Genomic DNA, 57671 nt, shown 5'->3' with positions numbered 1-57671 from the left:
CTTAAGGTAATGTCCTTCGTGGCCATGCTGGCCCCCATCGGGGCCGCGGCCAATGCGGCGACCGTGGATGCCAATTATCAAGGCGTCTCGGGCGAGGCGCTGACCATTTACAACGGCGTCAAATCCAACCCCGGCAATCAGCGTGTCATCGCGGGCGAGTTTTCGTTCTCGTCCACCGCGCTGGGCAATTTTGCCGCCTATTGCGTCGATCTGGCGACCAGCCTGATCACCAATTCGACGACGACGGTGAACTATACCGTCAAGGAAAACATGTTCAGCGCCAACACGATCAGCAATGTTCAGCGTCTGTTCGACGCGAACTATGCCGAGGTGGATACCAAGGCCGAGCGCGCCTCGTTCCAGCTTGCGCTGTGGGAAATGCTGTATGACACGGATCTCACCGACAACAATTTCGCCTATGTCAGCGGTGGCTCGACCGGTGTGTGGGATCGTGCCGACAGCTATCTGGCCGCCGCGGGCGATTATACCGGCCGCAAGCTGTGGAACCTGACCTTCCTTGGCGATGCCGATCCGCGTTCGCAGGGCGTCGTGACCATGACCGAAGTGGCCCCGGTGCCGCTGCCGGCGGCTGGCCTGCTGCTGCTGGGTGGTCTGGGTGGCCTTGGCGTGATCGCACGTCGCCGCAAATCGGCGGCCTGATCGCACGCTGATCCAAAAGGTTTTCGCGCGGGTGCCATCGGTGCCCGCGCGTTGATTCCGGGCCATGACCTGTCGCGGCGCATTTGCACTGCCCGCCGCAACGGCTAGAAGCAGGGCATGACCACCGCGCATCTGATCACCGATGAAACCACCACGGCCGCGCTTGCCCGGCTGATGGCCGCCATTCTGCGCCCCGGCCAGACCGTTCTGCTGGACGGTCCCGTCGGCGCGGGCAAGACGCATTTCGCGCGGGCCTTCATCCGCGCAAGGCAGGGCGATCAGGCCGAGGACGTGCCAAGCCCGACCTTCACGCTGGTCCAGACTTACGACGATCCGACCGGGACCGAGATCTGGCACGCCGATCTGTATCGCCTGACCGATCCGTCCGAACTGGACGAACTGGGCCTGGACGAGGCTCAGGAAAGCGCCATCTGCCTGATCGAGTGGCCCGACCGGTTGGAACGGATGCCCGAAGGCGCGATCACCCTGTCGATTGCCCCTTGCGACGATCCGGCGCTGCGCGACATCACCCTGATCGGTCCGGGTGCCGAACGCATTGCCCGGATGGCGCGGTTCCTGTGGGATGCAGGCCGCATCGAGGCCACGGTCGCGCCGCTGGCGGGCGATGCCTCGGCCCGGCGATTCCTGCGGCTGGGCGGGGCGGGCGGTCCCGCCGTGGTGATGGATGATCCGGCTGGTGACTGTCGCCAGTTCCTGCGGGTCACGCAGTGGCTGCGCGATGGCGGTTTCGGCGCGCCGAAGGTGTTGGCGCAGGATCTGCAGGCAGGATTCCTTCTGGTGCAGGATCTGGGCGACGATCTGGTGGCGCGGGTGATTGCCCGCGACCCGTCGCTGACCGCGCCGATCTACCAGCGCATCACCGATTTTCTGGTTGCGCTGCATCAATGCCCGGTTCCGGATTTCGTGCCCGCGCTGGATGGGCCCGAACTGGCCCGGCAGGTCGGGCTGTTTGACGATTTCTACCCGCAGGCCGTCGGCCATGATCGCGCGGCATCGGCGCAGATCGCCCAGACCGTCGCGGCGCTGCATCTGCGCTTGGCCGCCGATGTCGCGCCGGTTCTAGCCCTGCGCGATTTCCATGCCGAGAACCTGATCTGGCAGGGCGCGGCGCCCCTGGGTCTGGTCGATTATCAGGACGCGGTGGCCTGTCATCCGGCCTATGACCTGGTCTCGGCGTTGCAGGATGCGCGGCGCGATGTGGATGCGGATCTGGAACGGGCCTGCATCGACCGCTATCTGGCAGCGACCGGTCTGCCTGCCGATGGGTTCCGCGCGGCCTATGCGCTGCTGGGCGCGCAGCGCAACCTGCGCATTCTGGGGATTTTCGTGCGGCTGTGCATCCGCGACGGCAAGCCGCGCTATCTGGATTTCATGCCGCGCGTCTGGGCGCTGTTGCAGCGCGATCTGGCGCATCCGGCGCTGCGGCCGCTGGCCGATCTGCTGCGCGACATGCCCGCACCCACCCCCGAGACGATCGAAAGGATCCGCCGCCAATGCGCCCATTGATGATCTTTGCCGCCGGTCTGGGCACGCGGATGCGGCCGCTGACGAATGATCGGCCCAAACCCTTGGTGCAGGTGGCGGGACAGACGCTGCTGGACCGGGCGCTGGATCTGGGCCGCGCTGCAGGCTGTGCGCCGATTGCCGTCAACACGCATTATCTGGGCCACCAGATCCGCGACCATCTGGCTGGGCAGGATGTCGCCATCAGCGACGAGCCGCAGGTGATTCTGGACACCGGTGGCGGCCTGCGTCAGGCGATGCCCCTGCTGGGACCGGGACCGGTGATGACGCTGAACCCCGATGTCGTCTGGACCGGTCCGAACCCGTTGGCCGCGCTGCAGGATGCGTGGCGCGACGATATGGATGCCCTGCTGGCGCTGGTGCCGCTGTCGCGCGCCGTGGCGCGGCTGGGTGCGGGCGATTTCGCCATGGACGCGCAGGGCCGGATCAGCCGTCAGGGCGATTATGTCTATGCCGGTGCACAGATCATCCGGCCCGAGCTGCTGGCGGATATCCCCGATCAGGTCTTTTCGCTGAACCGGCTGTGGGATCTGATGATTGCCAGGGGCCGCGCCTTTGGCATGGTCCATCCGGGCGGCTGGTGCGATGTGGGCCGCCCCGAGGCAATCGAACTGGCGCAGGGGATGCTGGCCGATGCCCGTGTTTGACGGCGGGCTTTACGCGCTGCCGCCCGGTGTCGATTTCGCGCAGGAATTCGTGGCGGGCTTCTTGCAGCGGATGCAGGGGCAGGCGCCCGATCTGATTGCGCGGACCACGATCTATGCGAATTCGGGCCGCACGCTGACCGCGATGAAGGAGGCGTTCGACCGTCACGGGCCGCTGCTGCTGCCCCGGATGCGGGTGGTGACCGATCTGGGCGCGGGCAATGCCCTGCGGCGTGGCGCCTTGGTGGCCCCGCTGGCGCGGCGTCTGGAACTGGCGCATCTGATCAACCAGCTGTTGAAGCGCAGGCCCGATCTGGCGGCGGGTCATTCCGTGCCCGCGCTGGCGCATTCGCTGGCCGATCTGATGACCGAAATGCAGACCGAGGGCCGCGGCCCCGAGGCGCTGGAAGCCATCGATACCGGTGACCATGCCCGGCATTGGCAGAACGCGCTGGCGTTTCTGCGCATCGCAGCCGAATTTCACCTGACCGGCGACATCAGCGACCGCGCCGCCCGTCAACGGGCCGAGGCCGAGGATGCCGTGACCGCCTGGGCCGAAGGCCGCGAACTGCCCGATGCGCCGATCATCGTCGCGGGCTCTACCGGGTCGCATGGCGCGACGCGGATGTTCATGCAGGCGGTGGCCGGGTTGCCGCAGGGGGCGGTGGTGCTGCCCGGTTTCGACTGGGATCAGCCGCAGCCGATCTGGGACGGACTGGAGCGGGCCGAGGATCACCCGCAGGCCCGCTATGCCCCCCTGATCGCGGCGGCCGGCGCTCCGCGCCGCTGGTCCGATGTCGCGGCCCCCGCGCCTGAACGCAACGCGCTGGTGTCGCTGGCGCTGCGGCCCGCGCCGGTGACCGATCAGTGGATCGCCGAGGGGCCGGCCCTGGCGCCGCTGATCCCGGCGACCGAAGGCCTGACCCTGATCGAGGCCGATCAGCCCGGCGCCGAGGCCGAGGCCATCGCCCTGATCATGCGCAAGGCGGCCGAGGATCGGCAGCCAATCACCCTGATCGCGGCGGATAGCGGGCTGATCCGGCGGGTGAACGCGGCGTTGGACCGCTGGCATCTGCGGCCCGATGACAGCGCGGGGCGTCCCTTGCCCCTGACCGCGCCGGGCCTGTTCCTGCGTCAGATCGCGGGCCTGTTCGGCCAGCCGCTGACCATTGATCGCCTGCTGATCCTGTTGAAACACCCGCTGACCTGCACCGGATCGGGGCTGATCGCCAGTCGCGATGCCCGGTTGCAGGCGCGCGAACTGGAATTGCGACTGCGGGCGCGTGGCCCCGCATTCCCCGATGGTGACGCCTTGCGCGACTGGGCCAGCAAGGGCAACGAGACGCGCAAGCTTTGGGCTGATTGGGTCGCGGCGGTTCTGGACAGGTTCGCGCATTTTGCCGAGGATCGCGGCGCACGGCCCTTGCCGGACCGGCTGACCGATCTGCTGGCCATGGCCGAGGCGTTGGCCGCAGGCCCTTCGGGGGATGCCGAGGCATCGGAATTGTGGCGGGAAAAGCCCGGTCGCATGACCCGTGCCGTGCTGGACCATCTGCGCGACCATGCCGCCAGCGGTCCGGCAATGACACCGGGCGATTTCGCGGCGCTGCTGCTGGATGAACTGAATGCGCAGGCCATTCGCGGCGATGTCGAGATCCACCCGCTGCTGAAGATCCGCGGCCCGCGCGAGGCGCGGATCGCGGGGGATGAAACGCTGATCCTGTCGGGCCTGAACGAGGGCGGTTGGCCGCGTGCCCTGTCGCCCGACCCTTGGCTGTCGCGGCAGATGCGGGCACAGGCGGGGCTGACCTCGCCCGAGCGTCTGATCGGGCTGGCGGCGCATGATTTCCAGCAGGCGATCGGGGCAAAGCGCGTCTTTCTGACCCGCGCCAAGCGCGATGCCGAAGCCGAAACCATCCCCTCGCGCTGGTTGAACCGTCTGGTCAACCTGATGGCGGGTCTGCCGGATCGCGACGGTCCCGCCGCATTGGCGAATATGCGCGAACGCGGGCGGCACTGGCTGGATCTGGCGGGGCAGTTGTCGCGGCCGCGGGCCCCGGTTCCGGCGGCGACGCGGCCCGCGCCGATCCCGCCCGCGCCGGCCTTCGGTGAATTGCCGGTCACCGATATCTCGTTGCTGATCCGCGACCCCTATGCGGTCTATGCCAAGCGCGTTCTGGGTCTGCGCCCGCTGAACCCGCTGCGCCCGCAGCCCGATGCCGCGCTGCGCGGCCAGACCCTGCACAGCATTGTCGAGCGGCTTTTGAAATCGCGCCCTTCGGCCACCACGCCGCCGCAGGCCTTGCGCGATGAATTCCTGCGCATCACGACCGAGGTGCTGGCCGAACAGGTGCCCTGGCCCTCGGCGCGGGTGTTCTGGCAGGCGCGGATGGCCGGGATCGCGGATCGCATCGTGGCGGATGAACTGGCACGCCTGGCCGAGGGCAGCCCCCAGATCGTCGAAGAGCGCGGCGCGGTCAGTGTCGCCGGGCTGGATTTCCGCCTGACCGCGAAACCCGACCGCATCGACCTGCTGCATGACGGGCGGGCGATGATCTATGACTACAAATCCGGCAAGCCCCCCAGCGACAGCCAGATCGCCAGCTTTGACAAGCAGTTGGTGCTGGAGGCCGCGATGGTCCGGCGAGGCGGGTTCCACAGCCTTGGCCCCATAGATGTCGCGGGCATCCGCTATATCCAGTTGGGCGGCGACGGCGCGACCAGCGACCGGGAATTTTCATCGCTTCTGGAAGGGCAGAACTGGGACGGCTTCGTGCGGCTGATCACCGGCTATCTGCAGGGGCAGATGGGTTTTACGGCCATGCGGGCACCCGAAAAGGTCAGCTACGCGGGCGATTTCGAACATCTGGCGCGGTTTGGCGAATGGTCGCTGGCCGATATGCCGGACCCGCAGAAGGTCGGCGATCATGGATGACGCAACCCGCAATCAGATCGAGGCCGCGCATCCCGCCCGCTCGACCTGGCTGACGGCGAATGCCGGGTCGGGCAAGACACGGGTGCTGACCGACCGGGTGGCGCGGCTGTTGCTGGCTGGCACCTCGCCCGAGCGGATCCTGTGCCTGACCTATACCAAGGCCGCCGCGACCGAGATGCAGAACCGCTTGCTGAAGCGTCTGGGCGAATGGGCCATGCTGCCGCAGGATCAGCTGCGCGCGGAACTGTCGCGTCTGGGCGAGGGCGGCGAGCCTGATCTTCCCGAGGCTCGGCGCCTGTTCGCCCGCGCGATCGAGACACCGGGCGGGCTGAAGGTTCAGACGATCCACAGCTTTTGCGCGGCATTGCTGCGTCGTTTTCCGCTGGAAGCCGGTGTGCCGATGGGCTTCGTGGAGCTGGATGACCGCACCGGTCGCGCCCTGCGGGCCGAGATCGTCGAGGAAATGGCCGAACAGGGCGATCCGGTCATGCGCGATCTGGTGGCACTGCATGGCGGCGACAATCTGGACGGGTTCCTGGCCGGTCTCAGCGAGGCCGATTTTGCCCCCGCCCCCGATGCGGACGCGATCTGGCGCGGGCTGGGCCTGCCGCCGGGTCTGGATCAGGACGGTCTGCTGGCGCAGGTGTTTGACGGCGGCGAGGGTGATCTGTTCGACGCGCTGTTGCCGCTGTTGGGCAAGGGGGGCGCCAATGACGTCAAACTGGCCGACAAGCTGCGCGGCGGTCGCTGGCGCGATCCCGGCATGGCCGAGCTGACGATCCTGATCGGCGCCCTGCTGACCGGTGCCAAGACCAAGGTGCCGTTTTCGGCCAAGATCGGCAGCCTGCCGGGCAAGCCGCTGCGCGAAGGCCCCTGCGCCCCCTTCATGGAGGAACTTGAGGCCCTGATGCAGCGGGTCGAGGATGCGCGGCCCCTGGCGCTTGCGCTGGGGCTGGCGGAAAAGACGCTGGCGCTGCATCGCTTTGGCCATGCCTTCGTTCAGCGCATGGCGATCCGCAAGGCGGCCCATGGCTGGCTGGATTTCGACGACCTGATCCACCGGACCGCGCGGCTTTTGCGCGAATCCAGCATGGCGCAATGGGTGCTGTGGCGGCTGGATGGCGGGATCGACCACATCCTTGTCGATGAGGCGCAGGATACCAGCCCCGACCAATGGCGGGTGATCCGCAGCCTGACCGATGAATTCACCAGCGGCGCCGGTGCGCAGGACCGGACCCGGACCCTGTTCGTCGTCGGGGATCCCAAACAGTCGATCTATTCCTTTCAGGGCGCCGACATCGCCGTGTTCGAGGCGATGCGCGACCGTTTCGACCAGGATTTCGAAGCCGTCGCACAGCCGATGCAGCGGCGCGGGCTTGCGCATTCCTTCCGCTCGTCCCCGGCGGTGCTGTCGCTGGTCGATGCGGTCTTTCAGGGCGATGCGGCCGAGGGGCTGGGCGATCCGCCGAACCATATCGCCTTTCGCGACGGTCTGCCGGGGCGGGTCGATATCTGGCCGCCTCTGCCCGAACCGGAAAAGCCGGAAGAGGGTGACTGGACGCAGCCCGTCGATGCGCCTGCCGAAAATGCGGCGGACACGGTGCTGGCGCGGGCTGTCGCGGGCCAGATCAGGGCGATCATCGGTACGCCGTTCCTGGATCCCAAAAGCAACCAGGTTCGCGCCATCGGCCCCGGCGATATCCAGATCCTGGTTCAGCGCCGCGCCCGCCTGTTCGAAGATCTGCTGCGCGAATGCAAGGCGGCGGGCCTGCCGGTGGCGGGGGCCGACCGGCTGAAACTGGCGGCCGAACTGGCGGTGCGCGATATCGTCGCCACGCTGTCGGTCATTGCCACGCCCGAGGATGATCTGTCGCTGGCTGCCGCGCTGCGCTCGCCCTTGTTCGGGCTGACCGAGGATGATCTGTATCGGCTTTCCGCCGGGCGTGGCCGTCAATACCTGACCCAGCGCCTGCGCGAGTCCGGGCATGATCGCGCGCGCGAAATTCTGGCTGATCTGATGGATCAGGCGGATTTCCTGCGCCCCTATGATCTGATCTCGCGCCTGCTGACCCGGCATGGCGGGCGGGCCGCGCTGCTGGCGCGGCTGGGGGCCGAGGCCGAGGACGGGATCGACGAGTTGATGTCGCAGGCATTGGCCTATGAGGTGGTCGAGACACCTTCGCTGACCGGGTTTCTGGTCTGGCTGTCCGGCGATGATGTGCAGGTCAAGCGCCAACTGCCCGGCGGCGCGGGCGGGCTGATCCGGATCATGACGGTGCATGGCTCGAAAGGGTTGGAAAGCCCGGTCGTGATCATGCCCGAAACCAAGAAGCGCAGGCCCGACAATCGCGCCCGGACCGTGCGCATCGACGACCGCCCGATCTGGCGCGGCAGTGCCGAGCAACGCCCCGAGATCGTCGCCGAAGCGGTCGAGGAACAGGCCCGCAAACAGGCCGAGGAAAGCCGGCGACTGCTGTATGTGGCGATGACCCGTGCCGAAAGCTGGCTGATCGTGGCGGCGGCTGGCGAGACCGGGACCGGGCTGGACAGTTGGCACAGCATTATCGTCGAGGGGGCGGGCCGCGCCGCGTTGCCCCGTAGCGAGGTCGAGATCGAGGGCGTGGGTACCGCGCTGCGCCTGTCCTATGGCGACTGGCCCACCGATGAGGTCGAGGCCCGCGTCGTCACGGCGAATAAGGTCGATCTGCCCGACTGGACCGCGCAGCTGGCCCCGCCCGCGCCCGAACGCAGCCGCCCCGTCGCCGCGACATCCCTGGGCGGTGCAAAGGTCGTCGGCGGTCCTGTCGCGGATGCCGATCCCGAGGCCGCGATGCTGCGCGGCACCAGGCTGCACCTGCTGTTGGAACATCTGCCGGGGGTGTCGCGCGACCAATGGCCCGATCTGGCCCGCGCGGCGCTGTCGGGGGGCGAGGGTGGCTTGCCCGATGCCGTCGAACTGGCCGATCTGCTGGCCGAGGCGTCCGAGGTGATCGATGCGCCCGATCTGTCGCAGGTCATGGACCCGCCAGCGGGCGCAGTTGTCCTGCGCGAGGTGGAACTGACCGCGCCATTGCCGGGTCTGGGGACGCTGCATGGCACCATCGACCGGCTGATCGTCACCGATGCCGAGGTTCTGGCCGTCGATTACAAGTCGAATTCGGTCGTGCCGACCGCGCCAGACGACACGCCCGAGGGGATCCTGCGCCAGATGGCGGCCTATCGCGCGGCCCTGCGCCAGATCTATCCGGACCGGCCGCTGCGCTGTGCGGTTCTGTGGACCGCCACCCGGACGCTGATGGATCTGCCCGATCCGCTGCTGGACCGCGCCTTGCCCGCCCTTGACCCGAACGCGTCGGGTTCATAGCTGTTGGTGAACGAATTTGCGAAGGTGGCACAGGCCACCAGTGCCCCAAGGAGAAAACAGCATGGCAACCGTCCACGTGAATGACGCCGAATTCGACGCCGAAGTCCGTCAGGCCGACACCCCCGTGATCGTCGATTTCTGGGCCGAGTGGTGTGGCCCGTGCAAGCAGATCGGCCCGGCTCTGGAAGAGCTGTCGGACGAATATGCCGGCAAGCTGAAGATCGTGAAGGTCAATGTCGACGAGAACCCCGAACAGGCAGCGGCCCTGGGCGTGCGTGGCATCCCGGCACTGTTCATGTTCAAGGGCGGCGAGGTCGTGTCGAACCGCATGGGTGCGGCACCGAAAGCCGCGCTGAAAAGCTGGATCGACGAGTCGGTCTAAGACTGCGCCATGGTGATTGGGCCGTCCCGTTTCGGGGCGGCTTTTTTCATGTCCGGATCACACCGGCCAGCCGCCATCGCGCATGGCCGCCAGCAGATGCTCGTCGGCGTCCGGGGCCATCATGTCCAGACTTTGGCATGTCAGAAACCAGTGCAGGTAGCCCGCGAAATCCGGCTGGTGTGACATGGCCTGCCCGATGGCCCGTTCGGCGCCCAGATCCGCCGCCTTCAGCGCGATGTGGTGAAAGTCGGATTGCGCGAAAAGCACCGCAGGCTTGCCCAGAATGAACCCGTCAAAGGCCACCGCGCTGTTCTGGGTGACGACAAAGGCGCAATCGGGCAAAAGCTGCGCGCTGTTTCCGCCGATGGTCAGGTTCGGATATCGGGCAGCAAGCGCGGCAAGGGCCTTGTCGTCCTGCTCATCAAGGGTTTCCTTCGGGTGCAGCGTCGCGATGGTGGGGCGCCCGGTTTGCGCGGCCTGTTCCAGCATGTCGATCGGGCTTGCGACCTGAAAGGATCGGGTCTGCCGCAGCCGCCCCTGCAATGGCACCAGAATGTGATCGCCACGAGACGGGGTGATATCGCCAAGCACGCGGCGGCGCAGGCGAAGCGCGAAATCATCGGCCTGTCGGCGCGGCACCAAGGCCGGGTCGAACGCCGCCCGCGCCACCGGCCAGCGCCAGCGTTGGGCCTGCCGTTCCAGACGCCAGAACGGATAGTGATAGGCCAGCCGGAATGTCAGGGCGCGATCATGGGTGGGCTGTTCCATGTGATAAAGCGCATAGCCCGGCTGATCGGCGGCCTGCGCTCGTGGGCGATCACCCGACCACCGGATCCGGACCTGCCAGTCCCGATCCGTCAGCAGCCGCGTCAAGCGATTGAGAAAGCCCGACTTTCCCGCCCGCGCCATGTGCAGCATCGGTGGGTAGAGATAGATGTTCAGGATCCGCGGCTGGCTCATGTCGGGCAGGCTAGGCCGCGCGTCAAAGCGGCGCAACGGGTTGCGCTGCGCGGGTGGCAACCATATCTGACCCGAAACGACGGAGGCCCTTATGGCGGAAGAAAAGTTTCCCGGTTGGCATGGCACGACGATCCTTGCCGTGCGCCGCGGAGGTAAGGTTGTGGTCGCAGGCGACGGGCAGGTCAGCGTCGGCCCGACGGTGATGAAGGGCAGTGCGCGCAAGGTGCGGCGGCTGTCGCCCGGTGGCCGTGACGTGGTCGTCGGGTTCGCCGGTTCGACCGCCGATGCCTTTACCCTGCTGGAGCGGCTGGAGAAAAAGCTGGAGGCTGCACCAGGTCAGTTGCAGCGCGCCTGCGTCGAGCTGGCCAAGGATTGGCGCACCGACAAATATCTGCGCAATCTGGAAGCGATGCTGATCGTCACCGATGGCGATCAGGTCTATGTCGTGACCGGTGCGGGCGATGTTCTGGAACCCGAACATGATGTCGCCGCCATCGGCTCGGGCGGGAATTTCGCGCTGGCGGCGGCCCGCGGCCTGCTGGCGACGGATCTGGATGCCGAGTCCGTGGCGCGCAAGGCCATGGCGATCGCTGCCGATATCTGCGTCTATACCAATGGCAATCTGACCGTCGAGACGCTGGACGGGTAGGGGGGGGGCGCCGCCCCCTGGCCCGTGCCGGGCCTTACCCCCGGGATATTTGAACACAGAAGATAGCCACCGAGGCACATCATGACCGACCTGACACCCCGTGCGATCGTTTCCGAGCTTGATCGCTTTATCATTGGCCAGAAAGAGGCCAAGCGCGCCGTGGCCGTGGCGCTGCGCAATCGTTGGCGGCGCAAGCAGCTGGGCGACGATCTGCGTGACGAGGTCTATCCCAAGAACATCCTGATGATCGGCCCGACCGGCGTCGGCAAGACCGAGATCAGCCGCCGTCTTGCCAAGCTGGCCAATGCGCCCTTCATCAAGGTCGAGGCGACGAAATTCACCGAGGTCGGCTATGTCGGTCGCGATGTCGAGCAGATCATCCGCGATCTGGTGGATGCTGCGGTGATCGACACCCGCGAGCGGATGCGCGACGAGGTGAAAGCGCGGGCGCATAAATCGGCCGAGGAGCGCGTGATCGAGGCGCTGGCGGGCGAGGGTGCGCGGGATGGGACGCGACAGATGTTCCGCGACAAGCTGAAGCGGGGCGAGCTGGACGACACCACGATCGAGCTGGAGCTGGTCGACAACTCGAACCCGCTGGGGGGCATGGATGTGCCCGGACAGCCCGGCGCCAGCCTGGGCGGGATGATGGATCTGTCGGGGCTGATGAAGGCCTTTGGCGGGCGCCGGGTGCGGCGCAAGGTGACGGTCGCCGAAAGCTATGAGCTGCTGATCGCGGAAGAGGCCGACAAGCTGCTGGATGACGACACCGTCAAGGCAGCCGCGCTGGAATCGGTTCAGGAAAACGGCATCGTCTTTGTCGACGAGATCGACAAGGTCTGTGCCCGCAGCGATGCCCGCGGCGGCGATGTCAGCCGCGAGGGGGTGCAGCGCGACCTGTTGCCTTTGATCGAGGGAACGACCGTCAGCACGAAATACGGTGCGGTCAAGACCGATCATATCCTGTTCATCGCGTCGGGGGCGTTTCATGTCGCGAAACCCAGCGACCTGCTGCCTGAATTGCAGGGGCGGCTGCCGATCCGTGTAGAGTTGCGCGCGCTGACCGAAGCCGATTTCATCCGCATCCTGACCGAAACCGACAACGCGTTGACCCGCCAGTACACCGCGCTGATGCAGACCGAGGGCGTGACGGTGAATTTCACCGAGGACGGTATCGTCGCGCTGGCGCGGATCGCGGCCGAGGTCAATGGCTCGGTCGAGAATATCGGGGCGCGGCGTCTGTATACCGTGATCGAGCGCGTCTTCGAGGAACTGTCCTTCGAGGCGCCCGATCAGGCTGGTCAGACGGTCAGTGTCGATGGCGAGTTCGTCGAGCGTCACATCGGCGATCTGTCACGGTCGGCGGACCTGTCGCGCTACGTGTTGTAAGGGAACCGATTGCCGCGCATCTTGTTGGGGGTCTGACCCTGTTCAACGAGGTGCGTGGCGATGGAATTCATTCTTGGTGTGATCATCTTCGTGCTGGATGTCTGGGCGATCGCGTCCGTCATCAATACGAAGGAAACGACCGGAACGAAGGTGCTGTGGATCGCGCTGATTGCGATTCTGCCGGTTCTGGGACTGATCATCTGGTATTTCGCCGGACCCAAGGCGAAATACAGCTGACCCGCTAACGGCGCAGATAGACGTAGTAGGCCCCTTCGCCGCCGTGCCGATAATGCGCGGCGGTGACCTGCTGGACCGCGGCCGACAACGGCGGCTGGTGCAGCCAGAACGGCACCTGGTGGCGCAGCGCGCCGGGTCGGGTGGGCAGCGGGCCGTGATCGCCGCGCCCCTTGCCGGTGATGACCAGAACCAGACGATTTCCATTGGCCCTGCAGGACAGGATGAAGGCGATCAGCTCGGGATGGGCCGCCGCCAATGTCATGCCATGCAGGTCCAGCCGCGCCTCGGGGCGCAACTTTCCCTGGGTCATGCGCTTGTGGGTCTTGTGGTCCATGCGCAGCGGCGATTGCGACAGGCGCTGCGCCGGGCTGGGTGAGGGGTCGTGCAGCGGACGACCGCCTTTGGCCGCCTGTCCGATCCGGAATGCCGGCACGGCGTCAGGCATGGCGGGGGGCTGTTTCAAGGATGCCGGCAGCTTGGTCGCGGGGGCGACCGGTGCGGGCGTCGTTTTTGCATAGGTCGTGTCGGCCGTGCGCGCGATGCGTGACCACAACTCCTGTTCGTCAGGCGTCAGATCACGCCGCCGCCGCGCCATCAGCCGGTCGCGACAAGCTGCCAGTTCGGGTCGTTCTGACCCATGTGGCGGGCGAAGGTCCACAGGTCGCGCTGTTTGCGCGGTGCCTTGGGGTCGCCCTCGATCACGCTGCCGTCGGCGTCGCGGGTGGCCACGATGACTTCGGCCACGAAGCGCACGGTTACCTCGGCCAGTCCGGTCGTGCTGTCGTATTCGGCCTGCGCCAGGGCGGTTTCGCGCGTGCCCAGATATTGCGCTTCGACCGTCTGGCCGGCGGCCTTGCGCTGATCGATGACCGACTGGAACGCCTCGGCGACGGGTTCCGACAGGAACGGGCGCACATCCGCGATATCGCCGCGCTCAAAGCTCATCAGGATCATCTCATGCGCGGATTTCGCGCCGGTCAGAAAGCTGCCGACCCCGAAGGACGGTTCGGCCTGCTTCATCGCCGTCAGGGCGGCCGCGGCAGGGCTGCCCGGCTCGACATGGTCGTTGATGTCGTGATCCGGCTCATCCGCGCTGCCCTCGATCACCTCGAACCGGCGACGGTCGGGCTGGGCGGGATTTTCGACCTTTGGCGGTTCGAACCCGTCACGCGTGCCCAGGACATTGCGCAGGCGCAGGATCAGAAAAATGGCGATCCCGGCCAGGACGAGAAGCTGGATCAGCGCGTTGGACATCAGTTGAACCTCAAATCGGGGCGGGTCTGTTGGTATATGACAACTTGCCCATTATGTAGGGATTGCGCCGGGGCAAGTCCAGTTGCCCGCCGGTAAAGGAAAGGGAATTCGCATGTGGCTTTTCTGGCTTTTCGTGGCCGTACCGATCATCGAGATCGCGCTGTTCATTCAGGTGGGCGGTCTGATCGGTCTGTGGCCGACGCTGGGGATCGTGCTGCTGACGGCCGTGGTCGGCCATCGCCTGATGCGCAGCCAGGGCCTGCATGCATGGAATGAGGTTCAGCGCAGCTTTTCCGAGCTTCGCGACCCCAGCCGCCCCTTGGCGCATGGGGTGATGATCCTGATCGCGGGGATGCTGCTGCTGACGCCCGGTTTCTTCACCGACACGGTCGGCCTGCTGCTGTTGCTGCCCGGTGTGCGGGAACGGGTGATGACCTATCTGGGGCGCCATATTCAGGTCAGCCGCGTCAATATGTCCGGGGGCTATCGCCGTGAAACCCATCGTCCGCCCTATGGCGAGGGCGTGATCGACGGCGACTATGTGGTCGAGGATGAACCCGAAGCCGCGCCCCCGCGGCCCGATCTTCCGCCTTCGGACGATGCGTCGCGGGGCAATTCAGGGTGGACGCGGCATTGAGAGGTTGCCACCGCGCTGCTAGAACATGGCCTGAAACGTCCAATTGAGGGAACACCATGGCCGACGAAAGCCAGCCGAACGGCGCCGCGCCCGAGGCGCAGACCCAGCAGCAGCAGGTCAAGATGCAGATCCTGGCCCAATATATCCGCGACCTGTCCTTTGAAAACGCGGTTGCGCAGAAGGGTGCGCCCTCGGGCGATGTGCAGCCCGAAATCAGCGTGCAGGTCAGCCTTGATGCGCGCAAGCGTCAGGCCGATCATCAGTATGAAGTGATCTCGAAGTTTCGGGTGACCTCGAAGAACAAGGCCGATGACCAGACGCTGTTCCTGGCAGAACTGGATTATGGCGGAGTGTTCCATGTCGAGGGCGTCCCCGAGGATCAGCTGCACCCGTTCCTGATGATCGAATGCCCGCGGATGATGTTCCCCTTTGTGCGGCGCATCATTTCCGACCTGACCCGTGATGGCGGCTTCCCGCCCTTCAACATGGACCCGGTCGATTTCGTCGCCCTGTACCGTCAGGAACTGGCCCGGCGCGCACAGCAGCAGCAGGGCCAGCAGGTCCCGGCCGATCAGAAGCTGTCGTAACGGCATCTGGCGATGGCCCAGAAACCCCGGCGCGCCTGGCAGCGGATGCTGTCCGGGCGTCGCCTTGATCTTCTAGATCCGACCCCCTTCGACATCGAGATCACAGATATCGCGCATGGTCTTGCCTTTGTCGCGCGATGGAACGGTCAGACCCAGGGCGACTGGCCCTATTCCGTGGCCGAGCATTCCCTGTTGGTCGAGCGTATCTTTGCGCGGCTGAATCCCGAAGCCCCGGCACGATGGCGTCTGGCCGCGCTGCTGCATGATGCCCCCGAATATGTCATCGGGGACATGATCTCTCCGGTGAAATCGGCGCTGGGGGCGGAATATGGCGAGATGGATCAGCGCCTGACGACGGCGATTCACCGCAAGTTCGGGTTGCCCGCGGCCCTGCCGATGACCGTGAAGAAAAAGATCAAGATGGCGGATCGCGTGTCGGCCCGGCTGGAAGCGGTGCGCATCGCCGGCTTCGCCGACAGCGAGGCGCGGCGCCTGTTTCCGGTCCCTGACAGTGCGATGCTGGATGATCTGGAAATCCGGTTGCGACCCCCGGCAGAGGTTCGCAAAGCCTATCTGGATCGCTTTTCCGAACTGATAGACGAAATAGACATATAAGGTTTAACCAAAAGAAAAGGGCCGCGATTGCGACCCTTTTTATTACGAGATCAGCAGATCTTCCAGTTCCCGGCCCTGTTCCAGGTTCTCTTGAACCCAGCGGGGTTTCCGGCCGCGACCGGTCCAGGTCATCGTCGGATCTGCAGGATTCGCATATTTCGGCGCGACGGTTCCGGTGCGTTTGGGCTTTCCACCGGTCAGATCGGCAAGGTTAAACCCATGTTCGCGCGCGGCTTCTTCGATCGCGGCCAATGCCTCGCGGCGTTTCCGGTCTTCATAGGAATTGATGGCGCGATCAAGCTTTGCGCGCATTTCGCGCATCTCTTTCAGAGAAAGCTTATCAAAGTCGATGTTCATTCTATTCTGTCCGTGCGTGCTGATTAGATTAATCTAAACTATATGACCACAAATTCAAGAACAGTTATCTTTTAGTTAGCGCGGTCCACGTTTGGCCAGTATTCTTTGCAGGGTTCTGCGATGCATATGCAGTCTACGTGCCGTTTCACTGACATTTCTGTCGCATTGCTCAAAGACGCGCTGGATATGTTCCCAGCGCACGCGATCGGCGGACATCGGGTTTTCCGGCGGGGGCGGCAATTGTTCGCCCGATGACAGCAGCGCGGCCATCACCTCATTGGCGTCGGCGGGCTTTGCCAGATAGTCGGTCGCGCCCATCTTGACCGCCGCGACCGCTGTGGCGATGGCGCCATAACCGGTCAGCACGACGATTCGGGCATCCTCGCGCCGGTCGCGCAGCGCCTCGACCACGTCCAGACCGTTGCCGTCTTCCAGCCGAAGGTCGATCACGGCATAGGCGGGGGTCTTTTCCACCAGCAGGCGTTGCGCCTCGGCGACGCTCAGTGCGGTGCGCACCTCGAAGCCGCGTTTCTCCATGGCGCGGCCCAGTCTTGTGACGAAGACTTCGTCGTCATCCACCAAAAGCAGCGATGCGTCGGGGCCGATACCATCCATTACCATCTCCGTCATTGCGGGCCGATCCTTTCGGAAACTCGGGCGATCCTATCCGGTTTCACCGGGAACCGCGATTCCCTGCTCAGCCCGCGGCGTCGATAAAACATCCCACGCGGTCGGCCATCTGTTCGGGGCTGACATCGCGGGAAAAGAACTCGACGGTCTGGTTGCCGGGCATGACCAGATAGCTGTTGGTCATGTGGTCGACCAGATAATACTCGTCATCTTCCTCGTTGTTCAGCTTGTAGTAGTTGCGCCAGCCCTTGTTGATCGCGGCGATTTCCTCGTCGCTGCCGGTCAGGCCGATCATGTCGCCGGGAAAGACGCTCACGAAATCTTTAACCACGTCGGGCGTGTCGCGGGCCGGATCGACGGTCACGAAGACGGCCTGGGCATCCAATCCGCTGTCGGCCAGAATCGCGGTGGCCTCGGCGTTGCGGGCGCTGTCCAGCGGGCAGACATCGGGGCAGAACGTATAGCCGAAATACAGGATCGAGGGTTTGTCGAAGACCTGTTGGTCGGTCACCCGTTCACCATCCTGATTTGTCAGCGTGAATTCGGTGCCAAAGCTGTCCATTCCGCCTGCGACGGTGCTTTGGCGGCATTGGGCAAAGGCATCGCCACCCTGGCTTTGGGCCAGAAAGATGCCCCCGGCGGCCAGCACCGCCACGGCGGCGACGCTGCCGATCAGAAGAAGCTTGCGGTCAGCCATGATGGACACCCCTGAAAATGTTGATGTTGCGCGCGTTGCATCGCCCATCCGGCCACAGGTATCAAGGCACCCATTGTCGCAGCGAGGATCGCCATGCACGCCCCAGATGAGATCAGCCCCGCAGAAATCGCCCGGTCCGAACCCATCCGCATGCGGACCGTCATCCTCCTGCGCTGGGTCGCGATCCTGGGGCAGTTATGCGCCACGGTCGTTGCCTATACGATGGGGATGCAATTCGCGGTCAAGCCGGTTCTGATCCTGATCCTTGCGGCGACGGCGATGAACATGTGGCTGTTTCTGCAATCGCCTCGGCAAAGCTCGGTCCGCAGCACGGTCTATCAGCTGGTGTTCGATCTGGTGCAGATCGCGGCGCTGATGGCGCTGACCGGCGGCATGGCCAATCCTTTCGCGCTGCTGGTGCTGGCGCCGGTGACGATCGCGGCGACGACGCTGAATCCGCGTCAGACCGTTGCACTGGGATTGGCGACGGTGGCGTTGATCACCCTGTCGGCCGTGGTCGCGCTGCCGCTGCACGAACCCGATGGCACGCCCTTGCGGCTGGACCCGCTGCTGGCGCTGGGGCATTGGTTCGCGCTGGTGATCGGGGTGTTCTTCTTTGCCTATTACGCCCACCGCGTGACGGCCGAGCTGTCGGCGACCTCGAACGCGCTGTTTGCCACGCAGATGGCGTTGGCGCGGGAACAGCGATTGCAGCATCTGGGTGGCGTCGTCGCGGCCGCCGCGCATGAGATGGGCACGCCCTTGGCCACCATCAAGCTGATCGCATCCGAGCTGGCCGATGAGCTGCAGGATCGCCCCGATCTGGCTGCCGACATGTCCAACCTGCGGCTGTCGGCGGATCGCTGCGCCCAGATCCTGCGCAGCATGGGGCGCGCGGGCAAGGATGATCTGCTGATGCGCGCCGCGCCCCTGCACACGGTTCTGGACGATGCGGCCAGCCCGCATGCCGATCGCGGCCCCAGGGTCGAGATTCTGGCCGAGGGGCCGGTGGTGCGCCGCGATCCCGGCGTCATTCACGGTTTGCGCAACCTGATCCAGAACGCGGTCGATTTCGCCGATCAGCGGGTGGTGATCGAGGCGGACAGCGATTCCCAGCATCTGACCGTCACGGTGCGCGATGACGGTCCCGGCTATCCGGCGGCCTTGCTGGCAAGGATCGGTGATCCCTATCTGACCAGCCGCCGCATCGGGCCGCAGCGCGGGGAATATGACGGCATGGGTCTGGGGTTGTTCATTGCCAAGACCCTGCTGGAACGCTCGGGCGCGCGGCTGACCTTCGCCAATGGCGGGCCGGGTGCGATCGTGCGGGTGCGCTGGCCGCTGGACCGCATCGTGGTCGATGACCGCGCGGTTCTGGGCGAGAACCCGGAAAACACGGTGTGAAAAGAAGTGTTAACGGCTTCTTAACGAAAATGGCATTAAGGAAGATGAAACGAGAGAGGGATCGCGATCTTGGCGAGTTACGATCTTTGGTCAACTGTTGCCGCGCTGGTGGCCGGTACGTTCTCGGTCGTTCTGGCGATCCTGTGCATCCGTGCCTATGACCGCCTGAAGGGTCGGCGCCCACAGGCGACGCTTGGTACGCTGTCCGATGGCCTGCAACCGGTGATCTTCCTGTTTCGCGATCGGCAACTGGTGGATGCGACGGGGCCTGCGCGGTCGCTGCTGGACCATGCGGGCGGGCCGGATGGCGACTGGCCGCGGCTGATGGCCTGGATCGCGCCACGCTTTCCCGACGCGGCGCGGCATTTGTCCGAACTGGGCGCGCGCTTGCAGATCGACCTGACCGGCAGCGAAGGAATGGGCAGTGCCGCCCTGAGCCTGCGGGCCGAGGATCTGGGCGAGGGGCTGGTCCGGATCTCGGTCAACGATCCCAGTGCCGAACATGCCGGCATCCTTGTCGATTCGCTGTCCCAGCAGGCCATGGAAGAAGAACTTGACCTGTTGCGCCGGGCCCTGGACCAGACGCCGATGCTGGTCTGGCGGCAGGATGCGGACAGCCGCATCACCTGGGCCAACGCCGCCTATCTGCGCCGCGCCGAGGTGATGGGGGACGGCGATCTGCCCTGGCCCCTGCCGCGCCTTCTGGAAAGCCCCAAGCCGGTGCCGGGGGCGGGGACCAAGACCCGCCGCGCGTCTTTGGACGATCATGGGGTGGTGTCCTGGTATGATTGTCACAGCCACAAGATGGGCGATCAGACGATGATGTTCGCGCTGCCTGCGGACGCGGCGGTGCGGGCCGAACGCAGCCTGCGCGAATTCGTCCAGACACTGACCAAGACCTTTGCCGACCTGCCGATCGGGCTTGCGATCTTCGACCGTCAGCGTCGCTTGCAGCTGTTCAATCCGGCATTGATCGACCTGACCGGGCTGCCGACCGGGTTTCTGACCGCGCGACCGACCCTGCTGGATTTTCTGGACCAGCTTCGCGAACATCGCATGGTGCCCGAACCCAAGGATTATCGCAGCTGGCGTCAGCAGATGAGCAATCTGGAAAGCGCCGCCGCGACCGGCCACCATGTCGAGGAATGGTCGCTGCCCAATGGGCGCACCTATCGCGTGACGGGCCGGCCGCATCCCGATGGGGCGGTGGCCTTCCTGTTCGACGACATCACGTCCGAAATCGCCCTGACCCGGCAGTTCCGGTCCGATTTGCTGATGGGCAGTGCGGTTCTGGATCGGCTGGACGATGCGCTGGCCGTTTTCGAACCTTCGGGCAAGATCGTCCTGACCAATCAGGCCTATCGCGACATGTGGCCCTCGGCGGCAGGCACCCTGACCGAGGCGCTGGCGGAATGGAAATCGCAGGGTCAGACCGGGCCGGGCCTTGCCGCCCTGGAGGCGCGCCTGCAAGGCCAGCCCGAGGCACGCGACACCGGGGCCATTCTGGACGCGCGCGGCCATCTGATCGGGTGGAGTGTGTCGTTTCTGGGGGGCACGAACCAGCTTTTGTCGTTCAAGAAGAACGTCGCCGTGCAGGGGCCCGTCCGCCCCGAACCGGATCGCAGCGCAAGCCTGTCGCAGGTCGGGGCGCGATAACCCCGACCTGAGCCTTCTTAATAATCCCGTTCGAAATAGACACCCAGCGTGCTTTCGCCGTCACTGGCGACCGAGCCACGCGCGCGCAGGGTTTCAGAGATATCCAGATTGAGGTTGATCGAAGTCTTGCCCTGATCGCCCACCGACACGTCGGTATAGACATTGTCGCTGATATATTTCCCGGCGCGCACCTCGACATTGCCTTCGTCGTCGGTCTGCAGATCCAGATCGTCCAGCCCGAACTGATTGCGCAGATTGCCGATCACACCCTCGCCGCCGCGACCGGCCAGAACGGCCAGGGCATTGGCCAGTTGCAGCGCCTGAAGCGGGCTGATCGTGTCCAGACCGCGTCCGAACAACAGCTGCGACAGCACTTCTTCCTCGGGCATTTCGGGCGAGGATTCGAAGCTGACATCGGGATCGCGGGCCTCGCCGTCGATGATGACGCGGGTGGTCACATCGTTCTGGCTGGTTTCGGCGACCAGACGCAGGACCGGCACCAGGCTGCCCTGCAGTTCCACCAGCCCCTCGGTCAGGTCGAACCGCTTGCCCAGCAGATCGACGCGACCCCGGATCAGTTCCAGATGGCCGATGGGCACGACATTGCGCGCGGTGCCGCGAACCTGCAATTCGCCGCCCATTTCCGCATCGACGCCGCGACCGCGGATGAACACCTGGTTCGGGGCGCTGATGAACAGATCCAGACGCGGCGGATTCCCCGGTGGGGTCGAAGGCGGCGCAGACATGTTGGCGTCGCGCGATGCGTCACTGGGATAGGGCAGCAGCCCGGCCTTGGCGCGGGTCGCGCGCTGTGGGGGGCGTTCGGCCAGATGGCTGATTTCGGGGATCGCCTTTGCCCCGCCCAGCCCGGTCGAGGGGATGCGGATCTCGGTTTCGCCCACATCGATACGCCCTGAAATCAGCGGACCGTCGGCATTGCGGCCCGACACCCGTACCTGTCCCGACAGGCGTGTCTGGTACAGGTTGGGGTCGCGGGCGACGACATTGTCCAGCGTGGCCACCAGATCCAGCGTGCCGGCCCGCAGATCGACCGGACCCGCGATCGACAGGCGACCACCCGCCGCGACGCTGCTGGTGGCATCGACATTGATGCGCCCGTTCTGGAAGCCCGCCGTCGCGGTCAGATCGTCCAGCCGGATGCCCAGCCGGGGATCGGCCAGTTCGGCCCCGGTCAACTGCGCGGTGCCGGTCAGCGCGTTCAGGCCCGGCGCCCCGTTCAGCCGCAGATCAAGGCTAAGCGGCCCGTCGATGCTGCGCGTGCGCATGAAGCTGTTGGCGATGGCGGCATTCGCACCACCCGTGATCGCGATATCCGTGGTCGAGAAATCGCGCGCCGCCGTTCCCGCGATCTGCAGGCGGGTCTGGGCGGGGGCGGTGGCATCAAGGTCGATGACGAAATTCTGCGGCGTCTGCGCCAGCGTTCCCGTGACCTGCACCGGACCGGGGATCGCACGCTCGATCAGGCCCAGATCGCTAAGCCGCGCGTCGATATTCAGCGCCTGCGCCGGGTCGCCATCCGCCGACACCCGCAGCTGCGGGTTCTGAACCTGAAGCCGTTGCAGCGACAGGCCCGAGGGCGATTGCGTTGCCGCGATGTCAAAGCTGGTCTGCCCGCGCAGGACCGGGTCGATGCGCGGCTGGTTCAGTTGCAGCCCGTTCGCGTTGCCCGTTGCGGTGATGCGGCGCTGATCGCCGTCCTCGACCAGCCGGGCATCGGCACTGACCGACCCGCGGATCCCGTTGCCGACGAAACGCAGATCCGAGGCGTTCAGCCGGGCCGACAGGTCGGTCTGGCCGCCGCCGACCTTGCCGTTGGCATCGGCGGACAGGCGCGGGTTTTCGATCTGCGCCTGTTCGATGCTAAAGACGCCGCCCTGTTCGGTTCCGGTGACGGCGATGCGGGTTTCCCCGGCCAGCGCGCCGTCCAGCTGTGCCTGACCCATGGCCAGATCCTGCCCGGTGCCGGTCAGTTGCAGCCGCCGCACACCTTCGCCCTGTTCCTGAAAGCTGGCATCCGCGCTTAGCGCGCCGCGCCAGCCTGCCCCGAACGAGGCCAGCGACGCGATGTCGATATCGGCGGTCAGATCGGTCACGCCGGGGCCGTAGGTGCCATCGGCGGTCACATTCATCTGCTGATTGGTCAGGCTGACATCACGCAGCGTGATCACGCCGTCCTTTTCCTGCGCCTTGATCGTCAGATCGGTGGTGCCGGTCAACGCGCCATCGACATTCTGCTGACCCAGAGACAGGTTCTGGCCCGTGCCGGTGACGTCGAACAGCCGCGTACCCTGTGATTCGGACATCACCGCATCGGCGCTGAAACCGCCCGACCATCCGGCCTTGATCGCGGCCAGATCGGGAACCGACAGATTGGCGGTGCCATCCAGTGCACCTTGGGCAAAGCTGCCCTGACCTTCGGCGCTTAGCTGCGGGTTCGACAGTTCGAACGCCTTCAGCGCGTAGCCATCTTCTTGTTCGCCCGCCAGAACGGTCAGCGTGGTCTTGCCCTGCAGGGCGCCGTCCAGCGCCTCGATCCCGATCTGCAGATCCTCGGCATCCCCGGACACGGCAAGCTGCCGTGCGCCGGTCGCGCCGCTGAGTTTGGCCAGAAGTTCGGCCGAGCCGGAATAGCCGGGATCGACCTCGGACAGCGACGGCATGGAAATCCGTGCCGTCAGATCCGAGGAATCGCTGTTCAGATAGCCCTGCGCCTCGGCGGTCAGGTTCTGGGCGTTCACGGTCAACTGGCCAAGTTCGATCCCCACCTCGTCGCGGCGTGCGCGCATCTTGATCCGCGACTGACCGGCCAGCAGGCGATCGGCCTGTTCCTGATCGATGCTGATATTGGTGCCGCGAATTTCGGCGTCCAGATCAAAGCTTTTGGTCAGAACGGTGTAATAGCCCGACAGGTCGGCCTGGGCCTGACCGGCCAGCGGCCGCCCCGCCAGATCCGAAATCCGTGACAGATCCTGATAGCCCGCCGTCATGTCGAACGAGGCGATGATCCCCGTCGACAGACCCGACAGCAGCGCATATCCGTTCAGCCCGTAATCCGCGCCGTCGATCTGCAATTCGCTGATATCCATATGGCCGCCGCCATAGGTGAATGTGGATCGCCCGGTCACGGCCTGACCCACCGCGCGCGCCAGCGCCGGGTCCGCGAAATTCAGCCCCGAGGCGCCGAAATCCAGCCCGCCGGTGATTTCGGACAGGGCGCCGGTGTCGGACAACAGAACCTCGCCTGCGCCGTTCAGGGTCAGTTCCTCCATGCTGACGGTGCCCTGATCCAGCATGCCCACGCGCCCCTGAAGGGTCCAGCCCTGGCCCTGATCTGCGTCGTAATTCAGTTCCACCCGACCGGATTCCACGGTCGCATTCTGACCCGCGCCGGGCAGGCTGACAGGCACCTGGCTTGCGCCCGCGTCGCGCCCAAGCGTGATCGTCAGTTGCGCGGTCTGGGGGGCGTTGCTGGCATTGGTGGACAGCTGCCCTTCCAGATTCAGGGCGTCGGTATCGATCCGCAGCGTCGGGATGTTCAGCCGACCGTCCTGCCCACGCCAGCCTTCGGCCAGCAATTGCGTATTGGGGCCAAAGAAGGTGCGGTCGTCGGGCGGCAGCAGCGCCGCGACATCGCCGCCCAGTTGCACGCGAAAGCCGCGTCCGGGCGACTGGCCGTCCAGTTCCTGCTGATTCAGCGTCACGCGACCGGTCACGCGCGGCTGCCCCGCGGTTGCCAGCCGAAGATCGGCGGCGAAATCGTCCAGCGTGCCTTCCCCGCTGATCTGGGCCGAGACCGAGGGCTTGTCATGCAGGTCGATCAGGTTGACCAGCAGACCGTCGCGCGCCTCTTCCAGGGCCAGATTGACGCTGAGATTCTGTGTTTCGTTGCCATAGGCGGCGCTGAGGATGAATTCGCCGCGCGGCCCGTCCAGACGGTCGATGGTCAGATCGGCCATGCCTTCGCCGTCGATCAGGCTCATGTTGCCATTGACGGCGATGGCGGCGGGCATGCCGATCACGGGTTCGCCCAGTTCGACGCGACCGACCTGAATTTTCTCGATTTCCAGCGATACGGGCAGATCAGGCAGCGCGAATTCGGTGGTTTCGGCGGTAGTGTCCTGCGCCTCGCCCGTGGGCAGGCGCGGCAGTTCGACGACCTCGGCCGACAGTTCCGCGATCTGGACCCGGCGGCGCAGCAGGGCCGTGCGGCTCCATTGGATGGCGCCGTTCTTCAGGGTCAGCCACGCGCCATCGGCATCCATGATGACGATTTCGTCGAAGGTGGCCCGTGACGACAGCGCCCCTTCAAAGCCGCTGATGACCACGCGGCGATCGTCCCCCGACAGGTTCTTTTCCAGAAAGCGGGTCAGAAAGCCCTTGTCGTCGTCGATCTGCTGCGACAGCTCGGCCGCGCTTTGCGCCATGGCCAGCGCCGGGAACAGGATTGCAAAGATGAGTATCAGAAATCCGCGCATCAGAATGCCTGCCCAAGTCCAAGGTAAACCTGAACCCCGTCATCGGTATCGCCATTGCCGAGAGGGGTTGCGATGTCGAAACGCAGCGGGCCGATGGGCGTGTCATAGCGCACACCCGCACCGACCCCTGCATGCCAGCCGGAATCGCCCGACCACGCCTCTTCCGTCCAGACGCGACCGTAATCGACAAAGCCGACAACGCCGATCTTTTCGCGCAGCTGATAGCGGATTTCGGCGCTGGCGTTGAAGATGCTCATGCCGCCGGTCTTGATCGGACCGTCGCTGCCCTGAATTTCCTCGACCCCAAGTGATTCATAGGAATGGCCGCGCACGGTGCCGCCGCCGCCCGAATAGAACAGGTAATCCCGCGGCGTATTCTGGATGTCGCTGCCCAGAACCGATCCGGCGCGGGCACGGCCCGCAAAGGTCAGCCGGTCTTCGGGCAGGATCGAATAATAGCCCCGCGCCTCGCCATCCAGCCGCAGCCCGGAATCGGTGCCGTCAAAGCCCTTGAACGGCGTCGCCTCGCCATCCAGGTAAAAACCGCTTTTGGCATTGGTGGGTTCGTCGCGCTTGTCCCAAGTGACGCTGGACGGGAAGGCCAGCACCTTGAAGATGCGTCGCCCGTTATCGTCGGTGACGCGTTCGTAGTAATATTCGGTGCCCAGATCGATCGTCAGGTCGTCATTGGGAATATGGGTAAAGCCAAGTCCCAGCGTCACCGCGTCGGAATCGTAGTCATCCTCGCGCATTTTCGCCAGTTCGGTTTCCACATAGGCGGTCGTGTCGGCGGTGATGGTGGCGGGGCGGTCGATCCGGAAGGTGATTTCCTCGTCCCGGCCACTGTTGTCGGAACCGATATCGGACACCTCTGCGTCGATCCGCAGCCTTTCGCCGCCGCCCAGCAGGTTGCGGTGCATCCAGTAGGCCGAGATCTGCGCCCCGTCGATATTCGAGATCTCGAACCCTGCGCCGATGCGGCGGGGCTTGTCCTCGACCACGGTCAGGTTGACATCCATCGTGTTGCCCGGCCCAAGCGTTTCGGCTTCTTCCAGCGTGATCGCGGAAAAGACGCCGGTGCGGCGCAGGCGCTTGCGCACATCTTCCAGTTCCTCGGGGTCGAAACCTTCGCCTTCTGGCAGGCCCGCGATCTTGTGCAGGCGGCGCGGCTTCATCCGCTTGTAGCCGGTCATGTTCAGCTTGCCGAAGGTGACGGCCGGGCCGGGGTTCAGCGCGATCTGGCTGTCGACGGTGGATTGGGCGTGATCGGCCACGATCTGTTGCCCCGCCAGATCGGCCTTGGCGTGACCCTGATTGCGCCAGCCGTCGACGCCGGCCAGCGCGGCGGACTTGATCGTCCCGGTGCCCGCCGTTTCGCCCTGGGCATATTCGTCGGGAATGTCGCTGTCGGGGGCGACCGGCGCGATGGCCGCGCGGGAAAAGCGAAAACGCGGGCCGGGATCGACCGTGACCACGACATTCGTGACCGCAGCCGGGGCATCCAGCGGCGCGATCTCTGCCGCCTCGACCCCGTCCAGCGTGATGAAGATCAGCGCGGAATAATAGCCCTGATCGTAAAGCGTGCCCAGGATGCGGGCGTAATCGGCACGGGCCGCGGCCAGCACATCCTGCGGGTTGTTGCGTTCTTCCTTCAACGCCCCCGCGATCAGCGAGGTGTTGCGGATCGCATTCGCGATGCCGTCATCGCCGCCATCCACCCGGATATCCAGATCGACGGGGCCTTCGATTTCCTCGCCACCGCCCAATAAACCCGAGAACGGCGACGAGGACTGGGCCAGCGCCATCGTCCCGCATCCCAGTGCCGTGCCAGCGATCAGCATGGCCTTCACATATGCCCGCATCGTTTCCTGCCCTGTTCGTCGTTCTTTGCGGCAATATGAACAGGAATCGACCTGTCATGCCAGTAAATGAACGTCAAAAAGGCAGAAAGTGATAACGGGGCGGCGGTCTGTTGCCGTCAGGTCAAGGCGGCCAGGCAGCCGTGCAGCGCGGCCATGTCGTCGCGGATCAGGCAGATCGGCGTATTGGCCGGGATCTGGCGCATATGCGCTTCGGACAGGAAGGCATTCTCAAAAAGGCCGATGCGGTCCGCGATGCTGCGCCCGACGCTGCCTGCGATGAACAGTCCTTCCAGCGGCATGAAGCGCAGGGCAAGTTCGCGGCACAGCAGGCCGACAAGTTCCGCGAACAGGTCATAGGTCGCGATCGCCTCGGGATCGCCCTCGCCGGCGGCGCGGGCCACGGCCTCGCTTGGGATGGGCGGCTGGCCGGTTCGCGCGGCATGCAGACGGGCCAGCCCGCGCCCGGCAAAGGTTTCCTCGGTCGAAAAGAACTGCGCGGCACCTTCGGGGCCGAACAGATCGACAAGGCGGCGATAGATATTCGCGGGCAGCTGGGTGTGACCTTCTTCGGCCTCCAGCGCGGTGATGCCGCCCTGCGGCAGCACCCGCACGGCGCAGACATTGAAGCCCGTGCCCAGTCCGACGACCAGCGATTGCCCGTTCCGTGCCCGGTCCGGCGGCGCCGAGCGCAGGACCGAGACGCCATCGCCCTGAAGGCTGGGGGTGGCGTAACCCAGCGCCGTCAGGTCGTTGATCAGCCGGACCTGATCGGCGTCGGTCAGCCGGGCCAGCCGCTCTTCCGAGAAATCCCAGTCGCGGTTCGTCAGGCTGGCCCGGCCACCGCTGACCGGACCTGCCACGGCCACACAGACCGAGGTGATGCGCGGATCGTGCTGATCCTTCAGGAACTGCCGGACGACATCGTCAAAGCTGTGATAGTCGTCGCCCCGAAACCGCGTCACCGTCACATCGTCGATGACACCGTTGCGGGCGATCGCCAGCCGGGCGTTGGTGCCGCCCACATCCCCAAGAAGCATCGCCATCGGTCCGTTCCCCTCGCGATCAGTTCAGACGCTGACCATCTTTAGGCGAGAAGTAGGACAGTTTCGAGAGGTCGAATGCTAGCGGAAACATCTGTTTCGGCCGCACCGCGCTTTCGGCCCGCAGACGTGCCGTCACCGGCTTGCCGCCCAGATGGGTCACGGCAAAGGTGTCGGCCCCTGCCGGTTCGACCACGTCGATCATCACCTCGCCCCCCGATTGCCGCGCGGCGTCGGGCAAATGGGCGGTGCCGGTCGCCTCGTGGATGTCTTCGGGGCGGACACCCAGAACGATCTCGGCGGGCAGGTCGCGGGCCACCGGGTCGGTAAAGACAAGGGGATCGCCCTGACCGCGGTCGATCTCGATCCGGGTGGCGCCGCCTTCGGCCCGGACGCGGGCCGGGATCAGGTTCATCGCCGGGCTGCCCATGAAATCGGCCACGAACATGTTGGCCGGGCGGTTGTAGATTTCCGCGGGCGTGCCGATCTGCTGGATCACGCCGCCCTTCATGACGACGATCTTGGTGGCCAGCGTCATCGCCTCGATCTGGTCATGGGTGACATAGACGATGGACGCGTTCAGGTCCTGATGCAGCTTCTTGATCTCGGTCCGCATGCTGACGCGCAGTTTCGCGTCCAGGTTCGACAGCGGTTCGTCGAACAGGAACAGCCGCGGATCGCGCACCAGCGCCCGGCCCATCGCGACGCGCTGACGCTGACCGCCCGACAGCTGACCCGGCTTGCGGTTCAGAAGCTGTTCGATCTGCAACTGGCGCGACACCTCGGCCAGTTTCGCCTCTTGCGTGGCCTTGTCGACGCCGCGCACCTTCATGCCGAAGGTGATGTTCTTGGCGACCGACATGGTGGGGTACAGCGCATAGGACTGAAACACCATGGCGATGTCGCGGTCCTTGGGCGACACGCCCGTCACGTCGCGGCCTGCGATGCTGATCTTGCCGCCGGTGGTCGGTTCCAGCCCGGCGATGCAGTTCAGCAAGGTGGATTTGCCGCAGCCCGACGGGCCGACCAGCACAAGGAAGTCGCCTTCCTCGATGCTGATATTGATGTCGTGCAGAATATGGGTCTCGCCATAGGCTTTCTGCAGGTGGTCGATTTCAAGGATCGGCATGGGATCACCCTTTCACGGAACCGGCGGTCAGACCGCGGATGAAATATTTGCCAGCGACGACGTAAACCAGCAGCGTGGGCAGGGCGGCGATGATCGCGGCGGCCATATCCACGTTGTAGGCTTTGACGCCGGTGGTCGAATTGACGATGTTGTTCAGCGCGACGGTGACGGGCTGGCTGCCCGGACCGCTGAAGCTGACCCCGAACAGGAAGTCGTTCCAGATCTGGGTGAACTGCCAGATGACCGAGACGGTAATGATCGGCAGCGACAGGGGCAGGAAGATCGCGAAGAAGATGCGGAAGAAACCCGCGCCATCGACCTTGGCCGCCCGCACCAGTTCCTGCGGAATGGTGACATAGTAGTTGCGGAAGAACAGCGTCGTGAAGCCGATCCCGTAGATCACGTGCACGAAGATCAGCCCCGGAATGCTGCCCGCCAGCCCCAGAAAGCCTAGCGCCTGCGCCATCGGCAGCAGCACGACCTGGAAGGGGATGAAGCAGCCGAACAGGATCGCCGCGAAGAACAGGTTCGCGCCGCGGAACTGCCATTGCGCGAAGACATAGCCGTTCAGGGCGCCCACCACCGTGGAAATGGCGACGGCGGGCACGGCCATCAGCACGCTGTTCCAGAAGAACGGGCGCAGCCCCTCGCACTGGGTGCCGGCGCAGGCGGTGGACCAGGCCTCGGCCCAGGGGGCGAAGGTGATCTCTCGCGGCAGGGACAGCAGGCCGCCGGTGCGGATCTCCTCCAGCGACTTCAGCGAGGTCGTCAGCATCACGAACAGCGGCATCAGGTAGAAGGCCGCGAACAGGATCAGGACCGCATAGAGGCCCCAGCGAAGCAGGGTGTTAGTGGTCACGGCGCGGCCTCAATTCACTGTAGAGATAGGGAACGACGATCGCGAAGATGACGCCCATCATGACCATGGCGCTGGACGCCGCCTGGCCCAGATCCCCGCGCGAGAACGCCATCGCGTACATGTAGGTCGCGGGCAGATCGGTCGAGTAGCCGGGGCCGCCATTGGTCAGCGCGATGACAAGGTCGAAGGCCTTGATCGCCAGATGCGCCAGCACGATGAAGGCCGACAGGAAGATCGGCGCCATCGTCGGGATGATGATCGCGGAATAGATGCGGTGGTTCGGGATGCCGTCCACCTGGGCTGCGCGGATGATCTCGGTATCGACGGACCGCAGGCCCGCAAGGAACAGCGCCATCACGAAGCCCGATGCCTGCCAGACGGCGGCCAGCACGACGGTATAGATCGCCATCTCGGGCTTGATCAGCCAGTCGAAGGTAAAGCTCTCGAAGCCCCAGCCGCGGACGGTCTCCTGGATGCCCAGACCCGGATTCAGGATCCATTTCCACGCGGTGCCCGTCACGATCAGCGACAGCGCCATCGGGTACAGATAGACCGTGCGCAGAACGCCCTCGGCCCGGATCCTCTGGTCCAGGAAGATCGCCAGCAGCAGGCCGATCACCATCGAGATCACGATGAACAGGCCGCCGAAGATGAACAGGTTGTTCATCGCCACGTCCCAGCGCGGGGCCGCGAACAGGCGTTCGAATTGCCCGAAGCCGTCGATCTCGTATTTCGGCATCAGGCGCGATTTCGTCAGGCTGATCCAAGCGGTCCAGGCGATGAAGCCGTAGACGAAGATCAGGATCGCCACGAAGGACGGCGCCAAGACAAGCTTGGGCACGTTGCGTTCAAGCCATTCCATTCCGGATAACCCTTCAAAGAAAAACCCCGCGCCCTGACCGCAAGTCGGGGCGCGGGGCGTTCAGCCTTCGATCACATCGCGTTCGCGACGGCGTCGGCCAGTTGCTGGACCGCGTCTTCCGACGACATGTCGCTGTTGAAATGCGCGGTCACGACATCGGTGATCGCGCCTGCGGGTGCACCGCGCAGGGCCATGCCGTGGGCATAGCTGGGCAGCAGCGAACCGTCGGCCGCATCCTCGTTCATGTCCTTGTTCGACTGCATGGCGCAATCGTCGAACTCGTCCAGGGCCACGTCGGTGCGTGCCGGGATCGAGCCCTTGTTCAGGTTGAACGTCTTCTGGAAGTCGGGGCCCATGATCAGCTTGGCCAGCAGTGCCTGGCCGTCCTGCTTGTCCTGGCCGTCGACCTCGAAGAAGGCGAAGCTGTCGACATTGTAGAGGAAGCCCTCGCCCGGGGTGGGGGCGCAGACGAAATCGGTGCCCGGCTCCTTGCCGGCGGCCAGGAATTCGCCCTTGGCCCAGTCGCCCATGATCTGGAAGGCGGCCTCGCCGTTCATGACCATGGCGGTGGCCAGGTTCCAATCGCGACCCGAGAAGTTGTCATCGACATAGCCGCGGATGGTCCGCATTTCATCGAAGGCCTGCTTCATCGTGTCCGAGGTCAGCGCCTCGGGGTCCAGATCGACCAGCGCCTTCTGGAAGAATTCGGGGCCGCCAAGACCCAGCACGACCGCCTCGAAGACGGTCGCGTCTTGCCAAGCCTGACCGCCATGGGCCAGCGGCGTGACGCCCGCTTCCTGCAGCTTTTCGGCTGCGGCATTGAATTCGTCCCAGGTGGTCGGCATCTCGATGCCGTGCTCGTCCAGGATCTGCTTGTTGCCCCAGATCCAGTTGACGCGGTGCACGTTCACGGGCGCGGCGCACCATTCGCCCTCGCACTTCATGTGCTCGGCGATCTGCTCGGGCAGGACGTCGGCCCAGCCGTTCTCTTCGGCGACGGCGCCGATATCGGCAAGGCCGGTTTCTTCGTACCATTCCTGAATGGCGGGGCCTTTCAGCTGCACGGCGGTGGGGGCGTTGCCCGACAGCACGCGCGCACGCAGCGCGGTCATGGCCGCGTCACCGCCGCCACCGGCCACCGGCATATCGGTCCAGGTGCCACCCTCGGCGGCGAATTGTTCCTGCAGGACGGCAACGGATTTCGCCTCGCCGCCCGAGGTCCACCAATGCAGAACCTCGGCCTGCGGTTCGGCCATGACGGGTCCGGCCAGCATCACGGCGGTCGAGGCCGCCATCACGGATTTCATGTTCATGGATCCTCCCAGATCTTTGACAGCGCAGGCTTGTCCACCCGCGTCATGCCACATCATGGCAAATCCACAGCCATGCAGGCAACGCAGCACAGCCTTGCAGATACCACTTTGGCGGCGCAGGTGTTACAGACTGTTACGAGGCCGTCGCGTCATCCATCCCGGAGGGACAATGCCACTGCAGAAACTGCTGGTCGTCGAAGATGACGCCGAGATGGCCGCGATGATGGCCGCCTTTCTGCAGCGGCAGGGCTATTTCGTCACCCGCGCGGGCAGTCGCGATCAGGCGCTGCAGGCCCTTGCGGCGGGGCGGGTCGATCTGATCCTGCTGGACGTGTCGCTGGGCGCCGATAGCGGCGTCGAGATCTGCGCCGAGATCCGCGCCGCGCAGGACGTGCCGATCATCATGGTCTCGGCACTGTCGGCCGATCATCAGCGCATGGCGGGATACGAGGTCGGCGCCGATGATTACATCGCCAAGCCCTTCAACCCGGAACTGCTGCTGGCGCGGATCCGGGCCGTTCTGCGCCGCGCCCATCGCGCGCCCAGCCTGTCGCATCGCAGGCGTGATGCGGTGCTGCGTTTTGGCGGCTGGCGCTATGACGCGCGCCGCGACGAGGTGACCGCCCCCGGAGGCTGGCAGGTCGCGCTGTCGGCGCGGGAAACGGCGCTGTTGCGGGTGTTTCTGGCCAATCCGCTGATCCCGCTGAGCCGCGAGGAAATCGCCGAGGCGCTGGATGACGAGGATGCCGCCGAGGGCCGCGCCATCGACATGCTGGTCACGCGCCTGCGCCACAAGACCGATGCGGCGCTGATCCGGACCGAACGCGGCACCGGATATGTTCTGACGACCGAGGTCACGCCCGACGATGCCTAGCCGACTAAGCCTGCGCTGGCTGGCCCGACTGTGGATCGTGCTGGCGATGATCGCGGGGGGCGCGGCGGTCTGGGTCTGGATGCGATCCGAAACCGCGTGGCAGGATCATCTGGACCGTGCCTATCTGGCCGGGCTGGCGCTGCATGAAAGTCTGGACAGCGGCGTCGCCCTGCCGCCCGGGCTTAGCCTGTCGCGGCTGGCCGGTCAGCCCGATCTGCAACCCGGATGGCGCGAAACGCGGATCACGCTGACGGGTGGGCGGCCCGATCAATCCTATGGGCCACGGCTGTCGGTCCGCATCCAGTCGCCTGATATCCAGTACCCCGCCGCCGCAATCGAAAGCGTGGGTGGCGGATCGCAGGCTGCGGGGCTGGCCTCGGTGACGCGGGGGCTGGCGCGGTTCTGCAGCCAGCCGCGCCTGTTCGTTCAGCTGGATCAGGGCGTCTGGAGCCGGGTCGACGGGCAGCAGGTCTGGGGCTGTCAGGCCGCACCGCGCGATCTGCGGCTGCTGGCCGGGGCGATCCTGCTGGGCGGGCTGGGCCTGCTGTTCGGGTGGGTGGCCGAGGTGTCGGGCGCTTTCGCGGGCTTTGCCGCCGCGCTGCGCGATCACAGGGCGCGCAATGCCGCGCTGCCGGTCGGCGGCGTGGATGAACTGCGCCAGACTGCCGAGGCGGTGAACGCCTATGTCGCGCAGGATCGCGCGGCCCTGGAAAACCGGGCGATGGTCCTGTCGGGGGTCAGCCATGACCTTGGCACCCCCGCGACCCGCCTGCGGCTGCGCAGCGCCCTGATCGAGGACGACGATCTGCGCGCCCGACTGGAACGCGATATCGACGAGATGACGGGCATGATCGATGGCGTTCTGACCTATACCCGCGCCGAGATCGGGTCCGAGCCGTTTCGCCAGCTGTCGCTGACCTCGCTGGCCGAGGCGGTGGTCGCCGATTATCAGGATGTTGGCCTGCCCGTCACCCTGACCCTGCCGCCCATCCGCGAGGCCGGGGCCGGCACGCTGTTTTCGCGCATGACCGCCCGTCCCGCCGCTGACCCGCAGACGGTGCTGATGCGCGGTCAGCCGACCTCGCTGCGTCGGGCGCTGACCAATCTGATCGACAACGCGCTGAAATACGGGCGCGAGGCGCGGGTCGGCGTGGATGCCGATGCCGATGATGCCTGGCTGACCGTCACCGATCGCGGTTCCGTCCTGACCCAGGGGGATCTGGCCCGCCTGACGGGTGCCTTTCAGCGGGGCGAAAATGCCGGTGCAGAACGCGGTGTCGGGCTGGGCCTTGCGATCGTGTCGACCGTGGCGGCGCAGCATGGCGGGCGGCTTGAATTCGGGCATGAGGATGGCGGTCTGTCGGCCCGCCTGATCCTGTGCCGCAGATGGGCCTGACCGCACACCCGACGGCTGCTGCAATGGGGGCAGCATCGGGCGACTTGGGAACCCAAGCCGCAATTCCCGTGTTTATTCGCCAGCAAACGCAAGGTGAAAGGCCATATCATGTCCCGCACGGCACATCGCATCGTCAAGCTGTTCACGGCTGGCAGCGTCATGCTGCTGACGGCTGTTCCCGCCCTTTCGGCGACCCGTTCCGATCAGCCCGTTCAGGGATGGTCCGCGATGGCGGGCGTCGATATCGCCACGCTGTTGGACCGGGCGCAGCATTTGCCCGAAACCGACATGGCGGTTGGCGATCAACCCTATTGCGCCGACGATCCGGAAATTCACCGGACGCTGAAATCCGATTTTTCCGAAACCAGGGTGGATGCGTCGCATCAGGGGACCGAGCTTTGGGGCTCGGACCAGATGGGGACCTGGACACTGGTCGCGCCGCGCGGCGACCAGACCAGTTGCATCATCGCCTCGGGGGTCGGATATGACGATCAGCAGGATGTCGAGGTCTATTACCAGACCGCCGGGCTGCGCTGATCAACCGACGCGGCGCAGGAAGGCGCGGGTGCGGTCGTCCTGCGCATTGCCGAAAATCTGGCTAGGCGGGCCTTGTTCCACGATGCGTCCGCCTTCCATGAAGATCACCCGATCCGCGATTTCACGGGCGAACTGCATCTCATGGGTGACGATCAGCATGGTCTGACGGCCATCGGCGATCTTGCGGATCAGGTCCAGAACCTCGCCCACCCATTCCGGGTCCAGCGCGCTGGTCGGTTCGTCAAACAGCATCAGTTCCGCATCCAACGCCATCGCGCGGCCGATGCCGACCCGTTGTTGCTGCCCCCCCGACATGCCGGACGGATAGCTGTCGCCGCGATCGCCCAGACCGATCTGACCCAGGATTTCGTCGGCGCGTGCACGCGCCTTTTCGGGTGTCCATCCGCGCACGGTGGTCAGCCCTTCCATGATGTTCTGCCGGGCCGTCATATTGGCAAACAGCGCGTAGTTCTGAAAGACAAAGCCCGTGCGACGGCGCAGCGCCAGAATCTCGGGCTTGTCCGCCCTGGCCGCATCGACCGTCAGATCGCCCAGGGTGATGCGCCCGGCATCGGGCCGGTCAAGAAAGTTCAGGCAGCGCAGCAGCGTCGATTTCCCGGTGCCCGAGGGACCGATGATCGCCACGCGTTCGCCCGGCGTCAGGCACAGGTCGATGCCGTTCAGCACCGTATTGTCGCCGAATGTCTTGATCAGACCTGAAATTTCGATCTCGCAGCTCATCTGGCCACCGCCTTTCCAAGATGCGCTTCCATGCGGCGCTGTCCGACCGACAGTGCCTCGACGATGACCCAGTAGAACAGCGCGACGACCAGAAACGCCTCGAGGTAGAGAAAGCTTCCGGCGGCCTCTTTCTGGGCCGCGCCCATCATCTCGGTCACGCCCAGGGTGAAGGCAAGCGAGGTGCCTTTGATCATGTCGATGAAATAGTTCATCAGCGTCGGCGCGGCGGTCTGGGCGGCCTGCGGCAGGATCACGCGGCGCAGCAGCTGGCCCTGTGTCATGCCGATGGATTGCGCGGCCTCCCATTGGCTGCGGTCGACGCCAAGGATCGCGCCACGGATGCTTTCGGCCATATAGGCCGAGAAATGCAGCGTCAGGCCAAGGATCGTCGCCGTGACGCCATTGATGCTGGTCAGAAAGGACAGCATCTGCGGCGCGCCGTAGTAGAACAGGAACAACTGAACCAGCAGCGGCGTGCCGCGGAAAAAGCTGATGAACACCGCAACAAGCCTGTCGATGACCGGCAGTTTCAGGACACGGATGATGGCCAGAATGGCGGCCAGCGCAAGCGCCGCCACCATTGCCACGATGGCCATGAACAGGGTCAGCGGGATGTAGCCGGCGATCACCGGCGCCAGATCCCACATATAGGCGATGTCCAGGGGCCGCATTATTCAGCCGCTGCCGGCTTGGTCACATCCGCATCCAGCCATTTCTGCGAAATTTCGGCCAGTTTGCCGTTTTCCTTCAGCGTGGTGATCGCGGCATCGACGCGGTCGCGCATGGCCTTGCCGTCATCGTCGTTGCGGAAGGGCAGGGCGTTGCGGATCTCGTCGAAGGGTTGGCCAGCCAGCGCCAGCGGCAGCGGGCTTTCCTTGATCACCTGACCCGAACTGACGCGGTCCATCACGAAGGCATCGACCCGACCCAGCGCGGTATCCTGTGCGATGTTGCTTTCATAGGTGCGGATGTCGATGTCGTCGGCATAGGGCAGGTTGCGCAGCAATTCCTCGAAGTTCGAGCCCAGATTGACCGCGACTGACTTGCCCTGCAGGCTTTCGGGGCCGGTGATCGCGTCTTCGTTGCCCGCCTTCACCACGACCTGCGCCCCGTCATAGACATAGGGCTGGCTGAAGGCGAATTTCGCCTCGCGTTCGGGGGTGATGGTGATCTGGTTGGCCACCGTGTCGATGCGGCCCGATTCCAAGGCGCCGATCAGACCCGAAAAGGACATGGTGACGAATTCGATCTCGTCGCCGGTCTCTTCGCCGATGGCGTTCAGGAAATCGACCTCGAACCCCTGCAATTCGTCGGCGCGGGTGAAGGTGAAGGGGAAATAGCCCCCCGACATGCCCACGCGGATCGTGTCGGCGGCGGCGGGCAGGGCGGTGGTCACGGCAAGGATCGCCGTCAGGATGGTCTTGCGCATCGGAATGCTCCTTTGATTTCTTGCGCCCTAGATGCGGTCGCGCGGTCGCGATCACAACCGGCCCTGCGGGGATGGGCGAAAAATAAGAACGGCGTGGACCCGGCGTCGGCTTCGCAGGGTATAGCATTTCGCGGTAAAACGGACGGCCGGGAAAATTGTTCCGGGCCTTCCCCTGCAAGCTGTTGCCTTCTCATCACAATCCGGGTTTCCTGCCACGCGGAGGAATTGCCGCGCCCCTGCAATGGCGGGCTGCGGCGCCAAGGAGGGTCAGATGAAACACCTATATGCCGCCGCACTGATCGGTGCGGGCTTTGCTGTGCCCGCGGGCGCGCAGGAAATTAAGATCGGCTATGCGCTGGCCGAGGACAGCCATTACGGCGTCGCGGCCAAGGCGTTCGAACAGTCGATCGCCGGGGCACTGGGCGATCAGTTCGGCTTTCGCCACTTCCCGTCCTCGGGTCTGGGGGGCGAGCGCGAGGTGATCGAGGGGCTGCAGCTGGGCACGGTCGAGATGACCATCGTGTCCACCGGCACATTGTCGAACTTCGTCCCCGAGGTCGGCGTGTTCGACGTGCCCTTCCTGTTTTCCAGCCTGGATCACGCCCGCAGCGTGCTGGATGGCCAGATCGGACAGGACATGCTGGCGAAATTCGACGATGCCGGCATTCATGCGCTGGCCTGGGGCGAACAGGGGTTCCGCCACATCACCAATAATCGTGGCCCCATCGCGGCCCCCGCCGATACCGATGGGCTGAAGATCCGCACGATGGAAAACCCGGTCCATATCGCCGCCTTCGAGGCACTGGGCGCCGCGCCCACGCCGATGGCATGGCCCGAGGTGATCGGCGCGTTGCAGCAGGGCGCGATCGACGGGCAGGAAAACCCGCTGTCGGTCATCGTCTCGGCCAAGCTGAGCGAGGTGCAGAAATACCTGACGCTGGACGGGCATGTCTATTCGCCCGCCGTGATCCTTGTGTCGCCCAGCCTGTGGGGGCAGTTGGATGATGACCAGAAGGCCGCCTTCGATCAGGCCGCGATCGATGCCGTCGCCGCGATGCGCGGCTATGTCGACGAAGTCGAGGCGTCGGGCGTCGAGACGCTGAAATCCGAGGGCATGGAGGTCAACGAGTTGTCGGCCGAACAGAAAGCCGCGTTCCGTGACGCCCTGGCCGAACCCTACAAGGCCTATGAGGAACAGTTCGGCAAGGATCTGATGGACAGTATACAGGCCGCCGACTGATCCCCATGCGCCGGATCGAACGCGGCTTCGTGATCTTGAATGGCGCCGTCGTCATCGCCGGTCTGGCGGTGATGGCGGTCGTCATCGGCTGGAACGTGGCGGGGCGCTATCTGGGCGGCCATGCCCTGCCCTGGGCCGACGAGGTGGCGCGTTACACGATGATCTGGCTGACCTTTCTGGGCAGCGGTCTGGCCCTGCGCGAAGGCGCGCATGTCGCCATCACCAACGCGCAAGAGGCGCTGCCAGGCCCCGCGCAGCGCCTGCTGCGATGGGCGATCCTGCTGACCCTGTTCGGTTTTTTCGCCTTTATGGTTTGGGTCGGGATCGATTACATGAATCGGATGGCGATCCAGAAATCGGCGGCGCTGCGATTGCCGATGAAATGGGTCTATGCGGCCATGCCCGCGGGTTTCGCGCTGATGATCCTGCATCTGGCCCTGATCGCGCCGCGTTACCTGCGGGCGGGGTTCGCCGCCACCGACGAGGCCGCGCGTGGTTGAGATCCTGATCATATCCTTTCTGGTCCTGCTGTTCCTTGGCGTGCCGGTGGCGTTTTCGCTGGCGCTGTCGGCCTTTGCGGCGGTGTCGCTGGCGGGGAACTATCCGCTGGTCGTGGTCGTCAAGGAAATGTTCACCGGGCTGGACAGTTTTCCGCTGCTGGCGGTGCCGTTCTTCATTCTGGCCTCGGAAATCATGTCGGCGGGGGCGATTTCGGCGATGCTGCTGCGTTTTGCGGCGCAGTTCGTGGGCCATCTGCGCGGCGGGCTTGGCTATGCAAATGTCCTGACATCGACCCTGTTTGCGGGCATTTCCGGTTCGGCGCTGGCCGATGCGGCGGGGCCGGGGGCGATGATGGTGCGGATGATGGACAAGGCAGGCTATGACCGCGCCTATGCCGGGGCTCTGACCATCGCGACCTCGGTCGTGGGGCCGATCATCCCGCCCTCGATCACGATGATCATCTATGCGCTTCAGGATCGCAATGTCTCGGTCGGGTCGCTGTTCATGGCGGGGATCCTGCCGGGGCTGCTGATTTCCGGCGCGATGGCTGCGGTGAACTGGTGGATCAGCCGCAAGCGTGGCTATCGCAGCAATGATCCGCGTCCGCCCGCTCGGGTCATGCTGCGCAACACGATGGCGGCGCTGCCGGCGCTGTTGCTGGTGGTGCTGATCGTCGGCGGCATCCGGGGCGGCGTCTTCACCCCGACCGAGGCGTCGGTGATCGCCGTTGCCTATGCCATCCTGGTCAGCGCGGTCGTCTATCGCGGTTTCGGCCTGCGCGACCTGTGGGGGGCGTTCTGGCGCGCAGGGATCATGTCCGTCGCCGTGCTGATGATCCTGGCGGCGGCGCGGGCCTTTGCCTGGGTGCTGATCATCGAGGGCGTGCCGCAGGCCATGGCCGATGCGGTGATCGCGATGAACCTGTCGCCCGTCGCCTTTCTGCTGATGGTCAACCTGTTGCTTCTGGGTTTCGGCATGTTCATGGACCCGCTGCCGGGTGTGATGATCCTTGTGCCGATCCTTGCGCCCATTGCCCATTCGCTGGGGATCGCGGCGGATCATTTCGCCATCGTGGTGATCGTGAACCTGACCTTCGGGCTGATGACGCCGCCGGTCGGCGGGCTGATCTTCGTCGTCGCCAGCGCGACCCATCAGCGGCCCTCGGCGCTGATCCGCGAATTGCCGCCCTTCTTTCTGGCGGCAATTCTGGTTCTGCTGACGCTGACCTTCGTGCCCGGCCTGTCCACCTGGTTGCCCGCAATCAGCGGATTTGGCAGGGGTTAGATGGGGAAAACTACCGACAGGCGCGGAAATCGTTGCGTCCTTGCCCATCCCGAAGCATCCTTCATCTGTCCGCGACAATGACAAAAGGGATGGGAGTATGAGCAAGCGAGACGACCTGATCGGCAAATATGCCGGGGATATCCGCGACAAGCTGGGCGCCGAGCCCGACATGGACCTGCTGCGCAAGGTGACCATCGGCTGCGGCCCGTCGATCTACAACGCCGATGCCGAAACCGTCGCGTCCAGCGATCAGGCGGAACTGGACCGTATCCGCAAGAACTATCTGATGAAGAAGCTGGGCCTGTCCGACGGCCCCGAGCTGATGGACGCGATCAACGCCGTCATCGACAAATATGGCCGTTCGAACCGCAGCAAGTACCGCCCCGTGGTCTATTACCTGCTGTGCCAGCATTTCAACAAGCAGTCGGTTTACGGCTGATCGATCAGGCGCTTGATCGCGGCCACATGATCCGGCGCGGCGGACAGACAGTCCTGCGCCAGGGTGCCGGCGGTGGCGATCAGGGCGTCGGGTTCCACGATCTGATCGATCAGGCCCCAGTTCAGGGCCTGATCCGCGCTGGCCTTGCAGCCAGCCATCAGGATCATCTTGGCGCGCGCCGGCCCTGTCAGCGCGCACAGCCGCGCCGGATCGCTGGGTTGCGGCAGAAAGCCCAGCTTCATCACCGGATAGAAGAACCGCGCCTGCGGCACCGCGATCCGCAGATCGCAGGCCAGCGCCATGCCGAAGGCCCCGCCCGCCAGTGTTCCGTTCAGGGCTGCGATGGTCAGACAGGGCAGGGCGGCGATGCGCCCCGACACCTGTTCCCACAAGGGCGAGGTCGCCAGCCCCGCCCTTGCTTCGTCCAGGTCGGCACCGGCGGAAAACACTTTTCCCTCTGCGGTCAGGATCAGCGCGCGGCAATCCGACCGGGCCACCTCGTCCAGTGCCTCGCAGATCCGGGTCAGCATCGCCGCGGTCAAGGAATTGGCCTTTTCCGCGCGATGGATCGAGATTTGGGCAAGGCCCTGCTGCTGAGACAGTTGGATCACGGATTGTTCCCTTTTCCTTGGGTTGCGCCTGTGTCAGAACCTTCCTGAATTCGGCTTTTCGAAAGGTATTGTGATGCAGCGCTTTCTGACAAGTTCGGCGGTGGCCTTGATCGCAGGCGCGGTGCCCGCGCTGGCAGAGGTGACGCCCGGGCAGGTCTGGACCAATCTGGCAAGCTACTATTCGGATATGGGCTATGACATTGCCATCGGCTCGCGCGACGAGGCCGGGCAGAACCTGACCCTGAACGACGTCACCATCACCACCGAGGCCGATTACGGCAAGACCGTCATCACCGTGCCGAAGATCAACCTGACCCAGACCGGCGACGCAAGGGTGCGGACCGAATTCGACGGCGACATCCTGTTGACCAGCGAAGCAACCGGCGAGGATGCCGAGGATCTGCCCGCCTTCGACATCGTCATCAGCATGCCCGGCAACGAGATGGTCTCATCGGGCGAGCCCGAGGACATGCTGCACGAGGTCACCTATCCGACGCTGAAGATGGCGCTTGACCTTGGCGATGAGATCGTCACCGATGCCGAGGCGCCGTTCCTGATCACGGTCAATGACGTGACCGGCACCTATCGCGCGGTCGAGGATGCAGGCCGTCTGCTGACCTATGATTTCAAGGCTGCCGGTCTGGATCTGGCCGTGTCGATGAACGAACCCGAGGGCGAGGACGGTCAGCCGGGTGAAGGGAAGATCACCGCCAATGCCAAGGTCGATGGCCTGTCCTCGACCGGCAGCATGACCATACCCGAAGGCGATTTCAACATGGCCGAACGTCCCGATCAGGCGTTGGAGGCCGGGATGAAGGCCGATGGCACATTCGCCATGGGGGGCATCGACGGCACCGCCAATTATTCGGGCACCAATGCCGAAGGCGCGGCTGAATCCGGCGATGTGACCTATACCGCCGGCAAGTCGGATCTGGTCTTTTCGATGTCGGGCGACGGGCTGACCTATGAGGTCGGTGCCGAAGGCTCGCAGATGGAGATTGCCAGCTCGGACCTGCCATTCCCGGTGGGCTATGCGATCGAAAGCGCCAAGGGTGCGCTGACCTTCCCGATCAGCGCCGCCGACGCGCCGCAGCCCTTCACGCTCAGCTATGCGCTGGAAGGGCTGACGCTGGCGGATGCCATCTGGAACCTGTTCGATCCGCAGGAACAGCTGCCGCGCGACCCGGCCAATCTGATGCTTGACCTGTCGGGCACCGCGCTGGTCCGTCAAAGCCTGTTCGATCCCAGCTTTGGCCAGCAGATGCAGGACTATGCCGAGCAGATGGAGACTGCCGAACCGGGCACCGAAATCGCGCCGCCGCCCTCGCCCTTCCAGCCCAAGGCCCTGACCATCAACAAGTTGTCGCTGCAGGCCGTCGGCGTCGATGCCCAGGTGACCGGCGATCTGACCCTGCCCGAAACCGAGGGGCAGATGCCCTTCGGCACGGTCGAGGGCAGCTTTACCGGCGTGAATGGCCTGCTGGACAAGCTGGTTTCGATGGGGCTGCTGCCGCAGGAACAGGTGATGGGCGCACGCATGATGATCGCTATGTTCGCCCGTCCGGCCGAGGATAACCCCGAACAGCTGAACACCACGCTGGAACTGCGCGAGGACGGGTCGATCTTCGCCAATGGTCAGCAGGTGAAGTGAGAACAGGCCGGGACGGCGCCGCTGTCGTCCCGGCCCCATGTGACGAGGCACCGATGACCCAGGACGACATGCAGACCGACCTGAAACGATTGGCCGAGGCGCTGATCCACAAGGCGCAACGGGCAGGTGCCGATCAGGCGGACGCGCTGGCGATGCGCGGCCAGTCGGTCAGCATCGATGTTCGTGGCGGGGCGCTGGAACAGGCCGAACGCGCCGAAGGTGTGGAAATCGGCCTGCGTGTGCTGATCGGCGGGCGTCAGGCCTGTGTGTCATCCTCGGATCACAGCGACGATGCGATTGCCCGAATGGCCGAACGTGCCGTCGCCATGGCGAAAGAGGCGCCGGTCGACGACTATCTTGGGCTTGCCGACCCCGATCAGTTGACCGCGCGGCGCGATGCCGCCGGGCTGGACCTGTGCGATCATATCAGCGAGCCGTCGCCCGCGGAATTGCAGGATATGGCGCTGCGGGCCGAGGCTGCGGCCCTGCAGGCCAAGGGCATTTCGCAGGTCGAGGCCGCGTCCGCCGCCTTCAGCCGCCGGGGTCTGTGGCTTGCGGCCACGAACGGGTTTTCGGGCGGTTACGGACGCAGCACGCATGCGATCTCGGCCGTGGCGATCACCGGCGAGGGGCTGGGGATGGAGCGTGACTACGCCGCCGAATCCCGGGTCTTTGCCGCCGATCTGCCGCCCGCCGAGGATATCGGCGCATTGGCCGCCGAACGCACCCTTGCCCGCGCCGGATCGCGCAAGCCGCCGACGGGGGCGTTTCCGATCTTGTATGACCGCCGCGTGGCCTCCAGCCTGATCGCGCATCTTCTGGGCGCGGTGAACGGGGGCGCTGTCGCGCGCGGCGCAAGCTGGCTGCGCAAGGCGATGGATGAACAGGTGCTGCCCGTGGGCATGGACCTGACCGAAGACCCGCTGCGCCCGCGCTATCCGTCATCGCGCCCCTTCGACGCCGAAGGTCTGGCCACCCGTCAGCGCGGCATCATACGCGATGGCGTGCTGCGCGAATGGACGCTGGATCTGGCGACCGGGCGCAAGCTGGGGCTGGACAGCACCGGGTCGGCCGCGCGGGGGCTGACTTCGGCGCCCAGCCCGACCAACAGCAATATCCGCCTGACGCCGGGCACGGCCACGCAGGCCGAACTGATCGCCGGAATGGGGCGCGGTCTGGTCGTGACCTCGATGCTGGGTGCCTCGATCAACGGGACGACGGGCGATTATTCGCGCGGTGCGGCGGGTTTCTGGGTCGAGAACGGCCAGATCGCCTATCCGGTGAATGAATGCACCATCGCGGGCAACCTGCGCGAGATGCTTATGACGCTGACCGCCGCCAATGATGCGCTGCCCTGGCGCGCGCATGAAGTGCCCAGCCTTCTGGTGCAGGGGATGACGGTTGCGGGGGCCTGAGGCCGATCTGGACCTGCTGACCGGTGCGGCCATCCGCGCCGGTCAGATCGCCCTGCAATATTGGGGCAAGGCGCCGCGCAACTGGGAAAAGGATGCCGGCGCCGGCCCCGTGACCGAGGCCGATCTGGCCGTGAACGAGGAATTGCAGGCGATCCTGACCGCCGCGCGCCCCGATTACGGCTGGCTGTCCGAGGAAAGCGAGGCGGACAGTTCGCGACTGGATGCGCGGCATTGCTTTATCATCGACCCGATCGACGGCACCCGCGCCTTCATCGCGGAACAGCAGGGTTTTTCCCATTCGCTGGCCGTGGCCGATGGCGACCGGATCGTTGCTGCGGTGGTGCATCTTCCGGTTCTGGGCCTGACCTATGCCGCGCATGCCGATGGCGTCGCCACCCTGAACGGGCAGCCGATCTCGCCACGCGATGCCGATATCGCCGATGCGCGCGTGCTGACCTACCGCGCCGCGACCGAGGGGTCGGCCTGGCGCGGCGGCGTTCAGCCGCCCTTCCGCCGCGAATTTCGTCCGTCACTTGCCTGGCGACTGTGCCTTGCCGCCGAAGGGCGTTTCGATGCCGCGCTGTCCCTGCGGGCGGCATGGGAATGGGACATCGCCGCAGGCAGCCTGATCGCGGAACGCGCGGGCGCGGTGGTGACGGATCGGCTGGGCCACCGGATGCGGTTCAACAACCCCAAGGCGATGGTCGATGGGTTGATCGTCGCAGGGCGAAATTTGCACGCGCAAATTCGCGCAGCCTTGGCCGAATAAACCCATTTCTGTCAGTGTGTTGCGGCAATTCACGCCGCATGATCGCGCCAATTCACAGCCAGATCACAGCGCCCTTGCATAACTGCCCCATCGGCTGCGGTTGATCGGAACTGATGTCAGCTCCTCGCCGTCAGAAACTGGTTAAGGGGTCACATCATGTCTGGTCAGCACAAGTCGAATACACATCATATCATCGCCGCCCTTCAACTGCTGGGCGATGGACCGGCGGGCGCAAGGAATGAGCCGGTCCAGAACGCCTTGCGGCGTCTGCATTTGGCGGCGATTGAGGGACGGTCCGAACCCGCGGCTCCTCTCCGTGGCGTGGACCGTCCCATCCGGGATCGGATCGACAGGCTGCAGCGTGAAAACCGCCTGCTGATCGATCAGGTGGAACGCCTTGCCTGTGCGGTCGGGGCCTGCCCCAACTGCTGGGGCACGATCCCGGATTGCGAAGATTGCGGCGGTATCGGGAAACCGGGGGCCTACAACCCGGACCACGAATGTTTCACCCGTTTTGTTTTTCCAGTGATCGCGCGGCTGATGGCCGGGCGCGTGGACGAAACCGTCGTATCCGACAGCCTGATCGGCCTGTCGGACCCCAACCACCCGTTTGACACGCCTGTGTAACCAGTTCCTCCCTGTTTGGTCCCGTGTGCTGCGGGTGGCTTGGCGGATGATCGCAAGATCATCCGCCAGCCCTTTTTCAGGGGTGGGCTTGACTATCGGGCGGCTGGCGCGGATTTTGCGCGCCATATTCGCCAGCCTCTTGCCAGCCATCGACACCGGACCGCGCCATGCGCGGCAGATACCGTCAAGGATGGGCAAGGATGGGCGAATTTCCCCCGGATTCGGAAGAACAGTCACGGCTGGACTGGTGGCCGCTGACGCTGGCACAGCTTGATTTCTGGGAGGAATATCTAGCGCATCCCGGCGTTGCCGTTTCGACGGTGGCGCATTCGACCCGGTTTCAGGGCGATCTGGATCAGGCCGCACTGGTCTGTGCGATCCGGCAGGTCGCCGCAGAGACCGATGTGATGTCGCTGCGATTCCGCCAGACGCCCGACGGGCCGATGCAGGCCGTCGATCCCGGACAACGGCCGGTTCTGCAGCAGGTCGATCTGCGCGATCATCCGGACCCCGAGGCCGAGGCGACGCGCCGGATGCAGGCCGATATCCAATCCCCGCTGGACCTGACCCGCGACCTTTTGGCCGCGCTGTGGCTGTTGCGGTTGCCGGATGCGTGGATCTGGTATTGCCGTGGGCACCACATCTTTCTGGACGGCTATGCGATGGCGCTGATCGAACGGCGGGTCGCGGCGCTTTATGCCGAGATGACAGGCGGTCCCGCTACCCACGCGCCTTTTGCACCCTTCACCGATTATCTGCGCGAAGAGGACGCCTATCGCACCGGGCCGTTGCATGAAAAGGCGCGGGCCTTCTGGGCGGAACGTCTTGCCGCCGCGCCGCCACTGCGGGTGCTGGACAAGGGCTCGGAGGATTATCCGGCCAGCCCCCTGACCGCCGAGATCGACCTGTCCGATCTGGTTCAGCCCCTGCGCGCCTGCGCCACCGCGTTGCAACTGGGCGAAGCCGACCTGCTGACTCTGCTGTCCGCGATCTGGCTGTGGCATCATCCGGGCACGCAGGATCAGCCCGCATGTCGGGATCAGGTGATCTGGCTGCCCTACATGAGCCGTTTCGGCAGTGTCAGCGTGTCGATCCCGGCGATGGTGGTGAATATCTTTCCCTTCACGCTGCGCTATGACCCGGCGCGGGATCTGGCACAGAATCTGCGCGATCTGTCTGGGGATCTGCGGCGTCACCGTCGTCATGGCCGGTATCGCATCGAACAGATGGGCCAGGATCAGGGCCTGTCGAAACGCCAGCGCTATCTGTTTTCGCCGCTGATCAATGTCATGCCGTTCGAAACCGCCAGCTATCCGAAGCTGCGCTGCGAACGCGACGTGCTGGCCGCCGGACCCGCGGACGGGTTCAACATGACCTTTGCCCATTCCGCGCGTGATGCTGTGCTGATGCTGTATCTGGAGGCCGACCCGACCCTGACGCCGCCCGACCTGTTTCACCGACATGTCGGTGGACTGACGGCCTATCTGCAAGATTGTCTGACAAAGGAATGCGCATCGCCCTTGCCGTGGGGAAAGGCAGGGCGATGCACGGGTAGGTAACAGGCGAGAAAGCGAGACCGATAAAAAAATGCCACGACCTGAGTCCGGGCCATAATGCCTGGGTCAATAGCAACCCGGTTCAGGCCGTGGCGTAGGGAACAACAATTACTTTGCTGCCAAATTTCCTTCCAAATGTCAGCGTCTTGCGCTGAAACCATGTATGCCACATGACAGGGTTCGTGTTAATTCGTAGTGATACTTAGGTAGATCCACGGATTTTGGGATGCGACTGCTGCGGCTATCGCGCTGACCGGAACAACCCGTCCGGAGGCGGAAAAGATGAAGAAATCCCTTGGTGCGCTGTTGGCGCTGTGTCTTGCGGGAACGCAGTTTCTGGCGATCCTGCTGGTGGTCTTTTCCAGCTATCTGTCGTCGGAACGCGCCCTGCTGCAACATGCCCGCGACCTTTTGCGCGATGTCGGCACCAACACGATCGAACATTCCAAGGGTTTCCTCAGCCCCGCCGAGGGTGCCGCGCAGCTTGCCGCGCGGCTTGCCCAAAGCCGGGTGGTCGCCAGCGACAATACCGTGCTGCTGGAACAACTGCTGTTTCAGCAGTTGCAGATCTCGCCCCAGTTTTCGGGCATCTATTTCGGCGGCGCCGATGGCAGCTTTCTGTATGTGATGCGCAGCCCCGAGGGGGCCGGCCCGTTCCGCACCAAGATCATCCGCACCGGCGACGAACGCTCGGTCCGCTATATCTGGCGCGACGACGACTACAAGATCGTGGATGAGCTGTATGATCCCGACGACATGTTCGACCCGCGCACGCGACCCTGGTTCATACGGGCCCAGGAAACGCGGGGCACGATCTGGACCGATCCCTATATCTTCTTCTCGTCCCAGCAGCCGGGGATCACGCTGGCCTCGCCGGTGATCGGTGCCGATAGTGAGGTGCAGGGCGTTGTCGGCGTCGATATCGAGATCAGCATGATCTCGAATTTTCTGGCGCAGCTTCGGGTGGGGCAGCATGGCGGCGCGCTGATCCTGAACCGAAACGGCGATGTCATCGCCCATCCCGATCCCGAACTGATCAAGACCGAGGATACCGACGGCACGCTGCGTTTTTCCAATATCAGCGAATTGGAGGATCCGATCGCCCGCGCCGCCTTTGCGCCACTGATGCGGCAGGGGCGGGTGCTGGTCTGGCAGGAACGCCCGCAGCAATTCATCCTGAACGGCGAAAGCTATGTCGCAACGGTGCTGCCCACCATCAGCGACCGCCTGCCCTGGACCATCGGCGTCTATGCGCCCGAAAAGGATTTCACCCAGGCGCTGAAGGAAAACCGGGTGCTGAACATCTGGATCGCGGCGGTCGTGGCCGCAATCACCGGGCTGGTTGGGCTGGCCCTGGCCAGCATCATCAACAAGCCGGTCAAGGCGTTCGCCATCCGCTCGGCCCTGATCAATCAGGGCGAGATCGACCCCGCCGAACCGATGCCGCGCACCTACCGAGAGCTTGAGGCCGCGAATTCGGCGCTGGTCCAGCAGATCGTGGCGCGGCGCGCGACCGAACAGGAATATGAACAGGCCTTCGCGCAATCGCCCTGGGGCATGGCCCAGATCCAGCCGCAGACGGGCGCATTGGAACGGACGAATGCCCATTTCAGCAAGATCACCGGCTATTCCGAGGCGGAATTGCGCACCATCCGCTTTGTCGATCTGATCGCCGAAGGGGAGACCATCAGCGAGGGTTTTCTTGCCGGGGATTACGACATCGCCCATGAACTGCGCTGCCGTCGCAAGGATGGCAGCCTGATCTGGATCAGCGCCCGCGCCTTCAAGGTCCGCGACCGCGACGGCAATATTGCGCATGGGGTGGTCATGATCGAAGATATTTCCGACAGTAAGGTGATGGAACAAGAGATCCTGAAACTGAACCGGGATATGTCGCATCTGGCCCGTGGCAACACGATGGGCCAGATGGCCGCAGGATTGGCCCATGAACTGAACCAGCCGCTGACCGCGATTTCTGCCAATGCCGAAACCGCGCTTCTGGTGCTGGAAGATCAGAAGCAGGTCGATCCCGAACTGTACGAGATTCTTCAGGAAATGAACCAGCAATCGCATCGCGCGGGCGAAATCATCCGCGCGTTGCGGGGGTTCATCCGCAAGGACGAAGGGGCCAAGTCCGCCTTCTCGCTGCGGGATCTGGTCGAACAGACGTCAAAACTGCTGTTGGCCGAACTGTCCGAGGCGAATGTGGTCCTGCATTCACAGATCCCCGCAGGCCTGCCCCCGGTCGAGGCGAATCGCGTGCAGATCGCCCAAGTGATCGTCAACCTGGTCCGCAACGCGATCGAGGCGATGTCCGTCACCGACCCCTCGGGCCGCCAGATCGTGATCGATGCCAAGGTGTCGCAGCAGATGATGCTTGTCTCGGTTCAGGATACCGGTCCGGGCATTCCCGCGGGTCGAGAGCTGTTTTCGCAATTCGAAACCACCAAGGCAGACGGCATGGGGCTGGGCCTGTCCCTGTGCCACACCATCGTCGAAGGCAATGGCGGCGAGATCTGGTTGGATCGGAACGGCGCGGCGGGCGCCTGTTTCCGCTTTTCGCTGCCTCTGGCCCCGACCCGCACGACCCCGCAGCACAAGGAGGATCCCGCATGACCGGCATCGAGCAGACCGTTTTCATCGTCGATGACGACGCGGCAATCCGCGTTTCGCTGTCGCGGGCGTTGACCCGGCGCGGCTACCGGGTCGAATGCCATGAATCGGCGGCATCGTTTCTGGCGACCTATACCGGCATGCGGCAGGGGTGCCTTGTGCTGGATTATGGCATGCCCGGAATGAACGGGCTGGAATTGCAGGACCGGCTGCGTCACAGCGGGCACACGCTGCCGATCATCTTCGTGACCGGTCATGGCGGGGTGCCGGAATCGGTTCGGGCGATCAAGGCCGGGGCCATCGACTTTCTGCAAAAACCGTTCAGCCAGTCGCAACTGGTCGAGCGGATCGACCAGGCCCTGGCCATTTCGCGCGAGCAGGCCGAACAGCAAAGCGCCTCGCAGCAATGGCAGGCCCGTTTCGATCGGCTGACCCCGCGCGAACGCGAGATCGCGGAATTCATCCTGTCGAACCCGTCGCTGGTCTCGAACAAGCAGATCGCCGCGGATCTGGGCATCAGCCCGCGGACAGTGGAACATCACCGCGCCCGCATCTTTGAAAAGCTTGAGGTCAGCTCGGTCGCCGAGCTTATCGGCCTGTCCCGCGAAGGCGAGACGCCGACGGCCTGACGCCCGCCGCCGCGCAAGATCGTTGATTAATATCGCCCCTGACCTATCATCAACGGTCATCAGGGATCGGGTATCAGGCGAAAGCACAGGCGATGGCGATAGAGTTTTCGGTTTCGGGCGATTTCATTGCCAACAACGCGAATGTCGGCACAAACAGCAGCGGCGGCAATGATGGGGCGGGCACGCTGACGATCAGCAACGGTCAGCGCCTGTTCGACACGGACGACCTGATCGTCATCACTGCCGAGAACGAGACCGCTGATGGTCAGTTAAATGGCAGCAGCGTCATCACGGGAATTGTCGTCTATGACAGCGCAGCCGATTATGCGGCGGGTATCCCGAAATACACCTACGGACCCCAGAATCCGGGACAGACCGCCAATATTCAGGGCGATATCAGCGGTCTTGGCGATGTCTATGTGCGGTTCAACGGTTCGGTTCTGGTCTCATCCGATCCCGGCGCACCGAATTTGCAGAACCTTCTTGTGGCGCCCGAACATCCCATCGCCACGGGCGGCAGCTTCAGCCTCGATCGCGATACGAATGTCGATTATGATGGCGATGGTGTGATCGCCGCGGGCCCGCCCGAGGAAGGCGATTCCGCTTTCAACGCCGTGGCCTATCCGATCTGCTTTGCCGGCGACGCGATGATCGACACGCCTGTGGGGGCAGTGCGGGCCGATGGGCTGCGCGTCGGGGATCTGGTCAACACCAGGGATCGCGGGCCGCAGCCGGTTCGCTGGATCGATATGCGCAGCTATTCCGCAGCCGAGCTTGCAGCCAATCCAAACGCGCGCCCGATCCGCATCACTGCCGGGGCGCTGGGGCGAAATATCCCCGAACATGACCTGCTGTTGTCGCCGCAGCATCGCGTGCTTGCCCGTTCCGCCATTGCGCAACAGATGTTCGGAACGGATGAGGTTCTGGTCGCGGTCAAGCAATTGATCGCCGTCGATGGCATCGCCATCGCCGGGGACGTTCGGACCGTGACCTATGTTCACTTCATGTTCGACCGGCACGAGATCGTTCGTGCGAATGGTGCCGATGCGGAATCGCTGTTCGCGGGGGCGCAGGCGCTGGCCGCCGTGGGCAAGGCGGCCAAGGCCGAACTGTTCGCGATATTTCCGGGCCTGCGCGACGCCGCACAGGACAGCGCGGATTTCGCCCGCGTGGTCGCGCAGGGACGGAAGGCGCGCGAATTTGCAGGTCTGCACGCGACCGATGGGGTGCCACTGATCGACCGCATCTGATCGGGCGCGGGGCGCAGCGGACTGCGCCCCGTCATTCTGATTACTCCGCGGCCTCGGCATAGCTGTCCAGCGGCGGGCAGGTGCAGATCAGGTTGCGGTCGCCATAGGCGTTGTCCACGCGCCCGACGGGCGGCCAGTACTTGTCCACGCGGAAAGATCCGGCAGGGAAGCAGCCCTGTTCGCGCGAATAGGGGCGGTCCCAGTCCTTGACCAGATCCTCGACCGTGTGGGGGGCATGGCGCAGGGGGCTGTGCTCGACCGCGATGCGCTCCTCGGCCACGTCGGTGATCTCGTCCCGGATCGACAGCATGGCGGAGACGAAGCGGTCGATCTCGGCCTTGGTTTCGGATTCCGTGGGTTCGACCATCAGCGTGCCGGCGACCGGCCAGGACATGGTCGGCGCGTGGAAGCCGTTGTCGATCAGGCGCTTGGCGATGTCATCGACCGTCACGCCGTGGTCGGCGAAGGGGCGGGTGTCGATGATGCATTCATGCGCCACGCGGCCGCGATTGCCCATGAACAGGATCGGATAGGCCCCGGCCAGCCGCGACGCGATATAGTTCGCGTTCAGGATCGCCACGCGGGTCGCCTGGGTCAGCCCCTCGCCGCCCATCATCAGGCAATAGGCCCAGCTGATCAGCAGGATCGAGGCGCTGCCATAGGGGGCCGCGCTGACCGCGCCGTCGCCCGTGCGCGGATCGCCGGGCAGGAAGGGCGCCAGGTGCGATTTCACGCCGATCGGGCCCATGCCAGGGCCGCCGCCGCCATGCGGGATCGCAAAGGTCTTGTGCAGGTTCAGGTGGCTGACATCGCCGCCGATCTCGCCGGGTTTCACCAACCCGACCAGCGCGTTCATGTTGGCCCCGTCGATATAGACCTGCCCGCCATGTTCATGCGTGATGTCGCAGACCTCGCGCACCGTATCCTCGAAGACGCCGTGGGTGCTGGGATAGGTGATCATGACGGCGGCCAGCCTGTCGCCCGCCTTCGCCGCCTTGTCGGCGAAATCCTGAACGTCGATATCGCCGTTCGGGGCCGATTTCACGACCACGACCTTCATCCCGCACATCTGCGCGGATGCGGGGTTCGTGCCATGCGCCGACATCGGGATCAGGCAGATGTCGCGCTGATCGTCGCCATTGGCGCGGTGATAGGCCTGGATCGTCAGCAGCCCCGCATATTCGCCCTGCGCGCCGCTGTTGGGCTGCATGGAAAACGCGTCATAGCCGGTGATGCGGCACAGCTTCTGGGTCAGGTCGGTGATCGCCTCTTGGTAACCGGCGGCCTGATCGGCGGGGGCAAAGGGATGCAGCGCGCCGAATTCGGGCCAGGTGATGGGCATCATCTCGGCCGCGGCGTTCAGCTTCATGGTGCAGCTGCCAAGCGGGATCATCGCACGGTCCAGCGCCAGGTCGCGATCCGACAGGCGGCGCATATAGCGCATCATCTCGGATTCGGCGCGGTTCATGTGGAAGACCGGATGGGTCAGGTAGTCGCTGTCGCGCAGCAGCGCCTCGGGGATGGCGGGGCGGTCGGCGCGGGCGGCCTGCTCCTCGATCCCGAAGGCGTCCAGCAGGCGGGCGATGACGCCGGCATCGGTGGTCTCGTCGACGCTGATGCCCACGCGGTCGCGGCCCACGCGTCGCAGGTTGATGCCGCGATGGCGGGCGGCGGCCATGATGCCCTGCTGGCCGACGCCAACCTTGACGGTCACGGTGTCGAAGAAGGCATCGGGCGCGACCTCGGCCCCGGCGGCGCGCAGCGCATCGGCGATGGCGACCGCGTTCAGATGGACGCGCTGCGCGATGGCCCGCAGGCCCACGGGGCCGTGGAACACCGCGTAGAAGCTGGCCATGACCGCCAGCAGCGCCTGCGCCGTGCAGACGTTGGACGTGGCCTTTTCACGGCGGATATGCTGCTCACGGGTCTGCAGCGACAGGCGATAGGCCTGGTTGCCCGCCGCATCGACGCTGACGCCCACGATGCGGCCGGGCATGGCGCGCTTCAGCTCGTCCCGGCAGGACATGAAGGCCGCGTGCGGGCCGCCATAGCCCATCGGCACGCCAAACCGCTGCGCGCTGCCGACCGCGATATCGGCGCCCATCGCGCCCGGTTCCTTCAGCAGGCACAGCGCCAGCAGATCGGTCGCCACGATGGCCAGCGCCTTGGCGTCGTGCAGCGCCTCGATTTCGGGGGTCAGGTCGCGGATATGACCGTAGGTGCCCGGATACTGGAAGATCGCGCCGAAGACCTGATCGGCCTGCAGATCGTCGATCGAGCCCGTGACGATGCGGATGCCCAGGGGGGCGGCGCGCGTCTCGATCACGGAAATGGTCTGGGGATGCAGGTCATGGGCCACGAAGAAGGCATCGGCCTTGGATTTCGACTGACGCCGCGCCATGGCCATCGCCTCGGCCGCCGCCGTCGCCTCGTCCAGCAGGCTCGCATTGGCGACGGGCAGGCCGGTCAGATCCGCCACCATCGTCTGGAAGTTCAGCAGCGCCTCAAGGCGCCCCTGCGCGATCTCGGGCTGATAGGGGGTATAGGCCGTGTACCAAGCCGGGTTTTCCAGGATGTTGCGCTGGATCGCGGGCGGCGTGACGGTGCCGTAGTAACCCTGCCCGATCAGGCTGGTCATGACGCGGTTCTTCTTCGCCACCTGTTCCATCCGGGCCAGCAGCGCGGCTTCGGACAGCGCGGGCCAGTCAAGGCTGTCGGCCTGCCGGATCGCCTTCGGAACGGTCTGGTCGATCAGCGCGTCAAGGCTGTCGGCCCCAACCGCGGCCAGCATCTGCTCCATCTCGGCGGGCGAGGGGCCGATATGGCGGCGATTGGCGAAATCGTCGGGGTTGTAGTCGGTCGGAGTCCACAAAGTCATGCCGCTATCCATAAGGGGACAAGCCGCCCCTTCTTCTTTGTCCAAATACCCGGACCGGGGCCGGGACGGCCCCGGAAACCGCCTCAGCCGATCAGCTCGCCATAGGCGGCTTCGTCCATGAAGCTGTCCAGCACATCCAGCGAGGCCGGCTTGATCCGAAAGAACCAGGCCGCCATCGGGTCGTCATTCACATTGCCCGGGTTGTCGGCCAGATCGCTGTTCACGGCGGTGATGACGCCGGCCACGGGGGCGGTGATGTCCGAGGCCGCCTTGACCGACTCGATCACGACAACCTCTTCCTCGGCCTCGACCTCGCGGCCCTCTTCGGGCAGTTCGATGAAGACGACATCGCCCAGCTGTTCGCTGGCATGTTTGGTGATGCCCACGACGATCTCATCGCCCTCGGCGCGCAGCCATTCGTGATCGACGGTATATTTCAGCATGGGGAAGCTCCTCAGCGTTTGTAGCTTGGGGTGATGAAGGGCAGGGCGGTGACGGTGACGGGCATCCGCTTGCCGCGCAATTCGGCAAAGACCGTGGCGCCATCGGCCAGGTCGACCGGAATGCGGGCCATGGCGATCGGACCGCCGACCGAGGGACCGAAGCTGCCGGAACTGACGTCGCCGATCGGCGCACCACCTTCGGCTTCGGCAAAGATCTGCACGCCCTCGCGGATTGGGGCGCGGCCCTCGGGGCGCAGCCCGCGACGGGTGTGGCTGACGCCATCTGCCAGCTCGGCCAGCACCGTCGCGGCACCGGGAAAGCCGCCCTCGCGTGCGCCATCGGCGCGGCGGGCCTTTGAAATCGCCCAGCCAAGCCCGGCGGCGGCCGGCGTCACATCACCGGTCATGTCATGGCCATAAAGCGGCATCCCTGCTTCCAGCCGCAGGCTGTCGCGGGCGCCCAGGCCGATCGGGGCGACCTCATCATGATCCAGCAATGCCTGGGCGAATGCGGCCAGACAATCATTCGGAACGGAAATCTCGAACCCATCCTCGCCGGTATAACCCGACCGCGACAGCCACAGATCGACACCGTTCCAGTCAAGGCTGCGACTGTCCATGAAACGCATCTCGGCGGCGGCGGGCAGCAGGCGGGCCAGCACCTCGGCGGCCTTGGGGCCTTGCAACGCGATCAGCCCGCGATCGGTCACCGGCGTGACCTTGACCCCTGACAGGCCTTGCAGAATGGCGATGTCCTGTTCGGCACAGGCGGCGTTGACGACCAGCAGATAGTGATCGCCGCGATTGGCAAACATCAGATCGTCCAGAATGCCGCCGCGCTCATTGGTGAACAGGCCGTAACGCTGACGCCCCTCGGGCAGGCCCAGCACGGCGGCCGCGATCACGGTTTCCAGCGCGGCACCCGCGCTGTCCAAGTCACCGTCCAGCGGATGAACAAGCACCTGCCCCATATGGCTGACATCGAACAGACCGGCCTTGTCGCGGGTATGCAGATGTTCGGCCATGACGCCCATCGGATATTGGACGGGCATTTCCCAGCCCGCAAACGGGACCATGCGCGCCCCTTGGGCGACATGCAGGTCATACAGACCGGTCCGGCGCAGTTCCTCGGCCATGTGGCCTCCTCTGTGTGTCGCCGGACAGACCGGCACCGTGATTGCGGATAGCTCCGCGCTCCGATGCCCCCTCTGTCCCTGTCCTTGCGGACGCCTGAGATCGTTATCCCTTCGGCGGGCCTTTCGGCCTCTCTCCAGAGTCTTGATGGAAGACGGTCCTTTTGCCTGAGAGTTCGCCGGGGCGGCTGCTCCTTCGGCACCGGCGTTTCACCGGCTTCTCCCGAATTCCTTGTTCACAGCTATCCGCGCGGCGCGGATGGCGCAAGCCTTTTGTCGTAGACGCATGCCGGAAGGTCGCAATCGGATGACGGGCGGGCCGCAGGCCTCAGGTCTTGGGAAACACAAAGACCCGGTCGCGGCGCAACATCAGCCACATCGGGGTGCCGGCCGGCGGCAGAAACACGCCGGGCACGGTCGCGTTCAGCGCGATCCCCCCTTGATCGGTCGAGAATTCGACCAGCGATTCGCGACCCAGATACCGGGCCCGGACAACCCGCGCCAGCGCGGCCGTCCCGTTTTGCGCCGTGGGCGCAGGGCCCTGTCCGGCGCGGTCGAAATCGATCTTCAGATGCTGTGGCCGGATCACGATCTCGACATGCTTGCCGTCCGGCACACCGGGCGTCAGAAAGCGCCCAAAGGGCGTTTCCGTCAGCGCACCCTGGACGCATCCTGTCAAGACGTTGATATCGCTGAAAAATGCCGCGGCCTGCCGATCCACGGGCGCATTGTACAGGTTGTAGGGCGCGCCTTGCTGTACGATCTTGCCATTGCGCATCAGCAGGATCTGATCGGCCATGCGCATCGCTTCATGCGGTTCATGGGTGACAAGCAGAACGGCTGTTCCCTCGTCTTTCAGCAGCCCCAGTGTTTCGTCACGGATCCCGTCGCGCAGCCGTTCGTCCAGCCCGCTGAAGGGTTCGTCCATCAACAGGATGCGCGGTCGCGGTGCCAGGGCGCGGGCCAGTGCGACGCGCTGTTGTTCGCCGCCAGACAGCTCGTGCGGATAGCTGTCGATATGGCGGGCCATCTGCACCCGCTCCAACAGCTCGACGACGCGGGCACGGTTGGCGACAAAGCCGCCTTTCAGGCCAAATGCGACATTCTCGCTGACCGGCAGGTGCGGAAACAGCGCGAAATCCTGAAACATCAGGCCGATGGCGCGACGTTCGGGCGGCACCCGGAAATGCGTGTCGCAGATCAGCTTTCCATCGACCAGAATGCGCCCGCTGTCCTGCATGTCGACCCCGGCCACGATCCGCAATGTCGTCGATTTGCCGCAGCCCGAAGGACCCAGCAGGCAGGCGACCTGCCCCGGCAGGACGGTAAAGGACACATCGTCGACAACCCGCTTGCCATCGAAGGCGCGGATCAGGTTCTGAACCTCAAGGCGGGGTTTGGCGGTCACGGGGCTTGCCGGATTGGTCGCGTGGTTCCGCCCGCCCTAGCAGGGGCAGGCGGAACCCGCAAGCATGGGGCCTAGATCGTCACG

General features: G+C 64.9%; 51 protein-coding genes and 2 riboswitches (2 of these 53 running past the window's edge). Of the genes, 29 read left to right on the top strand and 22 right to left on the bottom strand.

Annotated elements, in window-relative coordinates:
* From BMX67_RS02195 to trxA, 6 genes are all read left to right on the top strand, one after another.
* Positions 1-660, top strand: the 3' portion of a protein-coding gene (locus tag BMX67_RS02195; RefSeq protein WP_139206433.1) for a VPLPA-CTERM sorting domain-containing protein. It extends 9 nt beyond the left edge of the window; the window shows 660 of its 669 coding nt (coding positions 10-669); its start codon lies off the left edge, out of view; the stop codon is at positions 658-660.
* Positions 661-777: 117 nt separating this feature from the next.
* Positions 778-2187, top strand: a complete 1410-nt coding sequence (tsaE, locus tag BMX67_RS02190; RefSeq protein WP_090732143.1) for a tRNA (adenosine(37)-N6)-threonylcarbamoyltransferase complex ATPase subunit type 1 TsaE — start codon at positions 778-780, stop codon at positions 2185-2187.
* Positions 2175-2852, top strand: a complete 678-nt coding sequence (locus tag BMX67_RS02185; protein WP_245739082.1) for a nucleotidyltransferase family protein — start codon at positions 2175-2177, stop codon at positions 2850-2852. Before tsaE ends, BMX67_RS02185 begins: the two co-directional genes overlap by 13 nt.
* Positions 2839-5784: a double-strand break repair protein AddB gene (gene addB, locus BMX67_RS02180; protein ID WP_090732141.1), complete on the top strand. Its 2946-nt coding sequence runs from the start codon at positions 2839-2841 to the stop codon at positions 5782-5784. Before BMX67_RS02185 ends, addB begins: the two co-directional genes overlap by 14 nt.
* On the top strand, positions 5777-9148 hold the full coding sequence (gene addA / locus BMX67_RS02175; RefSeq protein ID WP_175479779.1) for a double-strand break repair helicase AddA: 3372 nt from the start codon (positions 5777-5779) through the stop codon (positions 9146-9148). The genes addB and addA overlap by 8 nt, the downstream gene beginning before the upstream one ends.
* Positions 9149-9209: 61 nt before the next feature.
* Positions 9210-9530, top strand: coding sequence for a thioredoxin (gene trxA / locus BMX67_RS02170; protein WP_090732139.1), 321 nt, complete (start codon positions 9210-9212; stop codon positions 9528-9530).
* Between the two features lie 57 nt (positions 9531-9587).
* On the opposite strand, the gene BMX67_RS02165 is transcribed toward trxA, so the two are convergent.
* Positions 9588-10490, bottom strand: a complete 903-nt coding sequence (locus BMX67_RS02165; protein ID WP_090732138.1) for a hypothetical protein — start codon at positions 10488-10490, stop codon at positions 9588-9590.
* 91 nt (positions 10491-10581) lie between these two features.
* On the opposite strand from BMX67_RS02165, the gene hslV reads away from it, so the two are divergent.
* The 3 genes from hslV (at position 10582) to BMX67_RS02150 (ending at position 12765) form a co-directional block, all read left to right on the top strand.
* Entirely contained in the window at positions 10582-11139 is a 558-nt protein-coding gene (gene hslV, locus BMX67_RS02160) for an ATP-dependent protease subunit HslV (RefSeq protein ID WP_090732136.1), read from the top strand.
* Positions 11140-11220: 81 nt separating this feature from the next.
* Positions 11221-12528: an ATP-dependent protease ATPase subunit HslU gene (gene hslU / locus BMX67_RS02155; RefSeq protein ID WP_090732134.1), complete on the top strand. Its 1308-nt coding sequence runs from the start codon at positions 11221-11223 to the stop codon at positions 12526-12528.
* Between the two features lie 60 nt (positions 12529-12588).
* Complete coding sequence (locus tag BMX67_RS02150; protein WP_090732132.1) at positions 12589-12765, top strand: PLD nuclease N-terminal domain-containing protein; 177 nt, start codon at positions 12589-12591, stop codon at positions 12763-12765.
* 4 nt (positions 12766-12769) lie between these two features.
* On the opposite strand, the gene BMX67_RS02145 is transcribed toward BMX67_RS02150, so the two are convergent.
* Together BMX67_RS02145 and BMX67_RS02140 are read right to left on the bottom strand one after the other, a co-directional pair.
* Positions 12770-13360: a Smr/MutS family protein gene (locus BMX67_RS02145; RefSeq protein WP_090732130.1), complete on the bottom strand. Its 591-nt coding sequence runs from the start codon at positions 13358-13360 to the stop codon at positions 12770-12772.
* On the bottom strand, positions 13360-14019 hold the full coding sequence (locus BMX67_RS02140) for a Tim44/TimA family putative adaptor protein (protein ID WP_090732128.1): 660 nt from the start codon (positions 14017-14019) through the stop codon (positions 13360-13362). The genes BMX67_RS02145 and BMX67_RS02140 overlap by 1 nt, the downstream gene beginning before the upstream one ends.
* 112 nt (positions 14020-14131) lie before the next feature.
* Between BMX67_RS02140 and BMX67_RS02135 the strand changes: the two genes are divergently transcribed.
* Genes BMX67_RS02135 through BMX67_RS02125 form a run of 3 tightly spaced genes read left to right on the top strand, consistent with a single transcriptional unit; the run spans position 14132 to position 15858 of the window.
* Positions 14132-14656 (top strand): FxsA family protein, encoded by a 525-nt coding sequence (locus BMX67_RS02135; RefSeq protein ID WP_090732126.1) that lies wholly within the window; start codon positions 14132-14134, stop codon positions 14654-14656.
* Between the two features lie 56 nt (positions 14657-14712).
* A complete protein-coding gene (gene secB / locus BMX67_RS02130) occupies positions 14713-15243 on the top strand; it encodes a protein-export chaperone SecB (protein WP_090732124.1) in 531 nt (176 codons plus the stop codon).
* 12 nt (positions 15244-15255) lie between these two features.
* Positions 15256-15858 carry an HD domain-containing protein gene (locus BMX67_RS02125; RefSeq protein ID WP_090732122.1) on the top strand — a complete coding sequence of 201 codons (603 nt, stop codon included), beginning with the start codon at positions 15256-15258 and terminating at the stop codon, positions 15856-15858.
* Between the two features lie 42 nt (positions 15859-15900).
* On the opposite strand, the gene BMX67_RS02120 is transcribed toward BMX67_RS02125, so the two are convergent.
* The 3 genes from BMX67_RS02120 to BMX67_RS02110 form a co-directional block, all read right to left on the bottom strand.
* Positions 15901-16215, bottom strand: a complete 315-nt coding sequence (locus tag BMX67_RS02120; protein ID WP_090732120.1) for an H-NS histone family protein — start codon at positions 16213-16215, stop codon at positions 15901-15903.
* A 75-nt stretch (positions 16216-16290) separates the two neighbouring features.
* On the bottom strand, positions 16291-16845 hold the full coding sequence (locus tag BMX67_RS02115; RefSeq protein WP_090732118.1) for an ActR/PrrA/RegA family redox response regulator transcription factor: 555 nt from the start codon (positions 16843-16845) through the stop codon (positions 16291-16293).
* A 67-nt stretch (positions 16846-16912) separates the two neighbouring features.
* Positions 16913-17542 (bottom strand): SCO family protein, encoded by a 630-nt coding sequence (locus BMX67_RS02110; RefSeq protein WP_090732117.1) that lies wholly within the window; start codon positions 17540-17542, stop codon positions 16913-16915.
* 93 nt (positions 17543-17635) lie between these two features.
* Between BMX67_RS02110 and BMX67_RS02105 the strand changes: the two genes are divergently transcribed.
* Together BMX67_RS02105 and BMX67_RS02100 are read left to right on the top strand one after the other, a co-directional pair.
* Entirely contained in the window at positions 17636-18946 is a 1311-nt protein-coding gene (locus BMX67_RS02105; protein WP_090732115.1) for an ActS/PrrB/RegB family redox-sensitive histidine kinase, read from the top strand.
* Between the two features lie 69 nt (positions 18947-19015).
* Positions 19016-20602, top strand: a complete 1587-nt coding sequence (locus BMX67_RS02100; protein ID WP_245739080.1) for a PAS-domain containing protein — start codon at positions 19016-19018, stop codon at positions 20600-20602.
* 17 nt (positions 20603-20619) lie between these two features.
* Here the strand turns inward: BMX67_RS02100 and BMX67_RS02095 are convergent, their stop codons facing one another.
* The 7 genes from BMX67_RS02095 to BMX67_RS02065 all read right to left on the bottom strand — a co-directional run bounded on the left by BMX67_RS02095 (position 20620) and on the right by BMX67_RS02065 (position 32163).
* The gene (locus tag BMX67_RS02095) at positions 20620-25098 is read right to left on the bottom strand and encodes a translocation/assembly module TamB domain-containing protein (RefSeq protein ID WP_090732114.1); all 4479 of its coding nucleotides are present in this window, start codon (positions 25096-25098) and stop codon (positions 20620-20622) included.
* Positions 25098-26960, bottom strand: coding sequence for an autotransporter assembly complex protein TamA (locus BMX67_RS02090; RefSeq protein WP_090732112.1), 1863 nt, complete (start codon positions 26958-26960; stop codon positions 25098-25100). The genes BMX67_RS02095 and BMX67_RS02090 overlap by 1 nt, the downstream gene beginning before the upstream one ends.
* A gap of 116 nt (positions 26961-27076) precedes the next feature.
* The gene (locus BMX67_RS02085; protein ID WP_090732111.1) at positions 27077-28003 is read right to left on the bottom strand and encodes a glucokinase; all 927 of its coding nucleotides are present in this window, start codon (positions 28001-28003) and stop codon (positions 27077-27079) included.
* Between the two features lie 19 nt (positions 28004-28022).
* Positions 28023-29129, bottom strand: a complete 1107-nt coding sequence (locus BMX67_RS02080; protein WP_090732109.1) for an ABC transporter ATP-binding protein — start codon at positions 29127-29129, stop codon at positions 28023-28025.
* A 4-nt stretch (positions 29130-29133) separates the two neighbouring features.
* Positions 29134-29988: a carbohydrate ABC transporter permease gene (locus BMX67_RS02075; protein WP_090732108.1), complete on the bottom strand. Its 855-nt coding sequence runs from the start codon at positions 29986-29988 to the stop codon at positions 29134-29136.
* Entirely contained in the window at positions 29978-30850 is an 873-nt protein-coding gene (locus BMX67_RS02070; RefSeq protein ID WP_090732106.1) for a carbohydrate ABC transporter permease, read from the bottom strand. Before BMX67_RS02070 ends, BMX67_RS02075 begins: the two co-directional genes overlap by 11 nt.
* 71 nt (positions 30851-30921) lie before the next feature.
* A complete protein-coding gene (locus tag BMX67_RS02065; RefSeq protein WP_090732105.1) occupies positions 30922-32163 on the bottom strand; it encodes an ABC transporter substrate-binding protein in 1242 nt (413 codons plus the stop codon).
* Positions 32164-32332: 169 nt separating this feature from the next.
* Here BMX67_RS02065 and BMX67_RS02060 point away from each other — a divergent pair, with 169 nt between their 5' ends.
* The 3 genes from BMX67_RS02060 to BMX67_RS02050 all read left to right on the top strand — a co-directional run bounded on the left by BMX67_RS02060 (position 32333) and on the right by BMX67_RS02050 (position 34970).
* Complete coding sequence (locus BMX67_RS02060) at positions 32333-33037, top strand: response regulator transcription factor (RefSeq protein ID WP_090732104.1); 705 nt, start codon at positions 32333-32335, stop codon at positions 33035-33037.
* Positions 33030-34433, top strand: a complete 1404-nt coding sequence (locus BMX67_RS02055; RefSeq protein ID WP_090732102.1) for a sensor histidine kinase — start codon at positions 33030-33032, stop codon at positions 34431-34433. The genes BMX67_RS02060 and BMX67_RS02055 overlap by 8 nt, the downstream gene beginning before the upstream one ends.
* Before the next feature lie 108 nt (positions 34434-34541).
* Entirely contained in the window at positions 34542-34970 is a 429-nt protein-coding gene (locus BMX67_RS02050) for a hypothetical protein (protein WP_090732101.1), read from the top strand.
* Here the strand turns inward: BMX67_RS02050 and BMX67_RS02045 are convergent, their stop codons facing one another.
* The 3 genes from BMX67_RS02045 to BMX67_RS02035 are packed head-to-tail and all read right to left on the bottom strand — an operon-like array spanning position 34971 to position 37140.
* On the bottom strand, positions 34971-35711 hold the full coding sequence (locus BMX67_RS02045) for an amino acid ABC transporter ATP-binding protein (RefSeq protein ID WP_090732099.1): 741 nt from the start codon (positions 35709-35711) through the stop codon (positions 34971-34973).
* Positions 35708-36382 (bottom strand): amino acid ABC transporter permease, encoded by a 675-nt coding sequence (locus BMX67_RS02040; protein ID WP_090732098.1) that lies wholly within the window; start codon positions 36380-36382, stop codon positions 35708-35710. The genes BMX67_RS02045 and BMX67_RS02040 overlap by 4 nt, the downstream gene beginning before the upstream one ends.
* On the bottom strand, positions 36382-37140 hold the full coding sequence (locus tag BMX67_RS02035; protein ID WP_090732096.1) for an amino acid ABC transporter substrate-binding protein: 759 nt from the start codon (positions 37138-37140) through the stop codon (positions 36382-36384). The genes BMX67_RS02040 and BMX67_RS02035 overlap by 1 nt, the downstream gene beginning before the upstream one ends.
* A 271-nt stretch (positions 37141-37411) precedes the next feature.
* Between BMX67_RS02035 and BMX67_RS02030 the strand changes: the two genes are divergently transcribed.
* From BMX67_RS02030 to BMX67_RS02015, 4 genes are all read left to right on the top strand, one after another.
* The gene (locus tag BMX67_RS02030) at positions 37412-38380 is read left to right on the top strand and encodes a TRAP transporter substrate-binding protein (RefSeq protein ID WP_090732215.1); all 969 of its coding nucleotides are present in this window, start codon (positions 37412-37414) and stop codon (positions 38378-38380) included.
* A 5-nt stretch (positions 38381-38385) separates the two neighbouring features.
* Positions 38386-38880: a TRAP transporter small permease gene (locus BMX67_RS02025; protein ID WP_090732094.1), complete on the top strand. Its 495-nt coding sequence runs from the start codon at positions 38386-38388 to the stop codon at positions 38878-38880.
* Entirely contained in the window at positions 38873-40165 is a 1293-nt protein-coding gene (locus tag BMX67_RS02020; RefSeq protein ID WP_090732093.1) for a TRAP transporter large permease, read from the top strand. Before BMX67_RS02025 ends, BMX67_RS02020 begins: the two co-directional genes overlap by 8 nt.
* A 97-nt stretch (positions 40166-40262) precedes the next feature.
* Positions 40263-40604 carry a DUF2853 family protein gene (locus BMX67_RS02015; protein WP_090732091.1) on the top strand — a complete coding sequence of 114 codons (342 nt, stop codon included), beginning with the start codon at positions 40263-40265 and terminating at the stop codon, positions 40602-40604.
* Here BMX67_RS02015 and BMX67_RS02010 read toward each other — a convergent pair.
* The gene (locus tag BMX67_RS02010) at positions 40595-41215 is read right to left on the bottom strand and encodes an enoyl-CoA hydratase/isomerase family protein (RefSeq protein ID WP_090732089.1); all 621 of its coding nucleotides are present in this window, start codon (positions 41213-41215) and stop codon (positions 40595-40597) included. The genes BMX67_RS02015 and BMX67_RS02010 overlap by 10 nt on opposite strands.
* A gap of 73 nt (positions 41216-41288) precedes the next feature.
* Between BMX67_RS02010 and BMX67_RS02005 the strand changes: the two genes are divergently transcribed.
* The 8 genes from BMX67_RS02005 to BMX67_RS01970 all read left to right on the top strand — a co-directional run bounded on the left by BMX67_RS02005 (position 41289) and on the right by BMX67_RS01970 (position 51725).
* Positions 41289-42866: a DUF2125 domain-containing protein gene (locus BMX67_RS02005; RefSeq protein ID WP_090732087.1), complete on the top strand. Its 1578-nt coding sequence runs from the start codon at positions 41289-41291 to the stop codon at positions 42864-42866.
* Between the two features lie 68 nt (positions 42867-42934).
* Positions 42935-44281, top strand: a complete 1347-nt coding sequence (locus tag BMX67_RS02000; protein WP_090732214.1) for a TldD/PmbA family protein — start codon at positions 42935-42937, stop codon at positions 44279-44281.
* Positions 44268-45050, top strand: coding sequence for an inositol monophosphatase family protein (locus tag BMX67_RS01995; protein ID WP_090732085.1), 783 nt, complete (start codon positions 44268-44270; stop codon positions 45048-45050). Before BMX67_RS02000 ends, BMX67_RS01995 begins: the two co-directional genes overlap by 14 nt.
* Positions 45051-45206: 156 nt before the next feature.
* Entirely contained in the window at positions 45207-45677 is a 471-nt protein-coding gene (locus tag BMX67_RS01990) for a hypothetical protein (RefSeq protein WP_090732083.1), read from the top strand.
* A gap of 200 nt (positions 45678-45877) precedes the next feature.
* Positions 45878-47236, top strand: a complete 1359-nt coding sequence (locus BMX67_RS01985; protein ID WP_175479778.1) for a condensation domain-containing protein — start codon at positions 45878-45880, stop codon at positions 47234-47236.
* A 279-nt stretch (positions 47237-47515) separates the two neighbouring features.
* Positions 47516-49849 (top strand): sensor histidine kinase, encoded by a 2334-nt coding sequence (locus tag BMX67_RS01980; protein WP_090732080.1) that lies wholly within the window; start codon positions 47516-47518, stop codon positions 49847-49849.
* Positions 49846-50475 carry a response regulator transcription factor gene (locus BMX67_RS01975; protein ID WP_090732078.1) on the top strand — a complete coding sequence of 210 codons (630 nt, stop codon included), beginning with the start codon at positions 49846-49848 and terminating at the stop codon, positions 50473-50475. Before BMX67_RS01980 ends, BMX67_RS01975 begins: the two co-directional genes overlap by 4 nt.
* A gap of 92 nt (positions 50476-50567) precedes the next feature.
* Positions 50568-51725 (top strand): Hint domain-containing protein, encoded by a 1158-nt coding sequence (locus BMX67_RS01970; protein WP_090732075.1) that lies wholly within the window; start codon positions 50568-50570, stop codon positions 51723-51725.
* A gap of 40 nt (positions 51726-51765) precedes the next feature.
* Here BMX67_RS01970 and gcvP read toward each other — a convergent pair whose 3' ends face one another.
* The 5 genes from gcvP to BMX67_RS01945 form a co-directional block, all read right to left on the bottom strand.
* Positions 51766-54603, bottom strand: a complete 2838-nt coding sequence (gene gcvP, locus BMX67_RS01965; RefSeq protein WP_090732212.1) for an aminomethyl-transferring glycine dehydrogenase — start codon at positions 54601-54603, stop codon at positions 51766-51768.
* A gap of 83 nt (positions 54604-54686) precedes the next feature.
* Positions 54687-55043 (bottom strand): glycine cleavage system protein GcvH, encoded by a 357-nt coding sequence (gene gcvH / locus BMX67_RS01960; RefSeq protein ID WP_175479787.1) that lies wholly within the window; start codon positions 55041-55043, stop codon positions 54687-54689.
* 14 nt (positions 55044-55057) lie between these two features.
* Entirely contained in the window at positions 55058-56182 is a 1125-nt protein-coding gene (gcvT, locus tag BMX67_RS01955; RefSeq protein WP_090732072.1) for a glycine cleavage system aminomethyltransferase GcvT, read from the bottom strand.
* Between the two features lie 76 nt (positions 56183-56258).
* A riboswitch (glycine riboswitch) is annotated at positions 56259-56322 on the bottom strand.
* 3 nt (positions 56323-56325) lie between these two features.
* A riboswitch (glycine riboswitch) is annotated at positions 56326-56415 on the bottom strand.
* Between the two features lie 92 nt (positions 56416-56507).
* Complete coding sequence (locus BMX67_RS01950) at positions 56508-57587, bottom strand: ABC transporter ATP-binding protein (protein ID WP_090732070.1); 1080 nt, start codon at positions 57585-57587, stop codon at positions 56508-56510.
* A gap of 71 nt (positions 57588-57658) precedes the next feature.
* A protein-coding gene (locus BMX67_RS01945) for an SDR family oxidoreductase (protein ID WP_090732068.1) crosses the window boundary here: on the bottom strand, positions 57659-57671 show its final stretch. The gene runs 767 nt beyond the window's last position; only the last 13 of its 780 coding nucleotides appear in the window; its start codon lies off the right edge, out of view; the stop codon is at positions 57659-57661.

Origin of the sequence: Paracoccus homiensis, from assembly GCF_900111675.1 — a bacterium.
Lineage (GTDB): Bacteria > Pseudomonadota > Alphaproteobacteria > Rhodobacterales > Rhodobacteraceae > Paracoccus > Paracoccus homiensis.
The sequence above is the reverse complement of the archived record's forward strand: the minus strand, read 5'-3'. Positions and strand labels throughout refer to the sequence as shown.

Coding starts and splice junctions, on each gene's coding strand:
- tsaE (WP_090732143.1), top strand. CDS start 778: ATGACCACCGCGCATCTGATCACCGATGAAACCACCACGGCCGCGCTT.
- BMX67_RS02185 (WP_245739082.1), top strand. CDS start 2,175: ATGCGCCCATTGATGATCTTTGCCGCCGGTCTGGGCACGCGGATGCGG.
- addB (WP_090732141.1), top strand. CDS start 2,839: ATGCCCGTGTTTGACGGCGGGCTTTACGCGCTGCCGCCCGGTGTCGAT.
- addA (WP_175479779.1), top strand. CDS start 5,777: ATGGATGACGCAACCCGCAATCAGATCGAGGCCGCGCATCCCGCCCGC.
- trxA (WP_090732139.1), top strand. CDS start 9,210: ATGGCAACCGTCCACGTGAATGACGCCGAATTCGACGCCGAAGTCCGT.
- BMX67_RS02165 (WP_090732138.1), bottom strand. CDS start 10,490: ATGAGCCAGCCGCGGATCCTGAACATCTATCTCTACCCACCGATGCTG.
- hslV (WP_090732136.1), top strand. CDS start 10,582: ATGGCGGAAGAAAAGTTTCCCGGTTGGCATGGCACGACGATCCTTGCC.
- hslU (WP_090732134.1), top strand. CDS start 11,221: ATGACCGACCTGACACCCCGTGCGATCGTTTCCGAGCTTGATCGCTTT.
- BMX67_RS02150 (WP_090732132.1), top strand. CDS start 12,589: ATGGAATTCATTCTTGGTGTGATCATCTTCGTGCTGGATGTCTGGGCG.
- BMX67_RS02145 (WP_090732130.1), bottom strand. CDS start 13,360: ATGGCGCGGCGGCGGCGTGATCTGACGCCTGACGAACAGGAGTTGTGG.
- BMX67_RS02140 (WP_090732128.1), bottom strand. CDS start 14,019: ATGTCCAACGCGCTGATCCAGCTTCTCGTCCTGGCCGGGATCGCCATT.
- BMX67_RS02135 (WP_090732126.1), top strand. CDS start 14,132: ATGTGGCTTTTCTGGCTTTTCGTGGCCGTACCGATCATCGAGATCGCG.
- secB (WP_090732124.1), top strand. CDS start 14,713: ATGGCCGACGAAAGCCAGCCGAACGGCGCCGCGCCCGAGGCGCAGACC.
- BMX67_RS02125 (WP_090732122.1), top strand. CDS start 15,256: ATGGCCCAGAAACCCCGGCGCGCCTGGCAGCGGATGCTGTCCGGGCGT.
- BMX67_RS02120 (WP_090732120.1), bottom strand. CDS start 16,215: ATGAACATCGACTTTGATAAGCTTTCTCTGAAAGAGATGCGCGAAATG.
- BMX67_RS02115 (WP_090732118.1), bottom strand. CDS start 16,845: ATGACGGAGATGGTAATGGATGGTATCGGCCCCGACGCATCGCTGCTT.
- BMX67_RS02110 (WP_090732117.1), bottom strand. CDS start 17,542: ATGGCTGACCGCAAGCTTCTTCTGATCGGCAGCGTCGCCGCCGTGGCG.
- BMX67_RS02105 (WP_090732115.1), top strand. CDS start 17,636: ATGCACGCCCCAGATGAGATCAGCCCCGCAGAAATCGCCCGGTCCGAA.
- BMX67_RS02095 (WP_090732114.1), bottom strand. CDS start 25,098: ATGCGCGGATTTCTGATACTCATCTTTGCAATCCTGTTCCCGGCGCTG.
- BMX67_RS02090 (WP_090732112.1), bottom strand. CDS start 26,960: ATGCGGGCATATGTGAAGGCCATGCTGATCGCTGGCACGGCACTGGGA.
- BMX67_RS02085 (WP_090732111.1), bottom strand. CDS start 28,003: ATGGCGATGCTTCTTGGGGATGTGGGCGGCACCAACGCCCGGCTGGCG.
- BMX67_RS02080 (WP_090732109.1), bottom strand. CDS start 29,129: ATGCCGATCCTTGAAATCGACCACCTGCAGAAAGCCTATGGCGAGACC.
- BMX67_RS02070 (WP_090732106.1), bottom strand. CDS start 30,850: ATGGAATGGCTTGAACGCAACGTGCCCAAGCTTGTCTTGGCGCCGTCC.
- BMX67_RS02065 (WP_090732105.1), bottom strand. CDS start 32,163: ATGAACATGAAATCCGTGATGGCGGCCTCGACCGCCGTGATGCTGGCC.
- BMX67_RS02060 (WP_090732104.1), top strand. CDS start 32,333: ATGCCACTGCAGAAACTGCTGGTCGTCGAAGATGACGCCGAGATGGCC.
- BMX67_RS02055 (WP_090732102.1), top strand. CDS start 33,030: ATGCCTAGCCGACTAAGCCTGCGCTGGCTGGCCCGACTGTGGATCGTG.
- BMX67_RS02050 (WP_090732101.1), top strand. CDS start 34,542: ATGTCCCGCACGGCACATCGCATCGTCAAGCTGTTCACGGCTGGCAGC.
- BMX67_RS02045 (WP_090732099.1), bottom strand. CDS start 35,711: ATGAGCTGCGAGATCGAAATTTCAGGTCTGATCAAGACATTCGGCGAC.
- BMX67_RS02040 (WP_090732098.1), bottom strand. CDS start 36,382: ATGCGGCCCCTGGACATCGCCTATATGTGGGATCTGGCGCCGGTGATC.
- BMX67_RS02035 (WP_090732096.1), bottom strand. CDS start 37,140: ATGCGCAAGACCATCCTGACGGCGATCCTTGCCGTGACCACCGCCCTG.
- BMX67_RS02030 (WP_090732215.1), top strand. CDS start 37,412: ATGAAACACCTATATGCCGCCGCACTGATCGGTGCGGGCTTTGCTGTG.
- BMX67_RS02025 (WP_090732094.1), top strand. CDS start 38,386: ATGCGCCGGATCGAACGCGGCTTCGTGATCTTGAATGGCGCCGTCGTC.
- BMX67_RS02015 (WP_090732091.1), top strand. CDS start 40,263: ATGAGCAAGCGAGACGACCTGATCGGCAAATATGCCGGGGATATCCGC.
- BMX67_RS02005 (WP_090732087.1), top strand. CDS start 41,289: ATGCAGCGCTTTCTGACAAGTTCGGCGGTGGCCTTGATCGCAGGCGCG.
- BMX67_RS02000 (WP_090732214.1), top strand. CDS start 42,935: ATGCAGACCGACCTGAAACGATTGGCCGAGGCGCTGATCCACAAGGCG.
- BMX67_RS01990 (WP_090732083.1), top strand. CDS start 45,207: ATGTCTGGTCAGCACAAGTCGAATACACATCATATCATCGCCGCCCTT.
- BMX67_RS01985 (WP_175479778.1), top strand. CDS start 45,878: ATGGGCGAATTTCCCCCGGATTCGGAAGAACAGTCACGGCTGGACTGG.
- BMX67_RS01980 (WP_090732080.1), top strand. CDS start 47,516: ATGAAGAAATCCCTTGGTGCGCTGTTGGCGCTGTGTCTTGCGGGAACG.
- BMX67_RS01975 (WP_090732078.1), top strand. CDS start 49,846: ATGACCGGCATCGAGCAGACCGTTTTCATCGTCGATGACGACGCGGCA.
- BMX67_RS01970 (WP_090732075.1), top strand. CDS start 50,568: ATGGCGATAGAGTTTTCGGTTTCGGGCGATTTCATTGCCAACAACGCG.
- gcvP (WP_090732212.1), bottom strand. CDS start 54,603: ATGACTTTGTGGACTCCGACCGACTACAACCCCGACGATTTCGCCAAT.
- gcvT (WP_090732072.1), bottom strand. CDS start 56,182: ATGGCCGAGGAACTGCGCCGGACCGGTCTGTATGACCTGCATGTCGCC.